This is a genomic window from Pseudomonas sp. GW821-FHT09H03 (assembly GCF_059415945.1).
Map to the genome: position 1 here is coordinate 57,672 of NZ_JBWKOF010000015.1, position 57,671 is coordinate 115,342.

At 61.2% G+C, this 57,671-nt stretch carries 45 protein-coding genes and 1 pseudogene (2 of these 46 cut by a window edge); 16 read left to right on the forward strand and 30 right to left on the reverse strand.

Translation table 11 applies throughout. From position 1 onward, the window contains the following. The 3 genes and pseudogenes from AC07OG_RS20795 to AC07OG_RS20805 all read right to left on the reverse strand — a co-directional run. A protein-coding gene (locus AC07OG_RS20795) for a glutathione S-transferase family protein (RefSeq protein WP_495067957.1) crosses the window boundary here: on the reverse strand, positions 1–434 show its 5' portion. Its footprint begins 193 nt before the window's first position; 434 of the gene's 627 nt are visible here — the first part of the coding sequence; its start codon is at positions 432–434; its stop codon lies off the left edge, out of view. 440 nt (positions 435–874) lie between these two features. Further along, entirely contained in the window at positions 875–1,024 is a 150-nt protein-coding gene (locus tag AC07OG_RS20800) for a hypothetical protein (protein ID WP_495067996.1), read from the reverse strand. A 25-nt stretch (positions 1,025–1,049) separates the two neighbouring features. Beyond that, positions 1,050–1,301: pseudogene (locus AC07OG_RS20805) on the reverse strand (MFS transporter); the annotation flags it as partial. Between the two features lie 109 nt (positions 1,302–1,410). Here AC07OG_RS20805 and AC07OG_RS20810 point away from each other — a divergent pair. Together AC07OG_RS20810 and AC07OG_RS20815 are read left to right on the forward strand one after the other, a co-directional pair. Then, the gene (locus AC07OG_RS20810) at positions 1,411–2,469 is read left to right on the forward strand and encodes a Rieske 2Fe-2S domain-containing protein (RefSeq protein ID WP_060539947.1); all 1,059 of its coding nucleotides are present in this window, start codon (positions 1,411–1,413) and stop codon (positions 2,467–2,469) included. Positions 2,470–2,543: 74 nt separating this feature from the next. Further along, positions 2,544–3,494, forward strand: coding sequence for a PDR/VanB family oxidoreductase (locus tag AC07OG_RS20815; protein WP_060539946.1), 951 nt, complete (start codon positions 2,544–2,546; stop codon positions 3,492–3,494). 9 nt (positions 3,495–3,503) lie between these two features. On the opposite strand, the gene AC07OG_RS20820 is transcribed toward AC07OG_RS20815, so the two are convergent. The 4 genes from AC07OG_RS20820 to mhpT form a co-directional block, all read right to left on the reverse strand. Continuing rightward, a complete protein-coding gene (locus tag AC07OG_RS20820; RefSeq protein ID WP_060540164.1) occupies positions 3,504–4,217 on the reverse strand; it encodes a GntR family transcriptional regulator in 714 nt (237 codons plus the stop codon). A gap of 85 nt (positions 4,218–4,302) precedes the next feature. After that, entirely contained in the window at positions 4,303–5,508 is a 1,206-nt protein-coding gene (locus tag AC07OG_RS20825; protein WP_495067994.1) for an OprD family porin, read from the reverse strand. A 107-nt stretch (positions 5,509–5,615) separates the two neighbouring features. Further along, a complete protein-coding gene (locus tag AC07OG_RS20830) occupies positions 5,616–6,950 on the reverse strand; it encodes an MFS transporter (protein ID WP_495067958.1) in 1,335 nt (444 codons plus the stop codon). A 549-nt stretch (positions 6,951–7,499) separates the two neighbouring features. Beyond that, positions 7,500–8,717: a 3-(3-hydroxy-phenyl)propionate transporter MhpT gene (gene mhpT, locus AC07OG_RS20835; RefSeq protein ID WP_060539943.1), complete on the reverse strand. Its 1,218-nt coding sequence runs from the start codon at positions 8,715–8,717 to the stop codon at positions 7,500–7,502. A gap of 332 nt (positions 8,718–9,049) precedes the next feature. Here mhpT and AC07OG_RS20840 point away from each other — a divergent pair, with 332 nt between their 5' ends. Then, positions 9,050–10,372, forward strand: a complete 1,323-nt coding sequence (locus AC07OG_RS20840; RefSeq protein ID WP_495067959.1) for an OprD family porin — start codon at positions 9,050–9,052, stop codon at positions 10,370–10,372. A 49-nt stretch (positions 10,373–10,421) separates the two neighbouring features. On the opposite strand, the gene AC07OG_RS20845 is transcribed toward AC07OG_RS20840, so the two are convergent. Next, the gene (locus AC07OG_RS20845) at positions 10,422–10,910 is read right to left on the reverse strand and encodes a MarR family winged helix-turn-helix transcriptional regulator (RefSeq protein ID WP_495067960.1); all 489 of its coding nucleotides are present in this window, start codon (positions 10,908–10,910) and stop codon (positions 10,422–10,424) included. Between the two features lie 212 nt (positions 10,911–11,122). Between AC07OG_RS20845 and AC07OG_RS20850 the strand changes: the two genes are divergently transcribed. From AC07OG_RS20850 to AC07OG_RS20870, 5 genes are all read left to right on the forward strand, one after another. Continuing rightward, the gene (locus tag AC07OG_RS20850; RefSeq protein ID WP_495067961.1) at positions 11,123–11,953 is read left to right on the forward strand and encodes a p-hydroxycinnamoyl CoA hydratase/lyase; all 831 of its coding nucleotides are present in this window, start codon (positions 11,123–11,125) and stop codon (positions 11,951–11,953) included. Positions 11,954–12,062: 109 nt separating this feature from the next. Next, on the forward strand, positions 12,063–13,511 hold the full coding sequence (locus tag AC07OG_RS20855) for an aldehyde dehydrogenase (RefSeq protein ID WP_060539940.1): 1,449 nt from the start codon (positions 12,063–12,065) through the stop codon (positions 13,509–13,511). A 149-nt stretch (positions 13,512–13,660) separates the two neighbouring features. Continuing rightward, on the forward strand, positions 13,661–15,550 hold the full coding sequence (locus AC07OG_RS20860) for a feruloyl-CoA synthase (RefSeq protein ID WP_495067962.1): 1,890 nt from the start codon (positions 13,661–13,663) through the stop codon (positions 15,548–15,550). Further along, entirely contained in the window at positions 15,547–16,788 is a 1,242-nt protein-coding gene (locus tag AC07OG_RS20865; RefSeq protein WP_495067963.1) for a thiolase family protein, read from the forward strand. Before AC07OG_RS20860 ends, AC07OG_RS20865 begins: the two co-directional genes overlap by 4 nt. 61 nt (positions 16,789–16,849) lie before the next feature. Next, positions 16,850–18,604 carry an acyl-CoA dehydrogenase gene (locus AC07OG_RS20870; RefSeq protein ID WP_495067964.1) on the forward strand — a complete coding sequence of 585 codons (1,755 nt, stop codon included), beginning with the start codon at positions 16,850–16,852 and terminating at the stop codon, positions 18,602–18,604. A 341-nt stretch (positions 18,605–18,945) separates the two neighbouring features. On the opposite strand, the gene AC07OG_RS20875 is transcribed toward AC07OG_RS20870, so the two are convergent. The 14 genes from AC07OG_RS20875 to AC07OG_RS20940 all read right to left on the reverse strand — a co-directional run bounded on the left by AC07OG_RS20875 (position 18,946) and on the right by AC07OG_RS20940 (position 37,656). Then, positions 18,946–19,347 carry an ExbD/TolR family protein gene (locus AC07OG_RS20875; RefSeq protein WP_218425933.1) on the reverse strand — a complete coding sequence of 134 codons (402 nt, stop codon included), beginning with the start codon at positions 19,345–19,347 and terminating at the stop codon, positions 18,946–18,948. 1 nt (position 19,348) lies between these two features. Beyond that, entirely contained in the window at positions 19,349–20,071 is a 723-nt protein-coding gene (locus AC07OG_RS20880; protein ID WP_218425934.1) for a MotA/TolQ/ExbB proton channel family protein, read from the reverse strand. Positions 20,072–20,159: 88 nt separating this feature from the next. Next, positions 20,160–20,969, reverse strand: coding sequence for an energy transducer TonB (locus AC07OG_RS20885; protein ID WP_495067965.1), 810 nt, complete (start codon positions 20,967–20,969; stop codon positions 20,160–20,162). A gap of 57 nt (positions 20,970–21,026) precedes the next feature. After that, entirely contained in the window at positions 21,027–21,821 is a 795-nt protein-coding gene (locus AC07OG_RS20890) for an ABC transporter ATP-binding protein (protein WP_495067966.1), read from the reverse strand. Between the two features lie 11 nt (positions 21,822–21,832). Next, on the reverse strand, positions 21,833–22,594 hold the full coding sequence (locus AC07OG_RS20895; RefSeq protein ID WP_218425937.1) for an ABC transporter permease: 762 nt from the start codon (positions 22,592–22,594) through the stop codon (positions 21,833–21,835). A gap of 9 nt (positions 22,595–22,603) precedes the next feature. After that, the gene (locus AC07OG_RS20900) at positions 22,604–23,365 is read right to left on the reverse strand and encodes an ABC transporter permease (RefSeq protein WP_218425938.1); all 762 of its coding nucleotides are present in this window, start codon (positions 23,363–23,365) and stop codon (positions 22,604–22,606) included. Positions 23,366–23,592: 227 nt separating this feature from the next. Next, positions 23,593–26,055: a TonB-dependent receptor plug domain-containing protein gene (locus AC07OG_RS20905; protein ID WP_495067967.1), complete on the reverse strand. Its 2,463-nt coding sequence runs from the start codon at positions 26,053–26,055 to the stop codon at positions 23,593–23,595. Positions 26,056–26,311: 256 nt separating this feature from the next. Then, the gene (locus AC07OG_RS20910; RefSeq protein WP_218425940.1) at positions 26,312–28,582 is read right to left on the reverse strand and encodes a TonB-dependent receptor; all 2,271 of its coding nucleotides are present in this window, start codon (positions 28,580–28,582) and stop codon (positions 26,312–26,314) included. A gap of 408 nt (positions 28,583–28,990) precedes the next feature. Beyond that, positions 28,991–30,049, reverse strand: a complete 1,059-nt coding sequence (locus AC07OG_RS20915) for an ABC transporter substrate-binding protein (RefSeq protein ID WP_218425941.1) — start codon at positions 30,047–30,049, stop codon at positions 28,991–28,993. 36 nt (positions 30,050–30,085) lie between these two features. Then, positions 30,086–31,138 carry an ABC transporter substrate-binding protein gene (locus AC07OG_RS20920; RefSeq protein ID WP_495067968.1) on the reverse strand — a complete coding sequence of 351 codons (1,053 nt, stop codon included), beginning with the start codon at positions 31,136–31,138 and terminating at the stop codon, positions 30,086–30,088. Between the two features lie 20 nt (positions 31,139–31,158). After that, positions 31,159–32,319, reverse strand: coding sequence for an LLM class flavin-dependent oxidoreductase (locus tag AC07OG_RS20925; RefSeq protein ID WP_218425943.1), 1,161 nt, complete (start codon positions 32,317–32,319; stop codon positions 31,159–31,161). A 328-nt stretch (positions 32,320–32,647) separates the two neighbouring features. Further along, on the reverse strand, positions 32,648–34,516 hold the full coding sequence (locus AC07OG_RS20930) for an ABC transporter ATP-binding protein (protein ID WP_495067969.1): 1,869 nt from the start codon (positions 34,514–34,516) through the stop codon (positions 32,648–32,650). Beyond that, positions 34,509–36,290, reverse strand: a complete 1,782-nt coding sequence (locus AC07OG_RS20935) for an ABC transporter ATP-binding protein (RefSeq protein ID WP_495067970.1) — start codon at positions 36,288–36,290, stop codon at positions 34,509–34,511. The genes AC07OG_RS20930 and AC07OG_RS20935 overlap by 8 nt, the downstream gene beginning before the upstream one ends. A gap of 97 nt (positions 36,291–36,387) precedes the next feature. After that, the gene (locus AC07OG_RS20940) at positions 36,388–37,656 is read right to left on the reverse strand and encodes an acyl-CoA dehydrogenase family protein (protein WP_495067971.1); all 1,269 of its coding nucleotides are present in this window, start codon (positions 37,654–37,656) and stop codon (positions 36,388–36,390) included. Positions 37,657–38,061: 405 nt separating this feature from the next. Between AC07OG_RS20940 and AC07OG_RS20945 the strand changes: the two genes are divergently transcribed. The 7 genes from AC07OG_RS20945 (at position 38,062) to AC07OG_RS20975 (ending at position 46,563) form a co-directional block, all read left to right on the forward strand. Continuing rightward, entirely contained in the window at positions 38,062–39,117 is a 1,056-nt protein-coding gene (locus AC07OG_RS20945; protein WP_495067972.1) for an ABC transporter substrate-binding protein, read from the forward strand. Between the two features lie 15 nt (positions 39,118–39,132). After that, on the forward strand, positions 39,133–39,864 hold the full coding sequence (locus AC07OG_RS20950) for a class II aldolase/adducin family protein (RefSeq protein WP_218425948.1): 732 nt from the start codon (positions 39,133–39,135) through the stop codon (positions 39,862–39,864). 202 nt (positions 39,865–40,066) lie between these two features. Continuing rightward, positions 40,067–41,266 (forward strand): LLM class flavin-dependent oxidoreductase, encoded by a 1,200-nt coding sequence (locus AC07OG_RS20955; RefSeq protein ID WP_495067973.1) that lies wholly within the window; start codon positions 40,067–40,069, stop codon positions 41,264–41,266. 10 nt (positions 41,267–41,276) lie between these two features. After that, the gene (locus AC07OG_RS20960) at positions 41,277–42,848 is read left to right on the forward strand and encodes an ABC transporter substrate-binding protein (protein ID WP_495067974.1); all 1,572 of its coding nucleotides are present in this window, start codon (positions 41,277–41,279) and stop codon (positions 42,846–42,848) included. After that, positions 42,841–43,902, forward strand: coding sequence for an ABC transporter permease (locus AC07OG_RS20965; RefSeq protein WP_218425951.1), 1,062 nt, complete (start codon positions 42,841–42,843; stop codon positions 43,900–43,902). The genes AC07OG_RS20960 and AC07OG_RS20965 overlap by 8 nt, the downstream gene beginning before the upstream one ends. Positions 43,903–43,912: 10 nt before the next feature. After that, positions 43,913–44,752, forward strand: a complete 840-nt coding sequence (locus tag AC07OG_RS20970) for an ABC transporter permease (RefSeq protein ID WP_495067975.1) — start codon at positions 43,913–43,915, stop codon at positions 44,750–44,752. Next, complete coding sequence (locus tag AC07OG_RS20975) at positions 44,749–46,563, forward strand: dipeptide ABC transporter ATP-binding protein (protein ID WP_495067976.1); 1,815 nt, start codon at positions 44,749–44,751, stop codon at positions 46,561–46,563. The genes AC07OG_RS20970 and AC07OG_RS20975 overlap by 4 nt, the downstream gene beginning before the upstream one ends. A gap of 137 nt (positions 46,564–46,700) precedes the next feature. Here the strand turns inward: AC07OG_RS20975 and AC07OG_RS20980 are convergent, their stop codons facing one another. From AC07OG_RS20980 to AC07OG_RS21005, 6 genes are all read right to left on the reverse strand, one after another. Next, complete coding sequence (locus AC07OG_RS20980; protein ID WP_495067977.1) at positions 46,701–47,786, reverse strand: LLM class flavin-dependent oxidoreductase; 1,086 nt, start codon at positions 47,784–47,786, stop codon at positions 46,701–46,703. A 29-nt stretch (positions 47,787–47,815) separates the two neighbouring features. Further along, positions 47,816–50,398, reverse strand: a complete 2,583-nt coding sequence (locus tag AC07OG_RS20985; RefSeq protein ID WP_495067978.1) for a TonB-dependent receptor plug domain-containing protein — start codon at positions 50,396–50,398, stop codon at positions 47,816–47,818. A gap of 153 nt (positions 50,399–50,551) precedes the next feature. Continuing rightward, positions 50,552–52,138: an ABC transporter substrate-binding protein gene (locus AC07OG_RS20990; RefSeq protein ID WP_495067979.1), complete on the reverse strand. Its 1,587-nt coding sequence runs from the start codon at positions 52,136–52,138 to the stop codon at positions 50,552–50,554. A 4-nt stretch (positions 52,139–52,142) separates the two neighbouring features. Further along, the gene (locus tag AC07OG_RS20995; RefSeq protein ID WP_495067980.1) at positions 52,143–53,351 is read right to left on the reverse strand and encodes an LLM class flavin-dependent oxidoreductase; all 1,209 of its coding nucleotides are present in this window, start codon (positions 53,349–53,351) and stop codon (positions 52,143–52,145) included. Positions 53,352–53,366: 15 nt separating this feature from the next. Next, positions 53,367–54,590, reverse strand: a complete 1,224-nt coding sequence (locus tag AC07OG_RS21000) for a lipase family protein (protein WP_495067981.1) — start codon at positions 54,588–54,590, stop codon at positions 53,367–53,369. A 14-nt stretch (positions 54,591–54,604) separates the two neighbouring features. Beyond that, entirely contained in the window at positions 54,605–55,678 is a 1,074-nt protein-coding gene (locus tag AC07OG_RS21005; RefSeq protein ID WP_495067982.1) for an ABC transporter substrate-binding protein, read from the reverse strand. Between the two features lie 407 nt (positions 55,679–56,085). Here AC07OG_RS21005 and AC07OG_RS21010 point away from each other — a divergent pair, with 407 nt between their 5' ends. Next, complete coding sequence (locus AC07OG_RS21010) at positions 56,086–57,165, forward strand: sigma-54 interaction domain-containing protein (protein ID WP_495067983.1); 1,080 nt, start codon at positions 56,086–56,088, stop codon at positions 57,163–57,165. A 207-nt stretch (positions 57,166–57,372) separates the two neighbouring features. Here AC07OG_RS21010 and AC07OG_RS21015 read toward each other — a convergent pair whose 3' ends face one another. Then, positions 57,373–57,576 carry a hypothetical protein gene (locus AC07OG_RS21015; RefSeq protein WP_256352857.1) on the reverse strand — a complete coding sequence of 68 codons (204 nt, stop codon included), beginning with the start codon at positions 57,574–57,576 and terminating at the stop codon, positions 57,373–57,375. Then, positions 57,500–57,671, reverse strand: the 3' portion of a protein-coding gene (locus tag AC07OG_RS21020) for a hypothetical protein (RefSeq protein WP_495067997.1). 74 nt of this gene lie beyond the right edge of the window; 172 of the gene's 246 nt are visible here — the last part of the coding sequence; the start codon falls outside the window, past its right edge; its stop codon occupies positions 57,500–57,502. Before AC07OG_RS21020 ends, AC07OG_RS21015 begins: the two co-directional genes overlap by 77 nt.

A 57,671-nucleotide genomic window follows, 5' to 3' on the forward strand; every position in this document is an offset into this window, starting at 1 on the left:
TTCAACGCGTTCTCCAGGTACCCTAGATAGTTGGCCAGTTCAGATTCGATTCGCGGCTGCAGCGGCTTGCCGGCCTCCCCAAGACGCCCGATGTAAAGGCTGAGCATCAGCGGCAGCATGGCCGACCCTTCTGTGAAATGTAGCCATTGCACATATTCGTCGTAGGTTGCGGTGGCCGGGTCAGGTTGCAAGCGGCCATCGCCGTGGCGGCGGATCAGGTAATCGACGATAGCACCGGATTCGATCAGCACATGAGGGCCATCCTGAATAACCGGTGATTTGCCCAGCGGGTTTATGGCTTTCAGTTCAGGGGGAGCCAGGTTGGTGTTAGCGTCTCTTTGGTAGTGCTTGATCTCGTAGGGCAGGGCCAGCTCTTCGAGTAACCAGAGGATGCGCTGTGATCGGGAGTTATTGAGGTGGTGAACGATGATCATAAAGTTCTCTTAAGTTGGAAGGGTGTGTAGGGACAGACTGTTCTGTTGCACTGTGGTTCTAAATGGTTGTCAGTTTGGGCTTGATCGTTTGGCCGTGCGAGCACCTCAGGCCAACCCGGTTACTGCGGCATCAGTGGTGTGTGGCGGTGTGCTGGATTGTCGCTCGGCAGGACTGCGTCGATGGCTGGGCCAACTCTTGGGCAATTTTTCGGGGGGCTGAGCAGTGCGGGAATTCCTGGTTTGGCCCTTGAATTCAATTGCCGGTTCCCCGTTTATCCCCATGTAAACGTCATGATTACGGGCATAGTGTCTGTGGTGCACGCAAGATCAGCATCCTTTAAAAAACGTAATTTCCCGACGATATCACAATGGCATCGATGAAAAAGCTGTGTGATCGGTGGTTGCGTTAAACCCCGTCTACTGGGCGCACTCAATTGTTTTCACTCCGGCGTCATGAGCACCGCGAGCGTCATCTTGATGAATTCTTCATTCTTGTCGATGGCTTCCAAGGCGCCGCGCACATTGCCACCGACCTCGGTCGCACTGTGCTGCTCTGCCCAAAGCGTCAGCGCCTTGATGGCAGCCTCCAAGGCAAGCTGGTTTTCGTTGATCTTGAAGGAACGGCAGGCGCCAGCCCCAGCTGCCCATGGCTTCGGCCGATAACGACGCCTCGAGGGCGTAGGCCACCACGGCGGCCGCGGCGAAGGCGGGAAAGGTCGACACCGGAATGAAGCTGCCGTACCAGGCGCGTTTATCCCTGGGAGCATGGTCCATCAGATAGGCACAGGCACCGGCGTATTTGCCGCCGGCGGAAAAGCCTTGGGCGCAACGAATCAGCGACAGGAGAATCGGCGCCGCCACCCCGATCCGGCTTTAATGGATCCATTGGCGTCCATTTATCCGCAAAAAGCTTGACGAATATCAGGTTTATCCGATCAAATGGATCCATAAAAACAAGCCTGTCCCGGAGAACCCTATGTATCCGAAAAACACCTGGTATGTCGCCTGCACCCCCGACGAGATCGCTTCCAAGCCCCTGGGGCGGCAGATTTGCGGTGAGAAAATCGTCTTCTACCGTGGGAAAGAAGGCCGTGTGGCCGCCGTCGAGAACTTCTGCCCACACCGCGGCGCCCCTCTTTCCCTGGGCTATGTCGAGAATGGCAACCTGGTCTGTGGTTACCACGGCCTGGTCATGGGCTGCGATGGCAAGACCGTCGAAATGCCGGGGCAGCGCGTACGGGGTTTTCCGTGCAACAAGACCTACGCCGTTGAAGAGCGTTACGGTTTCATCTGGGTCTGGCCGGGTGAGCAGGACAAGGCTGACCCTGCACTGATCCATCATCTGGAGTGGGCTGTCAGCGATGAGTGGGCGTATGGCGGGGGGCTGTTCCACATCAATTGCGACTATCGGTTGATGATCGATAACCTGATGGACCTCACCCACGAAACCTACGTGCACGCCTCGAGCATCGGCCAGAAAGAGATCGATGAAGCGGCGCCGGTCACCACCGTCGAAGGTGACGAGGTGGTCACCGCGCGGCACATGGAAAACATCATGGCGCCGCCGTTCTGGCGCATGGCCTTGCGTGGCAATAATCTGGCCGACGATGTGCCGGTGGACCGCTGGCAGATCTGCCGCTTCAGTCCGCCCAGCCATGTGTTGATCGAGGTGGGCGTGGCCCACGCGGGCAAGGGCGGTTACCACGCCGAGCCGCAACACAAGGCCGCGAGCATCGTGGTCGACTTCATTACCCCGGAAACCGAGACGTCGATCTGGTACTTCTGGGGCATGGCGCGCAATTTCAATCCCCGTGACGAAGAACTGACCGCCAGCATCCGCGAGGGCCAGGGCAAGATCTTCAGCGAAGACCTCGACATGCTCGAACAGCAGCAGAAAAACCTGCTGGCCAATCCCGAGCGTAACCTGCTCAAGCTCAATATCGATGCCGGCGGTGTGCAGTCCCGGCGCGTGCTGGAGCGCATCATCGCCCGTGAGCAGGCGCCCGCCGTCGAGCTGATTGCTACGGCTAACTAGCTCGAGCGCCAGGCCAGTCCACTCCCATTGATCCTGTTCACGGCCACCGCGGTGGCCGGCCTTGAAGGTGCGCCATGATTGAAGTCGTCGTGACATCCCGCAACAACGAAGCGCTGGATATCTGCAGCTACGAGCTGGCCTGTGCACAAGGCGGGCAACTGCCCGGCTTCAGTGCCGGAGCCCATATCGACGTGCACCTGCCGGGCGGACTTGTCCGCCAGTATTCGTTGTGCAATCACCCGCAAGAGCGCCATCGCTACCTGATCGGCGTGCTCAAGGACACTGCCTCGCGCGGCGGTTCCCAGAGCCTGCACGAGCAGATCAACAGCGGTGACCGCCTGTTCATCAGCGAGCCGCGCAACCTGTTCCCGCTGGTGGCCGAGGGGCAGCGCAGCCTGTTGTTCGCCGGTGGCATCGGCATCACTCCGATCCTGTGCATGGCCGAGCAACTGGCCCACAGCGGTGCCGATTTCGAGCTGCATTACTGTGCGCGCTCCAGCGAACGGGCGGCGTTTGTCGAGCGGCTCAAAGGCGCTTCCTTTGCCGATCGCGTGCACTTGCATTTCGATGAACAGGCCGATTCGCGCCTGGATGCCGCCAAGGTCCTGGCCAATCCGCGGCCTGACCTGCACCTGTATGTCTGCGGTCCTTCAGGGTTCATGCAGCATGTGCTCGACAGCGCCAAGGCTCAGGGCTGGAGCGAAGGGCAGTTGCACCGTGAATACTTCGCCGCGGCGCCTGTGGATACCAGTGCCGACGGGTCTTTCCAGATCAAACTGGGCCGTAGCGGGCAGGTGTTTGACATTCCCGCCGACAAGACCGTGGTCCAGGTGCTGGAAAGTCACGGCGTAGAGATTGCGCTTTCCTGTGAGCAGGGTATCTGCGGCACCTGCCTGACCCGTGTGCTGGAAGGGGTGCCGGAGCACCGTGACCTGTTTCTCACCGAAGAAGAGCAAGCGGCCAATGACCAGTTCACGCCTTGCTGCTCGAGATCCAAGTCCAGGCTGTTGGTGCTGGACCTCTGACCCCACCGATCACTCGCCGCGGGCGATCACCTTCATTCGGTCGCCGTTGCTGATCGCCCCGAAGACCTCGGCGTAGCGCAGCGTTGCATTGGCGTGTTCACGCATGATGGCTTCCGCGCGTGCGCCCTGGCGGCTGACCAGCGCGTCGAACACCGAGTGGTGTTGCATGTGCGCGAAGTTGAAGCGCCGGTATTCGCGCACCAGGTCCTGGCGATCGATCGCCAGCGCCGACACGGAAGCGAAGGGGCGATGGTCGTTACGCGCCAAGGCTTCGCCAATTGCCGGGTTGGCGCTGCTGTCGACGATCACTTGGTGAAAGCGCATGTTGAGGTCATGGAACGCCTCGAGGTCTTCCTCCGTCACGTAACCCTTGTCGAACAGCGCATCGCCTTGCACCAGGCATTCGCGCAACGCCGTCTGTGCTTCTTCGCTCAAGCCGCGTTCGGCACTCTGCCGCGCCGCCAGACCCTCCAGCACCCCGCGCACCTCCACGGCCCCGGCGATATCGTCGGCACTCACCGAGCGCACCTGATAACCCCGCCCGCCATGGCGCACCAGCAAGCCTTCCTGTTCCAGGGTGAGAAAGGCCATGCGCACCGGCATGCGCGAGACGCCGAAGCGTTCCGCCGTCGGGATCTCCATCAGCCGTTCGCCAGCCGCGAGCTCGCCAGAAGCGATCATTTTGCGCAGTGCGACCAGCACCATTTGACCCGGTTTGCTCATGCAGGCGACTTCCAGAAGTTGGTTCGCCATAGTAGCGCAAGGAGGAGAGAGATGCAGGGGCGACAAAGCGCCCCTGGCGGGAGGATCAGAGGGAGAGGGGGTAGCTGACGATGATGCGGGTCTGATCGAAGTCGCTGTTGAAGCTGCGACGGTTGGTGGCGTTGTTGACCCGCAGGCTGAGGTTTTTCAGCGGGCCGCTTTGCAGGGTGTAGCTGACCTCGGTGTCACGCTCCCATTCCTTGCCATTGCTGCCGGCCTTGGTGGTGGCGTTTTCACCGTGACCGTAGCGGGTCATCAACAACAAGCCGGGGAGGCCGACGGCGGCAAAGTTGTAGTCATAACGCGCCTGCCAGGAGCGCTCGTCGGCGTTACTGAAGTTGCCGTTGAACATATCGTTGCCCAGGGTCCGCCCGCTGCTGCCATACACCGACATCCAGCCGGTATCGCCGCTGACCTTTTGCAGCCCCAGGTACAGGGTATGGCCACCCAGGTTGGCCGAGAACAGTCCGTAGGCGGTATGGCTTTGGACATTGCCGATCAGGGCGCTGCCGTCATCCTTGTCGATGAAGTAGCCCAGGTTTGCGCCCAGGGTCCAGTCACCGACTTTCTGTTTATGCAGCAGGTTCAGATAGCTTTGCTGATAGATGTCTTCGAGCTGCGAGTACCAGGCGCCGATCTGGGTCTGTTGTTCGTTGAAGCGGTATTCGGCACCCGCATAGTTGAAGCCGTCCGACTTGACGGTGGGCGCAGCCCAGGCCGAGAGGTCTTGCATGTCCGAGGAGTTGCGCAGGCTCACCGAGGTGTATTGACCGCCCTGCAGGCTCAGGCCGGTAAGCTCCCGGGACACCAGCATGGCGCCCTGGAAGGTTTGTGGCAGCAGGCGTCCGTCGTCGTAGCGCAGCAGCGGAATATCCGGCATGAGTTCGCCGAGCATCAACTCGGTGTCGGAAATACGCATTTTTGCCGCCAGCCCAGCGCGCCCGTAGTCGTCGGCGGAGCGACCATCGTCATGCACCGGCAGCAGCTCCGAACCGCTGCGTTGCGGGCCGCTGTCGAGCTTGATGCCCAGCATTGCGATACCGTCCAGGCCAAAGCCGACAACGCCCGGGGTATAACCGGAACTGAACTTGAGGATCGCGCCCTGGGCCCATTCTTCGATCTTGCTCTTGCTGGCGCCGGGATCGTTGAAGTCACGATTGAAGTAGTAATTTCGCAGCGTCAGGCTGGTCTTGGAGTCCTCGAAAAAACCGCTGCTTTCAGCGTGTGCCGAAGGCATCAGGGCAAGCGCCATTGCACCGCCGAGCAGGGCCCGGGGAGGGAGAGGAAGGTAATTCATTATTGTTGTTTTCCTGGAGGATGGACTCAGTAGCGAGGGGAGGGCCTCGCTACCGCTTTGATTCAAGCCTGGCTGGGTTGGCCGGCAGGCTGCGCCGGGGCGTTGGGCCGCAGCTGCAGCAACACGGCCGCGGCAATCACGAAGACCACGGCAAACACCCCATACAGGTGCAGTGGCTGCCACCCGCTGTCCAGCAACAGGCCGGCGACGGTGGGCGACAGGATCGCGCCGATGCGCCCGATACCGATGCCCCAACCGACCCCCGTGGTGCGCACGGAAGCGTCGTAGACAATCGGCGACAGCGCGTACAGGCCTGCCACGCAACCGTTGGCGAACAAGCCGATCAGCAGGCCCAGGCCGAGTGCCATGGATACCGATGACGCGGAGCCGACGAACAGCACCAGCAGGCCCGCGGTAATCAGCATGAACAGCGACAGCACCCGGGTCAGCCGCCAGCGCGAGGCCAGGCCGCCAATCAGCGCGGCGCCGAAGATGCCGCCTACGCTCAGCAGCACGCCGCCGCTGATGCCTTGCTGTGCCGAAAGCCCAGCCGAGACCAGCAGCTTCGGCGTCCAGCTCATCACGAAGTAGAAGCCGAACATCACCAGGAAGAACAGCAGCCAGATCAGCAGGGTGGTGCGTCGCGAATCCGGCGAGAGCAACTGCGCCAGGCGGCCACGGCCTGAAGTCGGCGCGGAAAGAGCCATGGGCAGTTCGCGCAATGGAGGCTGGCCAAGACGTGCGGCCAGGCGATTGATGCGTGCCAAGGCATTTGCGGGACGACGGGCGATCAGGAAGTCCAGCGATTCAGGCAGGTACAGCAACACCAGGGGAATCACCGCAAGGGTCACGGCGCCACCAAAGATGAACACCGAACGCCAGCCAAAGTGCGTCAGCAGCCACACCGACAATAGCCCGCCCAAGGTCGCGCCCAAGGCATAACCGGTGGACTGCAAACTCACCGCCAGTCCGCGCCAGCGCTTGTTGGCATATTCGCTGGCAATCACGTTGCTGCTGGCCAGGATTCCGCCGATCCCCAGGCCGGTGAAGCCACGCAGCAGCGCCAGTTGCAGTGGCGTCTGGCTCAGGGCCGACAACAGCATGCCGGCCCCCGAGAGCAGCAGGCAAAACAGAATCAATGGTCGACGTCCATAACGATCCGCCCACGGCGCAATGAACAAAGAGCCTGCCGCCATGCCAAACAATCCGGCACTCAACAGCAACCCGATCTGCGCGCCGCTCAAGCCCCATTCGGCAGACACCGAGGAGGCCGTGAAAGCCATCACCAGCACGTCGAAGCCATCGATCATGTTCAGGACAATACAGATACCCACGGCCAGCCATTGGAAACGTGCCATGGAACGCTCATCTACCACGCTCTTCAGATCCACACTCATGGCTTGCCCTCGAGATGAGGCTGGGCAATGGTAAAGCGAGAAAGGCACACGAAGCTGGGTGCAAGCCGAAGCTCGAACCCGATTGAGAAGTTACTCATCACGACACCCTTGTTATTTTTATGAGCGGGCAGGCGTTTTACCTGACACCGAGTGGCGCCAGTCAATCGTTTTATGGATCCATTGAAAAGTGGTTGTTAGAGGATTTTTATCTGATTTTTAATAAAAGAAGATAAAATCCTTTAAAAACAATTAGTTATGAATTATTAAAGTGTTCGATTATCGATCATTTCGTAAATTTTTCTGCAAAGGATCCAATATAAGGGTGTGAGGAGCTCGTGGGGTAGACCCCGGGACATGCTTTGCGTTTCAAGCCGCAGCACCGCAGACCAGCGGTATTCGCTCCAGGCTTTGGCGTTCGATCGATTCGAGACTTTGTCACTACACACGCCCAATCCCGGTGCACGCTGGCACTGGGAGAGGACGGCGGTTGTGACACCGGCTCTTGCTCAATGTGATTTCGCGAGAGGGTTGAGAACTTCGCAGTGATGCTCAGTTGGCGGTATTCAGTGATGCTTCAGTGGTCGAACTGGAGCGTGCGATCACGGTGATAATCGACAAGGCTGCGATCACCAGCCCGGGTGAAGTCGCCAGCAGCACGCCGGTAGTGCCGGCACCGGCAGCAAGGATCTGCCCGGCGGCCAGAGGGCCTGCCACTGAGCCCAGGCGCCCGATGGCCACGGCCGCGCCGACGCCGGTGGCGCGCACTGCGGTCGGGTAGGTCGGTGGCGCCAGGGCGTAGAGCACCAGTTGCGCAGCCATGACGAACAACCCGGCGGCAAACCCGGCGATCGACATGGGTACGATTCCGATAGACAGGCCCACCCCGGCCAGCGCCGCCAGCAACCCGGCATACACGAACAGCACGACCTTGAGGCCGTTACAACGGTCCAGAAGCAGGCCGCCGAGCAGCGACCCGAGGGCGCCACCGATATTGAACAGCATCTGGATCATGCCCGCCTGGGGTTTGCTGAAGCCCTGTTCCAGCAGTAATGATGGGAGCCAGTTGAGCAGCATGTACATCACGGTCAAGGTGAAGAAATAGCTTAGCCACAGGGCCAGGGTGTTGCGTGTGCGGCCTTCGCCGAACAGCGCCTGTGCGCTGGATGGCCGCAGGCTGCCAGTGGCTGAATGTTGCTCGCGGAATGCAGTGGATTCGGGCAGCAGTAGGGCCATCAGCGGCACGACCAGCAAGGGCACCAGGCCCCCGATGATGAAGGTGGTTTGCCAGTGTTCACTTGAAAACATCGCCACCACCGCCGCGAGCGCTCCGCCCAGGGGCACGCCGCAGTACATGACACTAATGGCGGTGCCGCGGTTGCGTTCGCTTACGGCTTCGGCGCACAAGGCGATCAGGTTGGGCAGGGCGGCGCCCAGACCCAGACCGGTCATGAAGCGCACCAGCAATAGGCTGGAGTAGCTCTCGACATAGGCGGTGCACAGGGAAAACAGACCGAACAGCAGTACGGCACTGACGAGGATTTTCTTGCGGCCGATGCGATCGGCGACCCAGCCGCCAAAAAACGCCCCGGGCAGCAGGCCGATGATTCCGGCGCTGAACACCCAGCCCATCATCTTCGGGTCCAGGGCAAAACTCTGGCGCAGTCCGGCGGCAGCTGTGCCGGCGGCCTGCAGATCAAAACCCTCGATCAGCGCAACGATAAAGCACAAAGCGATTGTCAGCGTCGAACGACGCGATGGGCTGTCCATGGGTGGAACCTCATTGTTGTTTTTGTTGTGGAGTCGAGCCGTCCCATCGCACGGGGTACGCTGAAGATGGCTGCTGGCGAATAAGATAACAAAGATAACTAAAAAATGAATCGCCCTATGAAAATCATAAAAATCGGCAGATAAGGCTTATAAATCAACTACTAAGATCTAGAAAATGCGGATTGCTGGAAAATAGATAATAATATTAATGTTCGATTATCGGTCATTTACCATTGACAGCGGTTGTTGGCTGTTTCCATTCTCTGTCCGCGAAGCCGGCTGCACTGGGCTCTGCCGGCGGCACAAACAACAATAAAAAATGGAAATCGAACATGCCAAATCTCCCTGCGCACGACGTTGCCACGGCGTCTGCCACCTGTGTGCCCGGTATCAACCGAGGGTTGGTCCTGGCGCTGCTCGGCTTGAGCGTTCTACCCACTCAGCTGCGCGCCGGGGGCTTCATCGAAGACAGCCATGGCACCTTGACCCTGCGTAATTACTACCTGGATCGCCAATACAAGGACGATGGCGCCAAGTCCGCCGCCCAGGAGTGGGCCCAGGGTTTCATCATGAACATGGAGTCGGGGTTCAGCCCGGGGCCGCTGGGTTTTGGCCTGGACGTTCGCGGGCTGATGGGGGTCAAGCTCGACTCCGCGCCGGACCGCAGCGGCACCGAGTTGCTGCCGGTGTCGGCCAGCGACAATCGGGCGGCGGACGAGTACTCGCGCCTGGCCCCGACCGCCAAGCTGCGTTTTGCCCAGACCACGGTGAAGTCCGGGGACGTGTCGATTTTCCTGCCGTTTGCCTTTGCCAGCCCCTCGCGACTGCTGCCACAAACCTTTCGCGGTACCATCCTGAGCTCCAGGGACTTCGATGGGCTGACGCTGAACACCGGTTATATCGATCGCATCGACAAGCGCAATTCCACAAACTATGAGGCGATGACCATCGCGTCGCCCAACCGGCGCTTCAACGCCACTGCCACGACCTCGCACATGGCCTATGCGGGGGGTGATTACCAGGTCAGCAAGACGCTGAGCCTGCGTGCCTATCACGTCGAGGTGACTGACTTGTACCAACAGGACACCTTTGCCTTGCTGCATGAGCTGCCGCTGGGAGGAGGTGTGTTGACCAGCGACCTGCGCAGTTTTTTCAGTCGCGAGGATGGCAGCGCCAAGGGTGGTGAAGTGGACAATCGCAACGTCTCGGGGATGTTCAGCTACCGATACGGCGGACACAAGCTGGGCATCGGTTATATGCATTCCACTGGCGAATCGGCGACGCCCTACATCTCCGGGACAGAGTTGATGGGCATGAGTGAGATGACCATGGCGTCGGACTTTCTCAATGCCAAGGAGCGCACGTGGCAGGCCATCTATGACTATGACTTCGCAGCGTCCGGAGTACCCGGGCTGAGGGGCCGCTTGCGTTATTTGCGCGGTGACAATATCGAGATGGCAGCCTTCAACGCCGAGGACCGCAAGGAGCGCGAGTTTCAGATGGAGTTGGGCTATGTGGTGCAGAGCGGTCCGCTGAAAAATGTCGCACTGGTGGCGCGCAAGGCGATCTACCGCAACGATTTCCCGACCGGTGCGGCCTTTCGTGATGAAAACCAGACCCGCTTCCTGGTGACCTACACCTTACCGATCTGGTAACCCCACGGTCCTGCAGACGCCTCACCGGCACGTCCCTCTGGGGCGTGTCTCACGCCTGATAAATCTTCTTCAGCAGGCGCAGCAGCTCTTCCCGCTCCTGATCCTCCAGCGCCGCGGTGGCGTCCAGGTCGCTTTGCGCGGCGATCTGGTTCAGCTCCTTGAGCAGGGTCTCGCCGGTCTTGCTGAGGAAGATCCCGTACGAGCGCTTGTCAGGCTTGCACCGCACGCGCACCGCCAGCGCACGGCTTTCCAGTTTATTGAGCAGCGGCACCACCTGAGGCGGCTCGATGGTCAGAGCCCGGGCCAGATCGGCCTGCATCAGGCCGGGGTTCTGGTTGATGATCGCCAGGGCGGAGAATTGGGCAGGTCGTAGATCGTGGGCCGAAAGGCGGCCAATCAGGTTCTGGAACAGCTTGAGTTGTGCGCGGCGCATGGCGTAGCCGATCAGGTCGTTCAATGCCGAATCGAGTGGTGCCTGCATCTCGGCGCTGGTCGACGCTGCCTCGATCGTCTCGGCGAGGGGGGAGGGCTTGGCCATTGCAGGTGAGTCCTGAGGATTTTGGGTTAACAAGGCTATCTATTTTGCCGGCGTTGACCGGTGATTGCTATGGCCAATGTTGGTTGGCGTTCGGAGGGTGGGCGCTCACAGCGTGACGGAAACAGGTTAATATTATTAATAGTTAATTGACATAACTAATTGGCCGGTTTAATTTCCAGTCATCTTCAAACCAAGAACAAGAGAGCATCGTCATGAGCAATTACGAAGGTCGCTGGACAACGGTCAAAGTGGAAATCGAGGAAGGCATCGCGTGGGTCATCCTCAACCGCCCGGAAAAACGCAACGCCATGAGCCCGACCCTGAACCGCGAGATGATCGATGTTCTGGAAACCCTCGAGCAGGATCCGGACGCCGGTGTCCTGGTGCTGACCGGTGCGGGCGAAGCCTGGACGGCGGGGATGGATCTCAAGGAGTACTTCCGCGAAGTGGACGCCGGCCCGGAAATCCTGCAGGAAAAAATCCGTCGTGAAGCCTCGCAATGGCAGTGGAAATTGTTGCGCATGTACGCCAAACCGACCATAGCCATGGTCAACGGCTGGTGCTTCGGCGGCGGCTTCAGCCCCCTGGTGGCCTGCGACCTGGCGATCTGCGCCAACGAAGCGACCTTCGGCCTGTCGGAAATCAACTGGGGCATCCCGCCGGGCAACCTGGTCAGCAAGGCCATGGCCGACACCGTGGGCCATCGCCAATCGCTCTACTACATCATGACCGGCAAGACCTTTGGTGGGCAGAAAGCCGCCGAGATGGGCCTGGTCAATGAAAGCGTACCCCTGACGCAACTGCGTGAAGTTACCGTGGAGCTGGCGCGTAACCTGCTGGAGAAAAACCCGGTGGTGCTGCGTGCGGCCAAGCATGGTTTCAAACGTTGCCGCGAACTGACGTGGGAGCAGAACGAGGATTACCTGTACGCCAAGCTCGATCAGTCACGCCTGCTGGACACCGAAGGTGGTCGTGAGCAGGGCATGAAACAATTCCTCGACGACAAGAGCATCAAGCCTGGCCTGCAAGCGTACAAGCGCTGAAGTGCTGCGGTAGGTAGCCCGGCGCATGCCGCTACTGGCGGTTGCGCCCTGGTGCTGCGGTTACACCGTTCTTATGTATTCCCGACAAAGACTATAAAGAGGAATCACCATGCTGGACGTGCCCCTGCTGATTGGCGGCCAGTCGTGCCCCGCCCGCGACGGTCGAACCTTCGAACGCCGTAACCCGGTGACCGGCGAGTTGGTGTCGCGGGTTGCCGCCGCCACCCTGGAAGATGCCGACGCCGCGGTGGCCGCTGCGCAGAAGGCGTTTCCCGCCTGGGCCGCGCTGGCCCCGAATGAACGTCGAACCCGTTTGCTCAAGGCAGCCGAGCAATTGCAGGCGCGCAGCGCCGAGTTCATCGAGGCGGCGGGCGAGACCGGTGCCATGGCCAACTGGTATGGGTTCAACGTGCGGCTGGCGGCCAATATGCTGCGTGAAGCGGCGTCGATGACCACGCAGATCAATGGCGAAGTCATTCCCTCGGATGTGCCTGGCAGTTTCGCCATGGCCCTGCGCCAACCCTGCGGCGTGGTGCTGGGCATCGCGCCCTGGAACGCCCCGGTGATTCTCGCCACCCGCGCTATCGCCATGCCATTGGCCTGCGGCAACACCGTGGTGCTCAAGGCCTCCGAGCTCAGCCCTGCGGTGCACCGCTTGATCGGTCAGGTATTGCAGGATGCTGGCCTGGGCGATGGCGTCGTCAATGTCATCAGCAACGCGCCAGCGGATGCCGCGGCGATTGTCGAACGGTTGATCGCCAACCCGGCGGTGCGCAGGGTCAATTTCACCGGCTCGACCCATGTCGGACGCATCGTCGGCGAACTCTCGGCGCGTCACCTCAAACCGGCCTTGCTGGAACTGGGAGGCAAGGCACCCTTGCTGGTGCTCGACGATGCCGACCTGGACGCCGCGGTAGAGGCGGCCGCCTTTGGTGCCTATTTCAATCAGGGGCAGATCTGCATGTCCACCGAGCGTCTGATCGTCGATGCCAAGGTTGCCGATGCCTTTGTCGACAAGCTGGCGGCCAAGGTCGCCACCCTGCGCGCGGGTGACCCCGCGGCTGAGGGCTCGGTGCTCGGTTCGCTGGTGGACGCCAGCGCCGGCACGCGCATCAAGGGCTTGATCGACGATGCCCTGGCCAAGGGCGCGCGCCTGGTGGTCGGTGGGCAACTGGACGGCAGCATATTGCAGCCGACCCTGCTCGACGGCGTTGACGCGAGCATGCGCCTGTACCGCGAGGAGTCCTTCGGGCCGGTGGCCGTGTTGCTGCGCGGTGAGGGTGATGAAGTGTTACTGCAACTGGCCAACGATTCCGAGTTCGGGTTGTCGGCGGCGATTTTCAGTCGCGATACCGGGCGTGCCCTGGCCTTGGCCCAACGGGTCGAGTCGGGCATTTGTCATATCAACGGCCCAACCGTGCACGACGAAGCGCAAATGCCGTTTGGCGGGGTCAAGTCCAGCGGCTACGGAAGTTTCGGCGGTAAGGCGTCCATCGAGCATTTCACCCAGCTGCGTTGGGTTACCTTGCAGAACGGACCGCGGCACTACCCGATCTGAACAGGCGGGCGATTGACTTTCCCGTAAGTCAATCGCCCGCGTGCAAGGCCGAAATAACAATAACAAGGCTGCAGCCAATGGCTGCCACGCTTTCGGTGAGTCACCTTCGGGTGGCTTGGGTTTAGCGTGCCTCGACGGAGTACAAGCACTTGAGTTCCGAATTCAGTTTACAAACCCAAGCCAATGTCCAAGCCGGCACACCGCGCTATCGCCCCGTATCCATCGGTTGTGCGGCGGTCGAGGTGACAGAGCAGCATGGCGAACTGCATATGCGTTCCCTGGAACCCTTGGCCGAGTTGCCCAGGCGCTTGCTCGACCGCTTGGTGCATTGGGCCCGGTTGCGTCCTGAGCAGACCTTTATCGCCGCCCGCCAGGAAAACGGTGAATGGCGTCGGGTGAGTTACGCGCAAATGCTTGACAGTGTCCGGGCGATCGCCCAAAGCCTGCTGGGTTATGGTCTGTCGGCCGACAAGCCCCTGGTGCTGCTCTCGGGCAATGACATCGAGCATTTGCAAGTGGCCTTCGGCGCCCTGTATGCGGGCATTCCCTACTGCCCGGTATCGCCGGCCTATTCGTTGCTGTCCCAGGACTTCTCCAAGCTGCGCCACGTGTGCGAGTTGCTCAAGCCAGGCCTGGTCTTCGTCAGTGATGCCGCGGCGTACCGGCGCGCCATCGATGCCGTGATACCGGCGGATACGCCACTGATCAGCGTCCGTGGTCAGGTCGAAGGTCGTCGCCAGGTGAGCTTTGCCAGCCTGCTTGAGCAACCGGGCGGTGCCGAGGCTGAAGCCGCTTTTGCCGCCACCGGCCCGGACAGCATCGCCAAGTTTCTTTTCACTTCCGGCTCGACCCGGCTGCCCAAGGCCGTGATCACCACCCAACGCATGCTCTGCGCCAACCAGCAGATGCTGTTGCAGACTTTTCCGGTGTTTGGTGAAGCACCTCCGGTGCTGGTGGACTGGCTGCCGTGGAACCATACGTTCGGCGGCAGCCACAACCTCGGCATCGTGCTCTACAACGGCGGCAGTTTTTACCTGGACGACGGCAAACCTACCGCGCAGGGAATTGCCCAGACCCTGCGCAACCTCAAGGAAATCTCTCCCACCGCCTACCTGACCGTGCCCAAGGGCTGGGAAGAACTGGTCTCGGCCCTGGAACAGGACGCAGAGCTACGGGAGTGTTTTTTCAAGCGCGTCAGCCTGTTCTTCTTCGCCGCTGCCGGGTTGTCGCAAAGCGTCTGGGATCGCCTTGACCGGGTCGCCGAACAACACTGTGGCAAACGAATCCGGATGATGGCGGGGCTGGGCATGACCGAGGCCGCGCCATCCTGCACCTTTACCACCGGGCCCTTGTCCATGGCCGGTTACATCGGCCTGCCTGCGCCGGGTTGCGAGGTCCGGTTGGTACCAAAAGACGGCAAGCTGGAAGGGCGCTTCCGTGGGCCGCACATCATGCCCGGTTACTGGCGCTCACCGCAGCAGACCGCCGAAGTGTTCGACGAACAAGGCTATTACTGTTCCGGTGATGCACTCAAGCTTGCCGACCCGGATGACGCGCAACTGGGGCTGATGTTCGATGGGCGCATCGCCGAAGACTTCAAGCTGTCTTCCGGGGTGTTCGTCAGTGTCGGGCCGCTGCGTAATCGTGCGGTACTGGAGGGCTCGCCGTATGTCCAGGACCTGGTAGTGACCGCGCCGGATCGTGAATGCCTCGGAGCGCTGGTGTTCCCACGGTTGTACGAATGTCGCCGCATGGCGGGGCTGGCGACCAGTGCCAGCGACGCTCAGGTGTTGGCAAGCACGCCGGTACGCGAGTGGTTCGCCGATTGGTTGCAACGGCTCAATCGCGAAGCCAGCGGCAATGCCAGTCGCCTGGAGTGGATCGCGTTGCTCGACGAGGCCGCGTCCATCGATCGCGGGGAAATCACCGACAAGGGCTCGATCAATCAGCGTGCGGTGTTGCAGTGGCGCGCGGAGCAGGTCGAGGCCCTGTATCGCGGGCTCGATCCGACCATCCTGCGGGCTGGGGCGAAATCTTGAACACAGACGGGCAGTACTCGGCCTTTGCCGATGCGGCGATTTTCGATGCGGTGCGAACGCCGTGGGTGGACCTCGGTGGCGCACTGGCCGAGGTTTCGCCGATCGACCTGGGCATCAAGGTCGGGCGCGAAGTACTGGCTCGCGCGGGCGTCGATCCGCTGGCGGTAGACAGCGTACTGGCGGGTTCGGTGGCCCAGGCCAGTTTTGATGCCTACCTGCTGCCACGGCATATCGGTCTCTATAGCGGCGTGGCGCAATCGGTTCCGGCACTGGGTGTGCAGCGTATCTGTGCCACCGGATTCGAACTGCTGCGCCAAGCTGCCAGGCAACTTGATGACGGTATGCAACTGGCGCTGTGCGTGGCCACAGAATCGATGTCACGCAATCCGATTGCGGCCTATACCCATCGTGGCGGTTTCCGTCTTGGCGCCGAGGTGCAGTTCAAGGACTTTCTTTGGGAAGCGTTGTACGACCCAGCTCCCGGGATGGACATGATCGCCACCGCCGACAAGCTGGCACGGCGCTATGGGCTGAGTCGCGAAGCCGTGGACGCCTATGCCTATGCCAGTCATGAGCAGGCGTTTGCAGCGCAGCAGGCAGGGTGGCTGGCGCCTGAGATTGTTGCTGTGGCTCCACAGATCTTTGAACTTGAAGGTTATCAATCTCGCAGTATTCGCTTGCCTCGGGGCGTCGACTCGGTGAGTGAAGACAGCCACCCACGACCCGCAAATCTCGCCGCCCTGGCCCGGCTGCGCGCCGTGCACGAGGGTGGCGTACAAACCGCCGGAAACAGCTGTGCGGTAGTCGATGGTGCGGCAGCGGCGCTGGTCGGACCTGCTTCGGCTAGCCGCAATACACCGTTAGCCTTTCTGCGGGCTAGCGCTGTAGTGGGGGTGGCGCCGGAGTTCATGGGTATCGGTCCTGCACCAGCGATTCGTCTGTTGGCGCAGCGCAGCGGCTTGAGCCTGGATCAGATCGACAGGTTTGAAATCAACGAAGCTCAAGCCGCCCAGGTCCTCGCCGTGGCTCAGGAGTTGGAATTGGACCGCTCCCGTCTCAACGTTCAGGGCGGCTCGCTGGCCCTCGGTCACCCTTTGGCTGCCAGTGGTCTGCGCTTGGTCTTGACCTTGTCCCGCCAACTGCGCGAGCACAACCTGCGCTATGGGATTGCTGCGGCTTGTGTCGGCGGTGGGCAGGGCATGGCCCTGCTGATCGAGAACCCGAACTGGCGCGCCTGAGGCATAAGTAGCCCTCCCGTAGCAACGGATGTCACCTGTTCTCTAACCTATGAGGTTTCACATGTGGAACTATCAGGCGCCCTTGCGCGATATGCGATTTGTTCTTGAATACTGGCTGCAGGCGCCCGAAGCGTGGCGTCGAAGTTCGGTATTCGAGGCGCTGGATTTGCCGCTGGCCGTGCAGGTGCTGGAGGAAGCTGGGCGTTTCAGCAGTGGCGTCCTGGCGCCGTTAAACAGCATTGGCGATCGTCAGGGTTGCCGTTTGGCTGAGGGACGGGTCACTACTCCGGATGGCTTTTGCGACGCGTATCGGGCCTATGTCGAAGGCGGTTGGCCGGCCCTGGCCTGTGCCGAAGCGCTGGGTGGACAAGGCTTGCCGCAGGTGCTCGACGCGGCGTTGCAAGAGATGCTTTACGCCAGCAACCACGCTTGGGCCATGTACACCGGCATCGCCCACGGCGCCTATCTGTGTTTGAAGACCCACGCAGCCGCGTGGCTGCAAGAGCGCTATCTTCCCGAGATAATTAGTGGCGAAACCTTGGCCACCATGTGCCTGACTGAGCCCCAAGCGGGCAGTGATGTCGGCCTGCTACGCTGTCGCGCCGAACCTCAGGACGACGGCAGTTATCGGCTCAGCGGTAACAAACTGTTTATCTCGGGCGGCGAACACGACCTCACCAACAACATCCTGCATCTGGTGCTGGCTCGCGTGCCGGGAGCACCAACTGGCAGCCACGGGATTTCACTGTTCCTGGTGCCGAAGTTATTGAATCAAGGTCAGGCCAACGGCGTGGCCTGCGACGGTATCGAGCACAAGATGGGGATTAGGGGCAGTGCCACCTGTTCCCTGGTGTTCGAGGCGGCTCAGGGTTGGTTGATTGGCGAGGTCAATCGTGGCTTGAAGGCGATGTTCGTGATGATGAATTCAGCACGCCTTCACGTAGGTCTGCAAGGTCTGGGGCACAGCGAAGCGGCCTGGCAGAACTGCCGTAGCTACGCCAGTGAGCGCCAGCAGATGCGTGCACCGTTAAGACCGGCCGGGGTCGTGGCGCAGGCAGCCGATCCGATCCACTACCATCCGGCAATGCGCCGCGTCCTGCTCGAGTTACGCGCCACCAGCGAAGGCATGCGCGCTATCGGCTATTGGGTCGCACACCTGTTGGACCAGGCCGAACATGACCCGCAGCTAATGGCTCGGCAACAAGCCGGGCAACTGGCGCAACTGCTAACGCCGATCATTAAGGCGTTTTTTACCGAACAGGGTTTTCGCCAGGCCAGCAACGCCTTGCAGGTGTTTGGCGGCTACGGTTACGTCACCGAATTTGCCATCGAGCAAACCCTGCGCGACAGCCGTATCGCCATGATCTACGAAGGTAGCAACGAGATTCAGGCCAACGACCTGCTGCTACGCAAGGTATTGGGCGATCAGGGGCAGGCTTTTGACCTGTTGTTGGCGCAATTGCGCGAGGAGTCCAGGCTGGGCGCCGAACTGCCACAGTGCGCCGGCTTTGCTGCACAACTGGTGAACCTGTGTGGTGAGCTTCACGTGCTGGTTGGCGAGGTGCGTGAGATATCAATTGAAGATGTTGAGTACCCATATCGAGCTGCAGGGAATTTCCTTCAGCTTTGCGGCCTGACCTTGCTTGCGCTGGCCTGGGCACGGTCGGCACGGGTCTCGCAGCAATTGCCTGAGGACGATCCACTGCGCGCCGTCAAACGGGAAACAGCGGGGTTCTTTTTCAGCTACCTGCTGCCCCAGGCCGAGCAGCACATGGCCGCGGTGCGTGGGGCGCGAGCAGGGTTGGCGTTTATTTAAGGCTCGGTAAAAGACCCAAACGGACGCCGTAGTGCCGCCAGGCGATGGCGGTCAGCGACGGTTGCGGGCTTGAATGATCGCGGCTTTCGATACGCCAACGCGCCGGGCGATTTCAGTGATGGTGCATCGCATGAGATCAAACTGGCTTTCTCACTGGAGGGACCGAGGAGGCGCTGCATAAGCTCCAGGTTAAAGACGGCATCGAAGTAGCCATGGCCACCTATCACTCCAACCGCATGTTCCATTGCCTGGAACATGCGGGTCGATCTGCTGAGAGACTCAATTCTTGTTCTTCATCGGATCGCCTCCGGAAGAACGTTACGCCTCTGGCCACCGATCAACTACTTCGCCGTAATCACCGACAGTTTTGTAATCCCGGCCCGCTCGATCGACGCCATGGCACGGGCTACTTCGCCATAATTCACACCGTTGTCGGCCTGCAATTGCACACGGACTTCGGCGTCCTTGGTCTTGGCGGCCTTGAGGTTGGTTTCCAGCAAATCCGGCTGGATTTCATCCTTGTTGATGAACACCTTGCCCTTGTCGTCGATGCTCACCACCAGCGGGTCTTTCTGTTCCACTGGCGCGACCGACTCGGTTTTCGGCAGATTGATCGGAATCGCGTTGGTCAACAGCGGCGCGGTGACAATAAATACCACCAGCAGCACCAACATGACGTCCACCAAGGGCGTGACATTGATCTCGCTGAGCACTTCATCGCTGTCTTGTGTAGAGAAGGCCATATCAGGAGGCCTCCTTGACGTTCTGCCCGGCGACGGTGGCGCTGGACTTGCTCAGTACAGGATGCCGCAGCACGCGGAATGAATGCTTCTGCGCCAGGCTGTAGAAGTCGTGGGCGAAGTCATCCAGATCCGCCGCCGTCAGCTTCAGCCGACGCAAAAAGTAGTTGTAGACCAGCACTGCGGGTACGGCGACGGCAATCCCGACACCGGTGGCGACTAGCGCGGCACCAATGGGCCCGGCCACGGTTTCCAGGCTCGCCGAGCCCGCCGCACTGATCCCTTTCAACGCTGACATGATGCCCCAGACGGTGCCGAACAGCCCGATAAAGGGCGAGGTACTGCCGATACTGGCGAGAATGGCCAGGCCACTTTCCAGCGAACGCCGTTCACGTACGATCTGCTGGCGCAGGGCACGTTCGAGACGGTCCTGATGATTGATCGACTGGCTGAGGTCGGTTGCCTGGCTGTCACTGACCTGAATCGCCGCATAACCGGCCAGCGCGACGCGAGCAGCGGCCCCCGGCAGGCTGTTGGCGGACTCGGTTGCTGATTCAAGGCTCGAAGCGGCCCAGAATTGCTTGTGGAATTTCCGATCCTGGGCCTTGAGCCGGAAGAATTGCAGTCCTTTAAGCAAGGCCAAGCCCCAAGTCGCGACGGAAAAAAGGATCAACAGCCAGATGACGGCATGTTCGATGGATTCGAAGGGGGATGCGAGTAGATTCATGGTCTTCGTTCTCTGATATAGGTTGCTGAGTCGCGGCGCTCCTTTTGTGGGGTGGCCCGCTGTTGCCAGGGTGCAGGGGTCTTGATTGCTACTTGATCTTAAAATCTATGGGCACGCTGACCCAGCCATCCTGGGCGACGTTGCCTTGTTTGGCCGGGACGAAACTCCAGCGCTTGACTGCGGCCAGCGCCGCGTCGTCGAGTTGATCGCGGCCGCTGCTTTTCTGGATCTGGATTTCACCCGGTTTGCCGCTGGCCAAAACATGCACTCGCAACAACACCGTGCCTTGCCAGCCGCGACGCATCGCCACTGACGGATATTCCGGCGCCGGGTTGTGCAGGTACCCTGCGTTGGCGGACGCAGGGGTGATCGGTAGCGGAGCAGGTGGGGCCTCTGGGGCTGGCGCAGCGACCGGTTGTGGCGGAGCGGGTGGGGCAGGTTGCTGCGCCACGGGTTTGGCTACCGGTTTGGGCACCGGTTTGACCACCGGCTTGGGCTTGGGAATCGGTTTAGGCGGTGGCGGTTTCACGGCCAATTCGTCCTCCACCGGTGGTGGCGGTTCGACCACCGGCTGCGCAATCGGCTCGGGCGCAGGAGGCTCCACCACCGGTGGAGCCGGCTGCGAGAATTCGATGGTCATCGGCGGAATCTCCGGCGGCACCACGGGCAGTTGCGGCGTTGGTACCTGGTTGACCCAGACAATCACTGCGCCATGCAGCACCAGCGCAAACACCCCGAGCAAGGCCACTTCGCGGCGGCTCAACACACGCTTGGGCGTGCTGTGCAGACGTGACTGCGACAGGGGCTCGCGGAAGACCCGGCCAAGCTCGAGCAGTTCGCCGGGCCTGGGGCTTTGGAATACCTGTGGCAGCGTTGCGGGGCTCTGGACATTGCCCATTTGTGTACTCCTGTGAATCTTCAGTTTTTACAACGCTTCGACGAATAGCTACGAGGCTCAATGCCCCACCAATTCCGCTAGCAGTTGTTCCTTGAAACCTTGTAATACGGTTGAAGCCCGATCCCGGGGATGGGGCAGATCTACCTTGATTTCGTGCTTGATCCGTCCCGGGTGGGCGTCCATGACGATCACCCGGTCACCCAGGTACAGCGCTTCTTCGATGTCGTGGGTGACCATGATCACGGTGCAGCGCTGCTGGACCCAGATGCGTTGCAACTCGTGCTGCAGTCGTACCCGGGTCAGCGCGTCGAGGGCGCCCAGAGGCTCGTCGAGCAAAAGCACTTTCGGTTTGTTGATCAACGCACGGGCGATGGCCGCTCGTTGTGCCATGCCGCCGGACAATTGGTGCGGGTAGGCGTTTTCAAAGCCTTCAAGTTTGACCAGGGCAATGTGCTCGGCCACCAACCGCTGTTTTTCTGCGTCGGACAACGGATGATTTTTCAGGGCCAGGGCGATGTTCTGGCTCAGGGTCATCCACGGAAACAAACGATGGTCCTGAAACACGATCCCGCGCTCCAGGCTGGTGGCGACGATCCGTTTGCCATCCAGCAAAATGTCACCTTCATAGTCGGCTTCCAGCCCGACAATGAGCCGCAGCAGGGTTGATTTGCCGCAGCCGCTGGCACCGACGATGCTGACGAACTCGCCGGGGCGGACGTCGAGGTCGATGTTATGCAGCACCGGCAGAGGATTGCCCTCGATCCGATAAGCCTTGCTCAGGCCGCGAATGTGCAGCGCACCCGACTGCAATGAAGTGCTGTGTAGCGGGGCATGTTGGGCGATTGCGTTCATGGAATGGCCTTTCAACGAGTGTTGCGCCAGCGCAGCAAATGGCGGCTAAGAAGGGTGAATAGCAGGGTCATCAGGTAGCCACAGAGGCCAATGCACAGCACGCTGAGGACGATGACCTCCATGCGTGAACCGGCTTCGGCGTTCATCATCAGGTTGCCCAGGCCGGCGCCGGAAGACAGAAACAGCTCGCTGCCCACGGCGGTGACCCAGGCAAACGCCAGTGCGTGCAACACGCCGGTGGCAATGCTCGGTAGCGCCGCCGGAAGCAGCACATGACGGAACCGCTGCCAGCGGCTCAGGACCAGTACCTGCCCGACTTCACGGTAGCGCTGCTCGACATGGCTGAAGCCTTGCCAGGTGTTGAGGACCATCGGATAAAACGCCGCGAGGCTGACGATCAGTACCTTGGAGAACTCACCGTTGCCGAACCACATGGCAATCAGCGGAATCCAGCCAAGCATCGGAACCTGGCGGATCGAGTGGAACAGCGGCCCGATCAACCGATTGGCCACGGCTGACAGCGCCATCAGCACCCCCAGCGATACGCCAAAGAAAATGCCCAAGGCCAGGCCGGTGCTGGTACGTGTCAGGCTGGCCAACAGGTTAACCAGCAACTCGCCATTGGCCAGCAGTTCGATCAAGGCCGAGCCAATCGCCGACAAAGGCACAAAAGCGTAAGCCCCGGCGGCGCCCTGGCGTGACAGGTACTCCCAGGTGCCGATCAACAACAGCGGCAGCAACAGGCCGCGCAATTTGGCAAATAGTCGAGACATCGGCGGCTCCTAGCGGGTCTGCCAGCGGAACATCCGCTGTTCGAGTTGGCGAAAACTGAAGTCGAGCACAAAGCCGATCACGCCCGTGACGACCACCCCAACCATCACCACATCGATGCGCAGCATTTGCCGGCTCATTTCAATCATCTGTCCCAGGCCACTGTCGGCGGCCAGCAACTCGGTGGCCACCAGCACCACCCAGGCGCGGGTCAGGCTGATGCGAAACCCGGTGATGATCGGTGGTGCGGCAGCCGGCAGGGCGATCTCGCGGACGAACGTCGGCCAGCGCAGTCGATACACGTCAGCCACTTCGAAGTAGCTGCGCGGGATGGCTTTGACGCCTTCGCTGGCGGCCAGTGCCACCGGGAAGAAGGCGGTTTTGGCAACGATGATGATCTTGAAGGTTTCATCGATACCGAACAGCAGCACGAACATCGGGATCAACGCGATGCTCGGAATCTGGCGCAGGGTGTGGAACAGCGGCGAGCAGTAGTTCTCGACGTTTTTCGACAGGGCCATGAGCACGCCGAACGCCAGGCCCGACAACGAGCCGATAGCGAATCCCAGCCCAAGGCGCGACAGGCTGTTGAGCAGGTGGTCGAGCAACTCACCGCTGGCTGACAGCTCTTCGAAGGTACGCCACACCTGCGCGGGCGGGACCAACAGGTTGCGCGGAAAAATCCCGGCCTCGGCCACCACCGCCCAGAGCAACAGCAGGGCAACAGGGGAGATGAGCCAGGTCAGGGAGGACAACAGTCGTTGAATACGCATGGCAGGTCTTATTTCGGCGAAGTACCGAAGGGGTATCGCAAGAGCTGTGCCAGTACCGGTAAATACTGCCTGGACCTGATGACGCCATCGCCGGCAGGCCGGCTCCCGCAGGTTATGCACCACCCTGTGGGAGCTGGCCTGCCGGCGATGGCGTCGTAATGAACACCGGGAATTGATGCCTGGTCAGCATCCGCTGCTGCCAGGGCAACACCCCACCAGCAGTCCACTCAGAACTCGTAACTGACGCTGGTGTAATAGAACGCGCCCTGGGCACCCTCAGGGCTGGTGATCGAGTACTTCGGTACGCCATACAACTGCGTACCTTCAGCCTTGTCCGGGTGGGTATCGAACAGGTTGATCGCCCCCACGGACACCTTCAGCGCTTTGTCAAAGGTGTAGGACAAGTCCAGGTCAGTCACCCATTGCGGGCTATAAGTCTGGTCCAGCGTCGGGTTGGTGGCGTTGAGGCTTTTCCATTCGCCATAGCGGCGCTGGGCGACGGTGACGCCCCAACCGTCATACAGCCAGTTGGCACTCAAGATCAGCTTGGATTTGGGCGTACCGTCTTCGATCAGACCCTGGGTGGTACGGCCGACAATCTGCGAGCCACTGATATTGCCGACGTCGCGCAGAGCGGTGATTTTGGTGTTGTTCTGGCTCACGCCGGCATTCAGGTTCAGTTGCCCCCATTGCTGCAGGTCCAACTGATAATTACTCGCCAGTTCGATACCGTCGGTACGGGTGTCGGCGACGTTGGTGTAGAAGGCCGCGCTTTGAATATTCGCGTACGGCGTCCCGGCGAAAATCGGCGAGACCACCGACGCCGGCAACTGGTCAGAGAGGGTGATGCGGTTGTCGATGTCGATGCGGTAGGCGTCCAGCGTCACCGATGCATTGGCCAGTGGGCGCCAGACCAGGCCCAGGGAGTAGCTGGTCGACTCTTCCGGCTTCAGCGACTTGCCGCCCAGCAACGTTGCTTCGGGGCTGTCGGCGCGCAGGGTTCGTTGCTGCACTTCGACAAAGTTGCCGCTGCCCGGCGGTTGTTCCACCACCTGCACGCTGAACGAAGACAAGCCGCTCTGCACCAGCGACGGCGCGCGATAGCCGGTGCTGGCGGTGGCCCTGGCGGCGATCTGCGCAGTGAAGTCATAACGCAGGGACAGCTTGCCGTTGGTGGTGTCGCCGAAGTCCGAATAGTGCTCGGTGCGCACCGCGACCCCGGCCTGGAATTTCTCGGTGATCTGACCTTCGACATCGAGGTAGGCACCCAATACGTCGCGGTCCAGCGAGGCCGCATCGACTTGGGTAATGCCCGAGTAGTAACCCGGAATGCGTCGCCGCGTAATCGGGTCGACGGTGTTGAAGAGCGAGCCGTTCTGCCATCCCGCGGCTTCGCCTTCGCTCAGTTCATAGTTCTCCTGGCGCCAGGCCACGCCGGCGGAGAGGGTCAGCGGCTTGAACAGCAGGTCGGTGGGCAAGTCCCGCACCCAGTCCAGGGTCACGTTGGTCTGGTCGGCCTCACGTTGGCCGGTGTAAATGCTTTGCGGGCTGCTGGTACCCCAGCTGGGGTTGATCGCATTGCGGTCGGTGGAATCCAGGGTGTTGTTGCCATAGTTCACGGCGAAGTCGAACTTGCCCAGTTGCTCATCTTCGTAACGCAGGCCGCCGGTCAACGCATAGTCTTCCAGCGAGTAGCGGGTGATCGGCAGGCGTCCGTCCGGGTAGCGTTGCAGCGCAGTGCTGCTGTAGTTGTTGCGCAAGGTGGTGGGCGGGTCGAAGAAGCCTTCGGCGTCGGTGTTTTTGTGGGAGTAGGTGGCAAAGCCGTAGGCCGTCAGACCTTCGCCAATGCCGACCTCGCTGTTGAGGGCAAAGTTGTACTGGTCCGACACATTGCCCGAGCCCCAGCGCCAAGTACGGTAACGGTTGTTTTGTTCGCGGGGCGTGTTGATGCTGGTGGAGCCCGGGTAGAAGATCCGGTTGTCCGGGTTAGTGTCACTGGCCGGGTCCTGGCTGCCGGCGTCGAAACCCAAGGTCAGGAAGCCGTCGTTGGGCAGGGTGAAGCCTTTCCAGCCGCTGAGTTTGCGCTGGATGCCATCGCCCTTGTCGTAGCCGCCGAAGCGGTATCCGAGGTTGCCCCCTTCGTCCTTTTCCTTGAGCACGATATTGATCACCCCGGCAATGGCATCGGAGCCGTACTGGGCTGCCGCACCGTCGCGCAGGATTTCCACGCGTTGGATCGAACTCAGAGGGATCAGGCTCAAATCGACGGCTGCGGCGCCGCGTCCATTGACCAGGCTTTGGCGGGTAACGTTGGCGCTGGTATGGCGGCGTTTGCCGTTGACCAGCACCAACACCTGATCAGACGCCAGCCCACGCAAGGACGCGCCTTGGGCGATGGAACCGGCGAAGGCGCCCTGGGGTGATTGCGGATAAGTGAACGAGGGCGACAGCGCGGTGAGGGCGCCGGACAGGTCGCTGGCGCCGGTCTGTTCCAGTTGCTCGCCAGACAGAACGTCAATCGGTGCGGCGCTTTCCAGTGCCGTGACATCGCTTCGGCGGGTGCCGAGTACGACCACGGTGTCCAGGTGATCGCTGGTTGCGCCGGGGTTGGTTTCGGCAGCAATGACAGGTAGGGCAAAGCTGCCAATGACCAACGCGATAGCGCCGGCCAACGGGGTGTGATGGAACATGGGTAAATTCCTTCCAGGCGTTGCAGGAGCTGGCTTGCCAACGATGACGGTCGTCAGGGCGATGCAAGGCTTGCGGGCCCATCGCCGGCAAGCCGGCTCCCACAGGGTTTTGTGTAGTTCCGGAGGACCGGACATCGCAGACGTTCTGTAGGAGCTGGCTTGCCAACGATGGCGGTCGTAAGGGCGATGCAAACCTCGGGGGCCTCATCGCCATTTCAAGCCGGCGCCTACAAGGGGTTGCGTGGTGCCACAGGAATCAGAAGCGGCTGGTCACGCTCAGGCCGACGGTGCGCGGGTCGCCGTAGGTGATGACGTATTGGCCCAGGGTGCCGTTCGGACGGCCGTGGACCTGGTAGCGGCGGTCGGTGACGTTGTTCACGAAGCCGGTGACGCTGAGCTTTTCATCCGGGCTGAACCAGGTCAGGCGGGTGTTGGCCAGGGTGTAATGCGGCTGGCTGAGGGTTTTGTCAGCACTGCTCTGGCGATCGGCGAGGAAGTATTCCTTGTCACGGAAACTCACGTCGCCACCCGCGACCAACTTGCCGCCGATTTCCAGCGGGAAGGTGTAGTCGGCACCAAGCGCTACTACGTTGCGCGGCGAACGTACAAAGCTGTTGCCGCTGTAATCGCCGGTGATGGCGCCTGTGTTGGGGTTGGTGTTCTTGAAGTCGGTGTATTCGGTGTCCAGGAACGAGACCGCCGCACGCAAGTGCAGGTAATCGGTCGGCTGGGCTTCGAGTTCCAGCTCGGCGCCCTTGACTGTCCCCTTGGCGCCGTTGGTCAGCGCAGTGGTGAGCACGCCGTTATTGACCGTCAGCAGGTTCACCTGAATGTCCGAATAGTCGTAATAGAAGATATTGGCGTTGGCCGTCAGGCGATGGTCGAACCATTCAGACTTGAGGCCGATTTCGTAGGCGTCGAGTTGTTCAGGGTCCACCGTGGTCAGCTGCGAAAGGCTGGTGGACAGGCCAGTGTTGAAACCGCCGGAACGGAAACCGTGGGCATAGCGCAAGAACGCGCGCACGTTGTCGTTGAACCGGTATTCCGGCGTCAGGTCGTAGGTCCAGGCTTCCCAGGTCTTGTCTTCCTGACGATTGCCATTGGTGCCAACACCCGCCAGTGGCACCAACGGGCCGTTGGCGGTGATGCGGGTCAGTTGGGTCAGGTCGAGATCAATGTCTTTCTTCTCTTGGGTCCAGCGCAGGCCGCTGGTCACGGAGAAGTTGTCGGTGAAGTCGTAGGTCAGGTTGCCGAACAACGCGTAGCTGTCCGTGGTGTGGTCGTAGCTCAAGTCACGAAAGTCGGTGGCACCGCCCGTCTGGTTCGAACCGGTGCCGTTAGGCGTAGGGCCTGGCGTGATGAAGCGCTGTGCAGAGCTGTCGAGATCCTCGTGGAAGTAGTGCGCACCGAGCAACCAGCGCAAGGTTTCCTGCTGCGGCGAGGCCAGGCGCAGTTCCTGGGAATATTGCGAGTATTTGTTGTCGGCAATTGCCGCGCCGTTGACCTCATAAGGGGTGTAGTCGGCGTCGCTTGTAGACTGCCCGCGAATGTAGTCGTAGGCGCTGATGGAGGTCAGCGTGTAGTCCCCGAGATGCCAGTTCAGCGTCAGCGAAGTGCCGTCATGATCGAGCTTGGAGTCTTCATTGACATTGAGGGCGATATCGCGCCCGCGGGGTCTTTCATAGCCGACGTTGTAGTAGCGCCCGATGGTTAGTGAGCCGTTGCTGCCATCGCCTTTGTACTCGCGGCTGTGGACTTTCAGCAATGCCTCGAGATCATCATTTATCTGCGCAAGAAACTGCAGGCGTACGGCTTTCTTGTTGACGTCGCCGTAGGTGTTGTCATCCACCAGGTTCTCCTGGAAGCCGTCGCGTTCTTCGGAATACAGCGAGATCCGGGCGGCGAGTTTGTCGTCCACCAGCGCTCCCCCCAGAGCGCCGCTGACGATGCGTTCGTTTTTGGTGCCAAACCCGATCGTACCGAAACCGTCGGTGTCGAAGGTCGGTTTTTTGGAGATGACATTGACCGCGCCCGCGGTGGTGTTCTTTCCGTACAGCGTGCCTTGCGGGCCGCGCAGTATTTCGATGCGTTCCAGGTCGAACAACGGCCCGCCGCCGGCGATCGGCGCGTTCAGGTACACGTCGTCGGCGTAGATGCCCACCGGGTACACGGTCGCGGCGCCGGTGTCACCGGTGCCCAGGCCGCGGATGTACCAGCGTGGTCGGCCGTCGCCATCCGGGTTCTTGGCTGATGCGTTGGGCACGAAGGTGGTGATATCGCCCATGTTGCGCACGCCATCGGCCACCAGGCTGGTGCCCTGAACTGCCGATACCGCCACTGGAACTTCTTGCAGGGTTTCTTCGCGGTGTTGCGCGGTGACGGTGACGGTCTTGAGTGAAGGCTCGGTGGCCGTTTTGCTGGTGTCGGTTTCTGTGGTTTCTGCTGCCAGCAATCCTTCGCTGACGCCGCCCCCGGCCAGCAATAAGGTTAGCCAGATACTTTTGGTGATTGGATTAAGTTTATGCATTTAAGTCTCCCCCGATAATGTTTCACTAATGGGGGTAGAGCAGAGATCGTGCCAAGTGAATTTATGGAAGGTTTAGTTTTGTTAAGTGCCTGTATTTAAAGGATATTAAATTTTATAAAGTTGTGATTTTTCAGGGGTTTCAAGGTTTTTTTAGTTGAATCCACTGCGCGTTGAAAGCGTTTGCCGAAGATTCAACATAAGTTGCTTGGCGGGTGTTGCTGGAGCAGCAAACATTGAGTGAGGGAGTGTTGCCAGGTCAACAACTCGTTGACCTTGAAGACGCTATCGTCGGAACGCCGCCCGCAGCAAGCCGGCTCCCACAAGTCCGCAGTGTGAACCCGATTCTGTAGGAGCCGGCTTGCTGCGGGCGGCGTTCCGACGATGGCGGTGTAGCGGGCGACGAAGATTTCAAACCGCCAGGCGGGAAGTGGAACCAATGACATTTTCCAACACGCTGAAATCGATCCAGTCCCGGACATCGAATCGCCGCGGGATGAAGTCCCAGCGGTGCAGGAAGTCAGTGAAATCCTGCAACGCCTCGATGGAACGCGTATCGAGCGTCGTGCGTAAACGCCGGTGGGCGTCTTCACCGTAGGCGGCAGCGACCCAGTATTCGCTGGTGTTCAATTCACGGGCCAGAAAACGCCGGGTCTCGTCCGGATTGGCCCAGGCCCATTGCTCGGTGCGCAGCACGGTATCGACAATCCTCACGCTGGCATCGAAATGTTCATTCAACAAGCGAGTGTCAACCGTCAGCGTCCGTGGCGTGCCGTTGTTCGAGCGAATCAGCGGGTCAGGGTGCGAGCCGGTATCAATGACCACGTGCAAGCCGAATTCGTTGGCCAGGTGCACGGCATGCGCGCCCTTGAGGAAGATCGCGTCGATGTCGCCACGCAACAAACCGATCAGTTCGTTGTTGCGGCGGCTGAAGCGCGTCACACCGAGGCTGACTTCCGAACCGTAGACATGCTGCTTCTGATCGTCGCTGTAGGTACCGCCATAGGGGTAGTCCACCAACTCGACATCCGACACCTCAAGGCCTTCAAGCTTGAGGGCGTTTTCCAGCCCGCGCAGGGCTTGGGCGCGGGTGAAGTCGATCTGCACGTTGGCCCATTTCGGCACGCCGAAGCGGCGGTTTTTCAGATCGCGAACCGTCTTCACACCGCTTTCTGCGGTGGTCAGGATCAACTGCACCTCGTCGCTCCAGGACAGCCCCAGCACCCGGGTCTGTACACCGCTGGCGTAGGCCCAGATGGCCGGGATATTACCGCCGTGGCGCACCGAGTTTTTCAGGTGATGGTCGTAGTGTGCTTCGCGAACTTCCCGTTCGCTGGACTCGCGCAGGGATTGAATGTTGGTGCCGAATGGCAGAAAGGCTTGCGCCAGTCGACCGGATTGCACGGCGATGCCCAGTCCTGTGGGAACCGGACTGTGGGTGTACCAAAGCGTATCGAGTGGTTTGCTCATAAAAGCCTTCAGTTCGAGTCCATTAAACCTTGCGGGTTATCCGGCCAGCGCGGTGTGTGATTGCAGCAACGCGTCCAGTGGCCGGCGATCGATCCAGTCACGCACGTCGAAGCTATTGGGGATGAAACGCCAGCGATGCAGAAAGTGGGTGAAGTCCTGCAGGGAGGCGATGGCTTGCTCATCCAGTTCGGTACGCAAGCGCAGGTGTGCGTCATTGCCATAAGCGGCGCTGACCCAGTACTCGCTGCTGTTGGTTTCGCGGGCCAGGTAGCGGCGCGTTTCGTCCGGGTGGGTGTGGGCCCAAAGTTCGGCGCGGCGTACGGAATCGAGAATGCCGGTGGCAACATCGAAGTGGTTGTCCAGCAGGTTCAGATCCACTGCCAGCGTGCGAGGCGTGCCGTTGTTGCTGCGGATCAGCGGTTCGGGGTGCGAGCCGGTGTCGATCACGGTATGCAGGCCGAACTCATGGGCCTGGCGGGCGGCGCTGGCGCCTTTGAGGAAAATCGCGTCGACCTCGCCGCGCAGCAGGCCGACCAGTTCCAGGTTGCGTCCCTCGACCCGCTGGGTGCTGACCGGCGTACCGTTCACGGTGCTGACCTGCGGGTCGCTGAACGTGCCCTCATAGCGGTAGTTCACCAGTTGCACATCGCCGACCTGCAAGCCTTCCAGCAGCAGGGCGTTTTCCAGCCCGCGCAGAGCCTGTGCGCGGGTGAAGTCGATCTGCGCACCGGCCCAGTCAGGCAAGCCGAAACGGCGCCCCTTGAGGTCCTTGACGGTTTTGATGCCGCTGTCTGGAAGCGTCAGGATCAGTTGCACTTCATCAGCCCAGGACAGGCCAATGACCCGCGTCTCCCGGCCTTGAGCCCGGGCCCAGATCGCCGGGATGTTGCCGCCGTGGCGTACCGAGTTGCGCAGGGTGTGATCGAAATGCGATTCGCGCACAGCCTTGTCGGCGGATTCGCGCAATGACTGCACCTGCGTGCCCAAGGCACCAACAGTCTCTTGCAGCCAGCCTTTTTGCACGGCGATGCCCAGCCCGGTGGGGACGGGACAGCGGGTGTACCAGAGGGTGTCGAGGGGGTGAGTCATGGGTAAGTCTCCTGCAGCGTTCAGGCGCTGGCTTTCAGATGAGATGCCGTTTGTGCGACAGGGCGTTGGTGCACCAGCGGCAGGACTTCCTGACCGATGCGCAGGGCTTCTTCCAGATGTGGGTTGCCGGCGAGGATGAAGGTCGAGAAACCGGCGTCGCGGTACTCCACCAGGCGTTCGGCGATGTTCTCGTGGCTGCCCACCAGACCCACGGTCGGGCCCGGTTTGGCCTTGGCGAAACCGGCCCACAGGTTCGGACCGATGATCAGGTCGTCGAAGCGGTCGATGTTTTGGTGGTAGGCGGTCTGGCGAGCACCACCGACCGAATCGGAGCCGCTGGCGAAACCCTTGGCGACCACGCTGCTCTTGCCTTCGAGCTTGTCGAACTGGCGGCGCAAATCTTTCCACGCCAGCTCTTCGGTTTCCCGGGCGAACAGGTCGACACGCAGGCCGAAGCGCACGCTGCGACCCTGTTTGTCTGCCAGTTCACGCACGCGATCGATGTGCGGCTTGAGCTTGTCGATGGGCTCGGCCCAGTTCAGGTAGACGTCGGCATGTTTGGCGGCAACATCCAGGGCCGCATCGGAGAACCCGGAAAAGTACACGCCGGGCTTGCGCTCGTTTTGCAGACCGTGCGGCAGGGCACCGTTCTCCAGCTGATAGATATCGCCGTCATAGGAGAAGCGCTCGTTCTCCCAAAGCCCCTGGATGATGTCGAGGAACTCGCCGGTGCGCTTGTAGCGCAGGTCATGTTCGAGGAAGTCGCCGTTGGCCCGCTGACTGGCCGGGTTGCCCCCGGTGATGATGTTCCACTCCAGGCGACCGCGGCTGAGATTCTGCAGGATGGCCGCTTGTTGCGCGGCATAGGCCGGTAGGGTCCAGGTGGCCTGGAAGGCGATGAGGAATTTGATCCGGCGGGTTTCCCGGGCCAGTGCCGCTGCGGCGATCCATGGCTCCGGACCGGTGGGCAACAGGGCGCCTTCGAAACCGGCCAGTTCGGCGGCTTTCGCGACCTGGGCGATGTAGTCGATGTAGGTGAAGTCGTCCGGTTCACCATTGGGCAGACGCCCGGGTGCGATGTTGCCTGGACGATAGTGGGGATTGCCGCGGTTGTGTTTGTCGGTGGTCAGTTGCGGACCATCGGTGCCCAGCGGCAGGCGCCAGAAAAACTCAGTGCTCATAGGGTGCTCCTGATTCAATTACGCGTTGCGTCGTGTAGGTGCGATGACGTTTTGAGTGGATGATTGCAACGGACATGCCATGCGCGGTGAGCCGGGTTTTGCTCAGCAGGGCCGGGCGTTTGGCAGGGGGGCGGGGAAGGATTGAGGATCAGGGTGCTGCTGTGGCAGCAGTGCGTCAGCAATGGTTGCTCGGGGTGCAACAGGTTAATTTTCAGGCGAACTGGCAATCGCCAACGCTAGCAAGCCAGCTCCTACAGGTCCGTGTTGTGAACCCGATTGTGTGGGAGCCGGCTTGCTGCGGGCGGCGTTCCGGCGATGACGGTTGCGATCACACTGATGCTGTGGCGACGATCTCATCAATGGACGAGCCGGCCTCGGCGCTGCGCAAATAGGTCTGGTACAACGCCGCGTAAGCGCCACCCTGTTCGATCAATTGGCTGTGTGGCCCTTGTTCGACCAGGCGACCCTGGCGAATGACCACGATGCGGTCGGCATCGCGAATGGTGGCCAGGCGATGGGCGATGATGATGGCGGTGCGGCCTTCGCAGAGTCGGCGAAATGCTCGCTGTATTCGGCGCTCGGTATGGATATCGACGGCTGAGGTCGCTTCGTCCAGCACCAACACCGCCGGGTCAGCGAGGTAGGCGCGCACCAGGCAGACCAACTGCCGCTGCCCATGGCTCAAGTGCCCACCCAATGGCCCGACTTCGGTCTGATACTGGTGCGGCAGGCGCTCCAGCACCTCATCCGCGCCCAGCTCCCGGGCTGCTGCAATCAGACTCGCATCGTCGGCATGGGGCGATGCCAGTCGCAGGTTGTCGAGGATGCTGCCGCTGAACAACACATTGTCCTGCAAAACCACGCCGACATTGCGCCGCAGTTCATGTTGGGTCAGGTGGCGAACATCGACCCCGTCAAGCCGGACCGCGCCCGACTGCACCTCATAGAAACGCGTCAACAACTGCACCAGCGTGCTCTTGCCATGGCCCGAGGGGCCGACAATCGCCAGCACCTCACCGGCAGGAATGTGCAGGTCCAGGTCGTTGATCACCGGCGACGCACTGTTGCCATCGTAGCTGAACCGCGCCTGTTCAAAACGCACTTCACCCCGGGCTTTGCCCACTCGTTGCGGTGTGGCGCTGTCGTTGATTTCCGGTCGGGTGTCGAGCAGCAGAAAGATTCGCTGTGCCGAAGCCGAACCGGTGGCGTAGCGCTCGAACAAGTCCGACAGTTCCTGCAATGGCCCGAGGAACAGAAACACGTAAAACAGGCTCTCGGCGATCTGGCCCACGGTCACATCCGCCTGCGCCAGACCGTACGCGCCCACCAGCAACAGCACTGCCATGCCGGCCGAACTGAGCAGGGCGGTAAAGGGGGCGAACCAGCCGGACCGCAGGCTGCCGCGAATCAGCGAATGATTGAAGTCATCCAGCAGACCGCGATAGCGCCGCAGGTTCGGGGCTTGCTGGGCACACTGCTGCAACATGCGCGCGCCGCTCACGCTCTCCACCAGATGCGCGGTGAAGCGGCTGCGGTTTTCCGCGACCTTGGCCCAGTTGCGCTGGGAGATGCGTTTGAAACTCCAGGTCGCGAGCACCAGCAAAGGCACCGTGGCGGCGAGACTGAGAAAAAACCGTGGGTCGATTCGCCAGAGCATTACCGACGCCAGTCCACAGCGCAGCAAGGCGCCCAGCAATTCAGGCGGGCCCTGGATCAGCAGCGGTTCAAGGGCATCGACGTCCCGGTCGACACGGGAAATGATCCGTCCGGCCTTGGTCCGGTCGAAATAGCTCACGCTCAGGCTCTGGACATGCGCAAACACCCGCACCCGCAGGTCATTCAAGACCCGAATCGCCGCACTGCCCGCCACAAACTGCGAGACCCCGGCGAGCAGGAAACGCCCGAGCCAACTGGCTGCCAGCCCCAAGCCGAGCCAGAGTACCAGGCGTTCATCGAGCAACCAGTGATCGCCCTGTTGAATCAGCCCACGGTCCAGCAATTCACGGACGAACCAGGGGCGCAAGAACACGGTGAAGACCAGCAAAAGCTCAATGCCGATGACTGCGGCAATGTGGCGGCGAATCGGTTTGAGCAGCGGCAGCAGCCGACTGAACATGCTGCGGTCAAGGGCCTTTTTGGCCAGCATTTCTTCTATTTCGATATCGCTCAAGGCTTTGCCGGCGATTGGGTTAGCCATGGTCGATCCCTAGCAGGTCGCGGTAGTCCGGATGGGTTTTCAAGAGTTCAGCATGGGTGCCGCTGGCGACGATCCGGCCGTCCTGGAGCATCAGCACGCGGTCCGCCAGAAGAATGGTCGACAGCTTGCTGGAGATCAGCAGCAAGGTCGTTGCCCGACCCTGGTCTCGGCGCAACTGACGAATGTTGTTCAGAACCTGGCGTTCGCTGATCGCATCCAGCGCACTGGTGGCATCGTCCAGGCACAGGATGTCCGGCTCACCGAGCAGCGCGCGGGCCAGACTCAAGCGTTGGCGCTGACCGCCAGACAGCGTCACGCCACGGTCACCGAGCGGCGTGGCCAAGCCTTGGGGCAGACGTTCAAGTACGTCTTCGGCAGCAGCCAAACGCAAACCCTGACGCAGTTGTTCATCGCTGGCGTGCGGCGCCGTCAGCCGCAGATTGGCCGCAAGCGTGTCGGAAAACAAAAAGCTTTCCTGGGGCACTACATGTACGCGCCGTCTCAGTTCGTCCAGATTCAACTGACGGATGTCCTGCCAACCGGCACTGTCCGAACCGATCAACAAGCGACCGGAACTTATGTCGCTCAGGCGCGGCAGCAGGCTGGCCAACAGGCTTTTACCGGTGCCGGTTGCGCCCACCAGCGCGACGAGTTCACCTGGCTGCAGCGTCAGCGAGCAGTCCTGCAGAATCTCTCGTCCACCGCCGGGGGCGCTGACACTGACGTGCTCCAGTTTCAGTCCCAATGGCGAGTCGGGCAGGCTGTCGGCACCGCTTCGAATCGCGGCTGGTTCGTCCAGCAGTTGCCAGATGCGCTCGGCGCTGGAGCGCGCGTCGGCGAAGGTCTGCATGACGCGGCCAATGCCTTCGATGCGAAATACCAGGGTGGTGGCGATCAGTAGCGAAGTTACCAGTTCGCCGATGCCCAACTGGCCGGCGGCCACCAGATGAGCGCCGTAAATCAGAATCCACACATGCCCTAACGCAACGACGGCCTGGGGCAGGGGGATGCGCGAACTGGAGTAGGCGAGGGCGAGGCGGGCATGGTCGGCGAACACCGCAACTTGCGTGGCGAAGCGCTGAATGCGGCTGTGCTCCAGGCCGAACGACTTGATCACCCGCACGCCGCTGATGCCTTCGCTGAGGTCTTGATTGACCCGGTCATAGGCTTCGCCAACCGCTCGATCGAGGCTGACCAGGCGTTCGGTCTGGCGCACGAAAATCCACAGGCCGAACCCGGTGAGCAACAACGGTACCAGGCCCAGCAGCGGGTTGTACCAACTGAGCAGGCCGACGGTTGCCAGCACCACCAGTGGCGTTTCCACCACTTGGCGCCAGAAACTGATTAGCGCATCGCGCACCTTGTCGGCGTCGCGAGTGGTACGCGTGATCATTTCACCCATGCCGTGTTGCCAGTGATAGCCCAGGTGCAGGGTTTGGACCTGGTGCAGGATGCGTTCGCGCAGACGCGTCAGCAGTTCCTGGCTGAGCACCAGCGACAGCACGCTGGCAGCGTATTGCAACACGCCACGGCCCACGGCCACGGCGAGCATCAGCCACAACCAATACCAGCCGAGGCTGGCGTCCAGGCTGCCATCGGCGTGGCGGGTTACCGCGCGGCCGGCACTGACATCGTTGACCGCATGCCCGATCAGCCATTGCTGCCAGACCAGCCCGAGGTTCACGGCAACGAACAGCGCCGCCACCAGCGCGAAGCGCCAGGGCATCTCCCGGTAAATCGTCAGGCTGCGCAGAAGAGGGTGTTTTTCGATCATGTAAATACTCTGTGGGGGTATGCCAGGCCGTACCGAGTGATACCGCGCAAAACACGGACCTGTAGGAGACGGCTTGCTGGCGATGGGGGTCGTCCAATCAACGCCGGGGGCTGGTGGCGCCCTGTTTTTCCTTGGCGTTGAGGATCGCGGTGTATTCGCCCGGGTCGACACCGTTGAGGTAGTAGTTGCCGACATGATGCAGGCGCCAGCGGATCGGATCGTGGGTGGTGTGGACCCGGGCGTTGCGCCAGAAGCGGTCCAGGTTCCATTTGTTCAGAGATGAACTGGCCCCGAGCAGGGAGAAGATATCGCTGGAGATCTTCAGCGAGGCCGCATCGGAATGAGCGCGCGCGGTGGCCACCGAGAGAATCAGTTCGTCTTGCAGCTCTTTGTTGTCCGGGTCCAGTTCATGTTGATCGAACACCCGCGCCGCATCCCGCAGCAAAGATTGCGCACCACGCAAGGCCACGGCGTATTCGCCGACCTGTTTGATGATGTGCGGCTCCTGATGGGCATGATCGACGCCACTTTCCACCCAAGGGCGGGCGTTGTGGTTGAGGTATTGCACCGCCGCCGACAGCGCGCCTTCGGCAATACCGGTGTCGATGGCCGCGTGGAGAATCTGCGGGAATGTCAGGCCCGTGCGCTTCATCGGTCCTTTGCGCTGGGAGACGAAGCCTTCGTCGAGTTCAATGTTGTCGAAAATCACCGTACCGCTGACCGAGTTTTTCTGACCGAAAGCTTCCCAGTCATCGACCAGCGTCAGGCCCGGGGTATTGCGATTAAGCAGCACCCCGGCACCGCCGTCGTCGCTGGCGGCCGTCAGGGAAATCCACTCGGCCAGGTAGGAACCGGTGGAGTAGAACTTGCTGCCGTTGAGGACAAGCTTGCCGTCGGCGCGACGTTCGACCCGGGTCTTGAGCGCGAACTTGTTCTTGCCACCCACCTCGGCCAAGGCATTGCCGAAACGTTTGCCGGCCAATACATCGCGGATCAAGCGGTCGCGGATCTCGTCGGAATACCCGGTGAAAATCCCCCGCAGCATGACGTTGTGGATTTGCAGCAACTGACCGACGCCGCCGTCGGCCACTGAAATGAGGCGCACGGTTTCGACGATGGTTTCCACCGAAGCACCGAGCCCGCCAAACGCTTTAGGCACGCCAATGGCGGTCAGGCCACTTTCGGACAACAGCTGCGCCTGGCGCCGTGGCAGTTGACCGTTCTGACTGGCATCGGCGGCGATTTCGGCAATCTCCAGGGCGATTTCCCTGGCCACCGCGATGGCCTGGGCTTCGCTTTGCAACGGGCGAATGGGGGCCTGTTCCTGGGTCAGTTGGCCGGCGGGATCGTGTTCAACCTTGCTCATTGTTGTACCTCTGATAATGGATCTGCTGTTGCCCGTAAAACCACACGAACCGCCCTTGTAGGAGCCGGCTTACTGCGGGCGGCGCTCCGACGATGGCGTTCTACGGGTTTGTGAAAGGGCCTTGAGCAAGTTCTGCGCCAAGGGCTCGAAAGCCTGCCCGGCGCTGGGTTTGTCGCTGTGAAGGGGTGGCGGGTGTTGCTGGGGAAGCAACGGGTTTGCGGCAATTGCTCGAACAGCAGCAGTCACCGCGCAACGCTGCTGGCAGGCCAGCAGTTAGAGGCGGCTCATTTACGCTGGTTGACCTGAAAGCCGCTAAAACAGCGGCTTTCAGCTTTTGGCACGGGCACTGCAATAGCTCTGGCAACAGTCGCCGCGACTGACTTGCCCAACCAGATGGAGCCGCCCATGACGCTTGCTGCCAAACAGACCCGACCCGATACCCAAGCCAAACTTGACCAGATCTGGTTCACCCGTTGCCCGGTGCCGACGGCCTCCGGAATCGCCTACAAGCTAGGCTGGCTCAGCGACGAATTCGCCGCCGATGGCCTGCCGGTTTCGACCTTGCAGGAGGCCCGACAACTGGGCCATCACCACTACGATCACGAACTGCCGGGACTGTTTCGCGAAGGCGGAAACGTCCCGGCATTGGCGGCGCGTGCAGCCGGTGCGCCGAGTCGCTTGATCGGCCTGACCTGGATTGAAGAATGGCAGACCATTCTGGTCCGCCCGGACTCCGGCATCAGCCGGCCGCAGGACCTCAAAGGCAAGCGACTGGCGCTTCCGGCCTGGGGTGAAACCCGTCCGGGCAGCATCGCCCGGGCCATGAGCCTGCACGGTTACAAAGGTGCGCTGAGCCTGGCCGGGCTCGGTTTCGATGATGTCGAACTGGTGGAAGTCGCGCTTCAAGATCAGCAACGCGCAGCCAGCCCGCAGGAAGGCTTGCAACGCCTGTGGTCGGGTCTCGATTACCTGGTGCGCGGCGAGGTGGACGCGGTCTACGTCAAAGGCGCTTCCGCCGCCGACGCCGCACGCCGTCTCGGGCTGGTGGTGGGGATCGACCTGGACCTGATTGCCGAGCCGCGCTATCGCATCAACAACGGCACGCCGCGTCCGATCACGGTCCATCAGAGCCTGCTCGACAATCATTTCGACCTGGTGGTGCGATTTCTCGCGCAAACCCTCAACGCTGCTGACTGGGCCGCCAATAACCGCGATGCCCTGAACACCATTCTCGAAGAAGAAACCCGCGCCGGCAGCGCCGGGGTTGCCGAGGCCTATCGCGGCGAATTCCACACCACGCTGGCACCGGACCTGTCCGCGCAGCGACTGGAGTTTCTCGATACGCAAAAAGATTTTCTGTATCTGCACGGCTTCCTGGAACGCGATTTTTCCATCGCTGACTGGGTCGATCCGCGCCCGTTGCAAGCCGCCCATGAACTGTTGGCCAAGCGCCGCGCCTGAATCTGGAGATCTGCCATGACCGTACTTATAAACGAGCAATTGATCAGCGAAGAACTGAAGAACTTCATCGACAAGGTGCTGGTCGAGGCTGAGGAAGCCTTCACCGTGTTCCGTGAAACCAACACCATCACCGCCAATGGCACCGTCGGTTTTATCGAGCGCGTACCGGGTCAGGAGCTGCTGGTGTCGGTCAACTACGGCGGCCCGTGGAATTACCGCAAGCCGCTGCAAGCGACGGTCACCGATTTTGAAGGCAAGGTGATCTACGGCAAAGGCAAGGGTGGGTTCGGTCGCTACACCAAACTGTTCCAGCAGCATGCCGACATCACCACGGTGTCCCATGTGCATTCGCCGTATCTCGGCGCGTGGGCGCAGACCCATCGCACCCTGCCATTCCACTACGTGCCGGTGCAGCGTTATCAACTGGCCCGGGAACTGCCGGTGTACATCGACCGACGTCAGCAGGAAGTGGATTTCATCCTCGACAAGATCGCCGAGAACCCCTTCAACCTGGCGATTCTGGAAGCCAATGGCGGCTCGACCGTGTGGGGCAAGCAAGGCTTGCGTGCAACCGCCGAGTTCATCCTGTTGCTGGAAGAGGGCGCGCAACTGCAATTGCTCGCCGACGCCTTGGGCGGGTCGCGTGCTTATGGTCCGGGCGTTCTGACCCAGCAATGGAAAATGAGCGGACTGTACGACCAAGCGACCGAACTGGGCCTGGTGCCCGCCATTGATCGTCGCACCTGACCCGCCAAACCCCCGGTCAACACGGACCTTGTGGGAGCTGGCCTGCCAGCGATGGCGGTCTGCAGATTAATGCAAGGTTCGAGGGCCCCATCGCCGGCAGGCCGGCTCCCACAGGTATCCGGTTCACAACGTCTGGACTGTAGGAGCCGGCTTGCTGGCGATGACGGCCGAACGGTCGACACATAAACCAAGGAACACGCCCATGGCTGTAAAAATACTTTGGTACCTCACCACCCCCGACGGACCTTATCCGTGGGAGCCTGAAGGGCGCTGGAAAACCGATTTCGAACATTTGAAGCAACTGGCTGTGGCCAGTGATCGCCTGGGGTATTACGGGTCGCTGCTGGGTTCCAGTCCCAATGAGAGCCTGGCCGTTTGCGCCGCCTTGATCGATGCCACGCAACGTCTGCGTTTCCTGGTGGCGCAACACCCCGGCGAACTGTCGCCAGCGGTGTTGGCCAAATGGGCGCTGACCTTCGATCAATTCTCTAACGGGCGTTTGTTGTTCAACGTGGTCAACGGCAACGACGCCGGCCTGGCCACCCTCGGCGTGCATTACGCCCACGATGAGCGCTACGACTTCAGCCTCGAATACTGGCGCGCCTTCCAGAGCTTCTACGCCGGCGACACCTCGGGCTATGACGGCCAATACGTCAAACTCGCGCCACGCTCGCCAGCCGCCGCCAATCACCCGTTGGGCGGCTGGCACCCACCAAAACAGAAACCTGGAATCCCGTTATGGGGCGCAGGCACTTCGGGCCCCGGCGTTGCCCACTCGGTGCAGTTGCTTGACGTCTACCTGAGCTTCGCCAACACCCCGCCAAAACTCGGCGAGAAGTTTCGCAAAGTGGCGGCGCAAGCAGCGAAGATCGGTCGCGAACTGACCTTCGGCACGCGCCTGCAAATCATCGTCCGTGAGACCGAAGAGGAAGCCTGGGCTCACGCCGAAAAACTCCTGCAACGCACCTCGCTGCAAACCGCCCGCACGGCCATCGAACGGCAACTGCCCCCGGGTGAAACCCTGGACAGTTTCCACAGCGATGACCCTCAGATCCAGCGCAACGTCGAGACCATCCGCGCAGGCCGCCTGCCCAAGGCCCGGGACCTGGAGATCTACCCCAACGTCTGGCTCGGCCCGAGCCTGTTCGGTTTCAACATACTCGGCCCGGCCGCCGGCACTTATCTGGTGGGCAGCGCCGAGCAGGTCGCCGAGCGCATTCGTGAATACGAAGCCCAAGGCACGTCGGCGTTCATTCTTTCCGGTTTCCCGTTGATCGATGAAGCGCACCGGGTGGCGGATCTGCTGTTCCCGTTGCTCGACCTGGATCACGGTTTCGACGTGCCGCGCCTGCGGGCCGAGACGCCTGCGCTGCAACGCGCCAACGCGGTCGAGCGGGCCTGAGGAGTCAGTCATGAGCGAAGGATTTTCCCGTCGCAGCTTTCTTGGTAACGGCCTCGCGGTCGGTGGTGGCCTGATCCTCGGCAGCAGCCTGCTCAGCGGTTGCGACAGTGGCGCGGCCGTCAGTGGCGCAGCGGCGCTGTCCAGCACGCCGGTGCGTGGCGGTCGTTTGCGGGTTGGCATTATCGATGGCGACCAGTCAGGCAACCTCGATGCGCACAAACCGGTGGGCGGCGGGATCATTCGCGGCTGGGCGCTGTACAGCAAGTTCTGGGAGTGGAACACCGATGTCAGCACGCGCCTGGCCCTGGCCGAGTTCGCCGAGCCCAATGCCGATGCCAGCGCCTGGACCATTCGCCTCAAGCCGGGGCTGGAATTTCACCATGGCAAGAGCATTGGCGCCGACGACATGCTGTTCTCGATCCTGCGCCTGACCGACCCGAAACTGGCGTCGCCCTTTGCCGGGCTAGTGGGTGCGATCGACCGCAACGCCTTGCGCAAACTGGACGAGCGCACCATCGAAATTCGCTTCAAGGAGGGGCAAAGCTTCTATCCGCTGGATGAAACCCTGATCAGTTTTGGCGGCATCGTTCCCACCGATTACGACCCGATCACGAATCCGGTCGGCGCCGGGCCCTACAAACTCAAGAGTTTCATTCCCGGCCAGCGTTCGCTCTACCAGCGTTTCGAAAACTACTACAAGCCCGGGCAACCCTATGCCGATGAACTGGAAATCATCGAGTTCAAGGACCAGGTGTCCCGTTCGGCGGCGTTGCGTGCCGGGCAAATCGATGTTGCCAGCGGCGTGCAGGCCGAACACAGCGCGCTGCTCAAGGCCGATTCGCGGCTTAAGTTGTATGCATCGCCCAGCACGTCGTTTACCGGTTTCAATCTGAATCTGGCCAAGGCGCCGTTTCAGGATGTGCGAGTGCGCCAGGCGTTCCGTCTGCTGGCTGACCGTCGTGAGCTGGTCGACCGCGGGCTCAATGGTTTCGGGCGCATCGCCAATGACCTGTATTCGCCCCACGACCCGACGTACAACCACAGCATTGCCCAGCGTCCGTACGATCTGGAACAGGCGCGCTCACTCTTGCGTCAGGCCGGGCAGGACGATTTGCGGGTGGAGCTGACCACCACGCCGGGGCCGGGCGTCAACGCAGCGCTGGTGTTTGCCCAGCAAGCGAAAAAGGCCGGGGTCGATGTCAAGGTCACCCAGGTCGATGGCTCGGTGTTCAACGGTCCGCAACGGGAAAACTGGTTGTTATCGCCGGGCTCGACGCCGGCTCGGGGTTTCCTTGCATCGGCGCTGCACAACGACGCGCCGCAGGCCATCTACAACCGCAGCAATTTCCACGACGAACGTTTCACTTCGCTGTACCAACAGGCGCTGGCTCAACCCGATCTGGAGCGGCGCAAGCTGCTGGTGCATGAAGCGCAAAGCATCCAGCACGAGCGCGGCGGTTTGCTGATCTGGGGCTTCAATGACGTGCTGGATGCAGCCTCTGTTCGGGTCGGTGGATTGGCACCGGAACAGACGACATTTGCTTCATGGCGTTTCGATGAAGTGTGGGTGAACCATGCCTGAGCCGTCCTGCAAAACCCCGCGCACGCCAGCCTGGTTGTCTTGGTTCATCGGACGATTGGGCTACGGCCTGCTGACCGCGTGGGTCATCAGCCTGGTGGTGTTCATCGCCACCCAGGCTCTGCCTTCGGACCCGGCACGAGTGATCCTCGGCCCTGATGCGCCGCTGGAAAGCATCCTCACTTTGCAACGCCAGTTGGGCCTGGACCGGCCGATCATCGAGCAATACCTGCGCTGGTTGGGCCATGCCTTGAGTGGTGAACTGGGCGTGTCACTGGACTCCAACGTGGCGGTGGGCAGCATCCTGTTCGGTCGCTTTGGCTACACCCTGGCGTTGCTCGCCGGGGTGATCGCGCTGGTGGTGCCGGTGGCGTTGCTGCTCGGCGTTTCACTGGCCTTGCGACGTGACAGTCGCCTGGATCGCTGGAGCTTGTCGCTGTTGATTTTCCTCAAGGCCACGCCAGGTTTTCTCCTGGCCATCGGCCTGGTGTTGCTGTTTTCCATGCCGCACATGGACGTGTTGCCGGCAGTGTCGATTCTCGATCCGGACAAATCGCTGCTGCGCCAATTGCAATTTCTGGTGCTGCCGGTGCTGGCCCTGAGCCTCTCGGCATTGCCGTACCTGACGCGCATGGTGCGGGCGTCGATGATCGAAGCGCTTGAGTCCGACTACGTGGTCGCCGCCAGGCTGCGGGGTATTCCCGAGTGGCGAATCGTCTGGCGTCACACCTTGCCCAATGCACTGATTCCGGCGATCCAGGGCGTGGCCCTGACCCTGCGCACGTTGATCGGCGGAGCGCTGTTGGCCGAGGTGATCTTCAGCTATCCGGGCATCGGCACCTCGCTCAATTCGGCGATCCAGATGCGCGATTTGCCGATGGTCCAGGCCATCGTGCTGGTGATCACCCTGGGCGTGGTGCTAATCAACCTGTTCGCGGATCTGCTGACAGTACTGCTGACCCCGAAACTGCGCACCGCGCGCCGGGTCACCATGATCCAGCGTAACCGTCGGGGCATCCAGCCCTGGTGGCGACGCTCCCCATCCAAGGCGCCTTGAGAGGTGATGCATGACTCAATCCCGACGTTGGCACTTGTGGCTGGCGGAACCGCAAACCCGCAAGGGTGCGTTGATCACTCTGGCGGTGGTGGCGCTGGCATTGCTTGGCCCGTTACTGGCGCCCCACAGCCCGACGGACATGGTCGGTTCGGTGTATGGCGCGCCGGTGGGCGCGGCGTTGCTGGGCTACGATTTTCTCGGGCATGACGTGTTGTCGCGCTTGCTCAGCGGCGGCGTATCGGTGTTGTGGATGTCGGTGGCGGCGGCCTCGATCGCACTGTTGGCCGGCAGCACTCTGGGGTTGTTGGCGGGACTTTCCCGGCGGCGCCTGGATCAATTGATCACCTGGCTGGCGGACGTGTCGCTGGCGTTTCCCGACCTGATTCTGGTGCTGCTGATTGTCTCCATGCTGGGACGCGCGCCCTGGCTGATTGTGTTGACCGTATCCATCGCTTTCACCCCAGGCGTGATTCGTCTGGCCCGTAGCAGCGCGGTGGCGGTGGCGGGGCAGGAGTTCGTCGAGGCCGCACAGATGATGGGCTATTCAAGGCGGCGGATTCTGTTCAAGGAAATCCTGCCGAACATCCTCACGCCGCTGTTGGTGCACTTCGGCAACATGCTGACCTGGGGTGTGGGGATGCTCTCGGGCTTGAGTTTTCTCGGTTATGGCGTGGCGCCGCCAACCGCTGACTGGGGGCTGATGATTAACGAGAACCAGGCGGGCCTGCTGGTCCAACCCTGGGCGGTACTGGCCCCGGCCATCCTGATCGGCATCTTCGCCTATGGCACCAACATTCTGGCCGAAGGCATCGGCCGCAGCAGTTCCAGGATCGGAGAGAAACAGCCATGAACGCCATTGCCGGGATTGAATCCCGCTCTACTGTGCAGACGACGCACGTTTTGCAGGTTCGCGATCTGCGGGTCGAGTTACCGGGGCAGATCGATGTGCTGTCCGGGGTGACCTTCAGCCTTGAACGCGGAGAAATTCTTGGGTTGGTCGGCGAGTCCGGTTCCGGCAAGACCACCCTGGCCACCGCCTTGCTGGCCCATGCTCGAAGGGGCGCGCGGATCGTCGGCGGTCAGGTCGAGGTGTCCGGTCAATCATTGCTGACCCTGGCGGGCGAAGACCTGCGTCGAGCCCGGGGCAGCCTGATTGGTTATGTGGCCCAGGACCCGGCGACCGCGCTGAATCCGGCGCTGCGTATCGGCAGTTTGCTGCGCGAAACCCTTGGCGTTCACCAGGTCGAACTCGATCGCACGGCGCAACAGCAGCGCATCGTCGAGACCTTGCGGGATGTCGGGTTGCCCGATGACGCGGCTTTTTTGCAGCGCTTCCCCCATCAGTTGTCTGGCGGGCAGCAGCAACGGGTGATGCTGGCGCTGGCCTTTGTCTTGCGCCCGGCATTGATTGTCCTCGATGAGCCGACGACCGCACTGGATGTGACCACCCAGGCGCACATCCTCGCCACGTTACGCCGATTGTGCAAAAGCCTGGGTGTGGCGGCGGTGTATGTGTCCCATGACCTGGCGGTAATCAAGGATCTGGTGGACCGGGTGATGGTGATGTACGCCGGGCGTATCGTCGAAGTCGCACAGCGTGAAGTGCTGTTCCATCGGCCGGCGCATCCTTACACCCGCGGCTTGCTGGCGGCGATTCCCGATGTGGCGCAACGCCGGGATCTGCTGGCGATTCCGGGGCAAGCACCGGCACCGGGGCAGAGGCCACAAGGCTGTGCCTTCGCGCCTCGGTGTGCCCGGCGTGTCGCGGCGTGTTCGGTGGTTGAGCCGCAGTTGCAGGACGTGTCGTCACAGCAGCGGGTGGCGTGTCTGGCTCCCCATCTTCAGGTTTTGGAACTGGTCGGCCAAAGCGTTTTGGCGCCAGTCACCGCGGCGTTGGAGCTCACGCCGTTGCTGGAGATCAAGGACCTGAACGTGGCTTATGACCGTCAGGTGCTGTTCGATGTGTCGTTGCGTGTGGCGGCCGGCGAATGCCTTGCACTGGTGGGTGAGTCCGGCTCCGGCAAGACCAGCCTGGCCCGCGCCATTGCCGGGCTGGGAGAAAATGCCGAGGGTGAAGTGCATTACGCGGGCGGGTTGTTGAGCCTGTCGGCGCGTCAACGTGACGGTGCGCAACGGCATCAGATCCAGTACATCTTCCAGAATCCGTACCGGGCGCTGAACCCGCGGCAAACGGTGTATCAAACCTTGAGTGCGCCGCTGGAGCATTTCTTCGGTCTCAAGGGTGCAGCCGCTCGGGAACGTGTGGATGCAGTGCTCAAACGGGTTTCGCTGCCGGCCTCGGTGGCGGATCAGTATCCCCACAGCTTGTCCGGGGGCGAGCGTCAACGCGTGGCGATTGCGCGGGCGTTGGTTTGTGAACCAAAGCTTCTGATCTGCGACGAAATCACCTCGGCCCTGGACGTGTCGGTACAGGCATCGATTCTGGCGTTGTTGCGGCGATTGCAAGGGGAAGGGCTGACGCTGCTGTTCGTTACCCACGACCTGGGTGTGGTCCGCGCCATTGCCGACCGGGTGTTGGTGTTGAAGTTGGGGCGTGTGGTGGAGCAGGGGCGGGTGGATGCCGTACTGGACCAGCCGCAGGCGGCGTATACACGCACGTTGCTGGAGAATTCGCCGACGTTGGCGGGTGGGGATTATTAGGCGCAGGGTTGTCAGGTATTCGGTGGTGGATGTCATGCCGCCATCGCCAGCAAGCCGGCTCCTGCAAGGGGGCGTGTGTATACGGTCCTGTAGGCGCCGGCTTGCTGGCGATGGCGTTGGTGTACATTGCGAAGTGCTTACGCGACCCGCGCCTTGCGACGACGTGCTTCTTCGCGCACGGCGGGGATGATCCAGCGGCCATAATCCACGGTGTCGTAGAGCGGATCGTAGCCACGGTTGAGGAATGTGGTCACGCCCAGATCGACGTAATCGAGCAAGGCCTGGGCCACGGTTTCCGGGGTGCCGACCAGGGCGGTGGTGTCGCCGTAGGCGCCGACGGCGGTGGCGGTGGGCATCCACAGTGCGCGGTCATGGCGATCGCCCAGGGCTGCGGCGGCGAGCAAGCGTTCGGAGCCGGTGCCCTTGATGCGTTTTTGCCAAGGGCTGCCGGCTGCAAACTGCGGGTTGGCCTTGATCTGCTCCAGGATCTGCTGCGCCCGTTGCCACGCCAGTTCCTCGGTCGCCCCCAGAATCAAACGCACCGACAGACTGACCCGCGGTGCCGCGACCCCCGCCGCGCTGGCAGCTGCGCGCAGTTTGCCGATCTGTTCGGCCACGCCGCTCAATGGCTCACCCCACAACGCATACAGGTCCGCGTGTTTCACCGCGATTTGATAGGCAATATCCGACGACCCGCCAAAGGAAATCGGGATGTGCGGCTGCTGCAACGGCTTGACCGGCGAGAACGCACCCTTGATGTTGAAGTATTTCCCTTCGAAGTCGAAAGGCTCCTCGGCGGTCCACGTCCGGCGGACGATTTCCAGGTATTCATCGGTCCGTTTGTAGCGCTCGGTCTTGTCCAGCAGGAAGTCGCCTTCCTGAGGCTCGGCGGTGATCCCAGTGATGGCATGCAGGCGAATCCGCCCGCCGCCGGTGGTGTGATCGAGCGTCGCGAAAGCCCGGGCCGCGACCGTCGGGGCGGTGAGACCCGGGCGGTGGGCGATCATGAACCCCAGGCGTTCGGTGTGAGCGGCGGCGTAGGCGGCGATCTGCAAGCTGTCGGCGCTACCCGGACCGCTGGCGATCAGCACCCGGTCGAAGCCGGCATGCTCATGGGCGCGGGCGTGGTGGCGGATAAAGTCCAGATCGAAATCCGGGCTGCGCACGCCTCGGGTCTCGGACCACTGGCGGGGGAAAATCATGCCGACAAATTCAATGGACATGGGAACACTCCTGATGGCGATAAACGGTTTTAGAACTGGTAATCCACTTGGGCCAGCACGGTGCGGCCGGGCATGGGTTGCAGGAAGGTGTTGGTGGAGCCGGCCAGACCGCTGACGAAGTTCAATTCATCGGTCAGGTTGAGCACGCGTAAAGTGGTGCTCCACTGCGGCTGGCGGTAGTACACAGCGAGGTCGAGGTTGTATTCGTCGGGGACTTTCACGGTCTTGCTCAGGTTCAGGTACCAACTGCTGGTCCACCAGCCGGACAGCTCGGCACCAAAGCCTGAATCGAAGCGATAGTCGAAGTATCCGCTGGCGGTGTATTCGGGAATCTGTACCGCGTCGAACCTCCCGGACGGCCGCTGATTGAGGCTGTTGTTGTCGCCGAACACCGTGCCGTTGTCGGGAATGAACCCCGCCGAGGCGAAACCGGCCTGGGAGGCAAATTCGTTGTAGGCAGTGAGTTTCGAAAGGTTCAACGCAGTGCGTAGGTGGTCGTCAGGCTGGTAGCGAATGGTCGACTCGACTCCCTTGATCACCAGCCTGGCAATGTTGTTGTTGCTGTCGGGTGATTGATCCCGCTCTTGCTTGAACGCTGCGAGCGTCAAGAAAAGCTCGTTGGGCAGCGCTTCGACTTTCAACCCGACTTCGTGCAGTACGCTGAGGCTTTCGAACGCCAGGGGATTCAGCAGGTTGGCACCGGCGCCACTGCCCCAGCCCAAACCGTTGGAAAAGAACCCGGTATTGACTGCCAGCGAGCGATCGAAGGTGTAGTACAGCGTGCTGTTTTCGGTGGGTTTAACGTACGGACTGACCTGAAAGGCAAACAGTCGGTAGTTGTCACTGTCCTTGCGCGGGTTGCCGCCGGCGAGCACGAACGGGTTTTCGATTTCGGCGTCGATCCAGCTACGGCTGGCGCCGATGTTCAGGCCGACCGACTCACCGAACCGCAGGTTGTGCTGGGTGAACAATGTGCTGGTGGTCCAGGTACTTTCAGCGGTGTAAGGCGCGACGGATTCGGCGTAGAGCCCGTGGCCGGCCGGGTACATGGCCGGTAGGTTCAGCCAGCCGTAGTAGTTGGAGAATTGCGGCACACCGGGCTGGCCGATCCAGGCACCGTTGCCGCCCGCCGGATTGGAACCGGTCAGCCCCAGCAGATCTCCCGGATTCTTGCCCGACGGATCCTGCGTCAAGTCATAGGCGTTGATGGTCGAGCCGAAATTGTTGTTGGCGGCGATCGACTGGTTGAACTCGCGGCGGTAGATCACCCCGGTATTGCTGTCATCACGCAGGGTCAGGCCGCCAAGCTGCGTTTCATTGCGCGAGCGGAATTCGAAGCGGTTATCGAAAATATTGTCCTTGGATTGCACCTGGAAAGAACCGACGGCGTCGGTCATGTCCCGTGAACGTTGGTAAAACGTGTTGTTGGCCAAGGTGATCGTCGGGGTCAGATCGGCTTCTACCCGCAGTTGCGTGGTGAAGCGCCGGGAGGAGTTTTCATCCTCGTCGCGCTGGCCGGTTTGCGAGGACAGCGAGGTCAGGCCGTTGCCGGCGAGTGACGGGTCATACACCCAGCCACGCAGGCTACCCGGGTTGGTTTGGGTGTTGGGGGAGGCGGACTGGAAGCTGCCATCGACCACGCTGTATTGGCCCTGAGCGTTACGTTGCCGTTTGACCCAACCCAGGGTCGGCGCATCGGCCGCGCCAGAGGCGAGTACCGGTGACCAGAGGGTGTTGCCGTTCTGGATGATCGGCGTGGCCCGCCCGGCGTAGTATTTGCCGCTATCCACCAACTTCTGGTTAGCGCGGTTCCAGCCGTGGGTGATGTTGTAGTCGTAGTAGTCGTCGTAACTGGCATTCCAGTCCACGCGCACGTTGTCATTGCGCCAGGCGAGGGCGCCGTAGAACGCGTCGAAGTTGTTGTCGACGTTGTCGTAGAAATCCTCCTGGCGCTGCTTGGTGATGCTGATCCGGTAGGCCAGGTTGTCACTCAGCGGGCCGGTGTTATCGACGCTGAATTTGCTGGAGTCGCGGGATTCACCGTCCGGTACCCAAGTGCCCAGCTCACCGCTGAGTCTGGTTTTGAATTCACTGAAATTCGGTTTCTTGCTCAGGTAGTTGACATAGCCGCCGCTGCCGGACACCGAGCCATAGGTCACCGAGGAAGGGCCGGCAACGATGTCGGCGCCTTCAAAAGCGTTGAAGTTGGCCGGGTGCCGCACACCGTACGCGCGCTGGCCGTCCTGGAAAACTTCTGAACCCTGGGCGCGGAACTGCGGCGCGATCCCGGCGTTCTGACCGCCGCCACGGGTGATGCCCGGCGCGTACTTCACCAGGTCGTCGGCGCTGCGAATCGGATCGTTGGCCAGTTGCTCGGCGTTGACCTGGGTGATTGAGCGCGGGGTGTCGAGCACCTTGGTTTCGATGCCACCGTATATCGACGACTCCGGTCGGGTGGGCAGGGCGTCATCATCGGAATCGCTGGCGCTGGCCTGAACGGTGACGGTTTGCAGTTGAGTGTCGGCGGCGAAGGTCGACGTCGACAGGGTAGAAACGATGACCAACGCCAGAGCGTGGCCAGAAGCGGGACGAACGAAGCCGAGAGAGGGCATGAAAATGTGCCTCGATAGATAAATTCATTGAAATACGTAAACAAGCAGCACCTGACACAACACCGACCTGTAGGAGCCGGCTTGCTGGCGATAGCGGTGTAACGTTCACCACCGCCACCGCCAGCAAGCCGGCCCCTACAGGTCGGTGTTGCGTCAGGCCGTGTCTTTCAACCAGAGCTTTTCAAAGCGCCACGTGCTGAACAGCGACTCCTCGGCCGCCGCGCCGCCTACGCGGTTGGCCACGCTGTCGAGCAAATCGGCGTAACCCCAGATCAACATGCCGCCGCGTTCGTACTGGATCTGCTGAACCTGGTGGACCAGCGCCTTGCGTTTCTCCAGGTCGGGCTGTGCCATCGCCGCCAGAAACAGCTCACTGAACTGAGGATCGTTGAAATGGGTTTTGTTCGACACGGCAAACGGCGCGTCGGTGTGAATCGCGCTGGCCAGGAACGGCGCGCCGATACTGCCGCCGGTACTCAGCGTCCAGTCGTTGCGCAACGGCCCCTGGAAGGTCGCCAGATCAACCTGCTTGACCTTGAGGGTGACACCGATGCGCTTGGCCTGCTCAGCCAGCACCAACGCCGAAGTCAGTCCCGGACCAGGCGTTGTCACCAGTTCCAGTTCAAGATTTTCATGCCCGGCTTCCTTGAGCAGTTGCGCCGCGCGTTGCGGGTTGTGGGGGCGCGGCCCGAGCGTGTGGTTGAAGGTCGGATCGCTCGGCGCATAGAGGTCGTTGGCCACTCGGCCCTGACCGTTGAGCGCGCGGCGCACCAGCTCTTCGCGGTCGGCCAGCAGGCGAAACGCCTCCCGTACCCGTGGATCATTGAACGGCGGCTTGTCGAGGTTCATGTCGAACGACAACCAGTTGCCGCTCACCGATTTGAGCACCCTGAGCCGTGGGTCGCGCTGCAGCACTTGCAGCTGTTCGGTGGGCATCACGTTGGCCATGTCGATCTGCCCGGAACGCAGGGCCGCCAGGCGCGAAACCTGATCCTTGAAGTCGATGATTTCCAGCTCATCGGCGTAGGGTTTGCCGTCCTTGTAGTAGTTCTCGAACCGGGTGAACAGCGAGCGTTGGCCAGGGGTGAAGCTTTTCAGTTTGTACGGGCCGGCACCCACCGGGTTGGTCACCGGGTGGTAGTCCACCGGCACGATCCCGCCAAAGTTGACCCAGGTTTCCGCCAGCGGCATGTAGCTGCGGCCTTCTCGAAAATTGAGGCGCACGGTGCGCGAGTCGAGCTTGACCAGGTTGTCGCGGTCCACCCAGTGCAGCAACGCAGCGTAAGGCGAGGCCAGTTGTGGATCGGTGAGGCGGCGGATGGAGAAAATCAGGTCATCGGCATCGATGGTTTTGCCGTGGTGAAATTCCAGGTCCGCACGCAGGCGCAATGTCCAACTGCTGGCGTCGGCATTCGGCTCGGCGAACTCGGCCAGGGCCAGGCGCGGTTGCATTTGCTCGTCCCATTCCCACAACTTGCTGTACAGGGCAAAGCCGCGAACGATGCCGCTGCCGATGGGTTTGTGCGCGTCGAGGTTGCCGCTCTGGTTGCCGTCGAGAATGCCCAGGCGCAGGCGTCCGCCATACCGCGGTTGATTGTCGGCCGTGGCGCTGGTGCTTGGCTTCTCGCTGCTCGGGCCGCAGCCGGCGAGCAGGCCGCCACCGAGCAGCAAGCCACCGCCTAGCAGTGCACTGTGGCCGAGAAAGTCCCGGCGGCTCAATAGTGAGTGATCGTCGCTCATGGCATCAGGCTCCGGTCGGGCCGTTGGCGGAGCGCAGTTCCAGCGGCGCTTGCGACGGGCGTCTCAGTTGCACGCGCTCACTGCGAAAGTGCGGCAGGATGTGCTCGCCCAGGCGGTAGGCTTCTTCCAGGTGCGGGTAGCCGGCGAGGAAGAACAGATCGATGCCGATCGCGTTGTATTCGCGAATCCGTGCCACGACATTTTCATAACTGCCTACCAGCGCGCAGCCCGGCGGAATGCCGATGTAACCGAAACCGGTCCAGACGTTGGGGTGAATGAAAAAGTCGTCGAAGCTTTGGGTCTCGGCTTTTTGCGCGAACTCGTTTTCGTAGCTTAGCTTGCGTGCAGTGCGCAACCCGGCATGGGCCGCCACAGCCTTGACCGCGCCCCTGGCGATACCTTCGTCGAAGAAACGCTTGGCTTCGGTGCGCGCCAGTTCCTCGGTCTCCCGGGTAATGACATCGATCGACAAACCGAAACGAATGTCCGTACGCCCGTACTTCAAAGCGCGCTCGCGGATATCAGCGATCAGCGCGGCAATTTCATCCGGATGTTCGGCGCGCATCAGGTAGAAATCGGCGTGCTTGGCCGCGAATTCCCGGGCCGGGATCGACGAGCCCGCAGTGCAAATCAGTGGCAACTCGGCCTTTTTCAAGGGCCCGCGCAAACCACCGCCTTCGGCTTTGTAGAATTTGCCATCGTAGTGGAAGTTCTCGTTGTGCCAGTAGCCCTTGACCACGTCCATGAACTCGATGGCCCGCTCATACCGCTCATCGTGCTCGCTGAAGTCACCGACCTGACGCTGAATCGCGTCCGAGCCGCCGTTGATAATGTTCCACACCAGGCGGTTGCCGGTGGCGCGCTGATAGGTCGCGGCTTGCTGCACTGCGACCCACGGTGTGTAGTGGTAGGGCTGGAACGCGGTGACGAATTTCAGCGTGCGGGTTTCCCGGGCCAGCAGTGAGCAGACGGTCCAGGGTTCTTCACCCGAGGGAGCGTTGACCATCAGCGCACCGCCGAAGCCGTTGATTTCTGAGGCCTTGGCGATCTGCCCCAGGTAGTCGATGTAGGTGAAGTGGTCGCCGACGCTGAATGCCGAGACGGCGCCGGTGCTCGGGCCGCCGCGATGCCAGTCACCACGGTTGCGCGGGTCGCCGGGGAGGAACTGGGTTTCGCCATGGAGGGGCAGGCGGGTAAAAAATTCAATGCTCATGTCGAGGGCTCCGTATCACTGCACGCTAGGGCTGCAGATCGGGGTGATCGGCTGGTCGTTGATGACCTTGTGGGCGAAAGGCACCGAATCCTTGAGGGAGGCATTGACGGTTTCGCTATGACCCAGCCCTTTGTAGAGATGGCCCTCAACCACGGAGCCGGTTTTGCAGGCGTCTTGCATCAGCGCGACCTGGGTCGAAGCCGCCGGGGTTTTGTCCTCGGCGCCGGTGCCGATGAAAATCGGCTGGGCCAGCTTCAGCGTCGGGTAAGACACTTGCTTCTGCCACGCCGCGAGCTGGTCGCCCTGGTAGTCTTTCTTCGCATTGGCCGGAGTCAGGCCGACGCCTACCACATCGCTGACCAATGCTGCCAGGCAACTGGTGCGGGCCTGCTCGAACAGAGGCAACGCCTTGTCGGTGTAGAAGTCCTTGGGATTAATATTCGGGTCGTACTGCTGGGCCGCCAGCAACGTGTAGAAGCCATAGGCGAGTGACGCGTCGACCTTATTGACGTCCTGTTCGCCGACGTTTTTTGCACCCACGGTGTAGATCACGCCGGTGCCGATGCTGCCTTTGACGCCGAGGTCCGGCGCATAAGTCGGCGCGTAGGCGGCCGATGCGAAAGCGCCTGCGCCGCCCTGGGATTGCCCGACGATCAACACTTTGTTGGCCAGCCCCGGCACGCCAGCGACCACCGCTTTGGCTGCATCGAGAATGCCGTAGGCCGCCATGCGATTGTTGAGCAGCGGGTGGCCACCGGGTACGCCGAGGCCCTGATAGTCGGTGGCGACAATGGCATAACCTTCGTCCAGCCAGCGGCTGAGGTACTGCACGTCGCGGTAGGAGCGGCCTTGCCAGGACGGCGCGCAAACGTCGGCGACACCGACCGTGCCATGGCCCCAGCTGGCAACCGGCCATCCACCGGCGGGCGCCTTGCCTTTGGGCAGGAACAGCGTGCCCGAGACCACGATTGGGGTCTTGTTATCGATGCCGTCGGTGGAGGTGTAGAGAATCCGCTGCGCGCTGGCGGCGTTGGGCAGGCTCAAGGTCTTTTCCAGCGGTTCGCTACGCAGCAGCTTGCCCGGTGTGGAGGGGATCACTTCTTGCCAGGTGTAGAACGACGAGACACGACCGTCACCTTGCAGTGGGTCGGACTTTGGCGCGTGGGTACCGGCAGCCAGGGCGCTCATGGAGAGCGCCAGGACGCTCAGACCGAACACGAAATTTTGCGGCAGTTTCATCAGGTATTCCCTATTCATGGATTGTTGCTGACCTGGCCGCGCAGGGCCGGCCAATAGTCGGTAAGTTTCAGATCGATCAGCGCCTGGTTGGTGAAACCGGTGGCCAGCGAAGGGGTGATGTCGTAATTGTCGCGAATCAGGTGATTGGCCAGGGCGTAGGCGGTCAGGGCCTGGTAATGCGCCTTGAGTTGTTGGTCGCTTTTCGGTGCCCAACGTTCTTTCCACGACACGGGATCGTTCTGGTCGTCGCGGCGTAGCACGCTTTCAGCCGTGCCGGCGCGGGAGGAGAGTTGGTAGTAGGCGTCCTGGTTCTGTTCCTGGCTGATCCACCACGCGGCCTTGACCCAGGCCGTCGCCAGCAACTGCGTGACGTCGGGGTGCTGGGTGACAAAGCTGTCGGTGCCCCAGAGATCAGAAATCAACCGCCAATCGTTGGCGCCTTGCTTGGTCGACCAGAGAATCCGGCCCACGCCTTTGTCTTCCAGGGCGTAGGCCTCGCTCAGCAGGACTGCTGCGTCGACCTTGCCGGCGGACACGGCAGCGGCACCGACTTGCGGGTTGAGGTTGGCGATCTTGAAATCGTCGAGCTTCAGGCCTTTGCTGGCGAGGAAGTTGCTGAAGGCGAACTCCCAGGGGCGACCACGGTGCAGGGCCAGGCGCTTGCCTTTGAGGTCTTCGATGCTCTTGGCTTCGGAGCCGGCGGGCACCACCAGGTAGATGTTGTTGCCGCTGCCTCCGGGCACGATCAATTTGCCCGGCACGCCACCCGCACCGGCGATCACCGAGGGCAGGTCGCCACGCACGGCGAAGTCGATGCTGTTGTTGCTGAAGCCTTCGTTGATCTGCGGACCGGCGCCGGCGTGGGGCAGGGCGATCCACTCAAGTTTCAAGCCGCGTTGGCTAAGTTGCTGTTCGAGCCAGCCGTCCTCGATCACCCGCCCGGCGATACCGCCAAACACCGGCTTGCCGCCTTGGGTGTAGGCGACGATGGCGATCTTCACCGAAGTCGGAACCTGTTCGGCCAGTGCGGTGGCACTGAGCAGTAAGCCGGTCAATGCGACAAGGCCATTGCGCCAGAAACGTTTCATTGAAATCTCCCTTGATGGCTATTGGCAAAACGCACCCTGTAGGAGCCGGCTTGCTGGCGAGAGGCCTTCAAGTCCTGCGGCGTTGTTGAGGACGCCCTCGCCAGCAAGCCGGCTCCTACAGTTGATTTGCTGTTGGGAGGGAGAGAGCAGATTGCATGCCACAGCGTGAAAATCTGGCTGCAGGCCTTGCGTGGCGGGGGGGCGGGGGTGTGGGGCTTCGGTTGTTAAGAGCAGAGGGTGCTGATCTGCAAGCAGGGCGATGCTTGCCAATTGCTGCTACAGCAACAAGGCAGGAGCAATTCGAAGCCATATTCGATATGGGAATATATAAATGCTAATTAATAATTTTTTAGTCTAAATATCTTCGTGCACTATTGAGCACGCGCTTTTACTGCCAGGAATGCACCATGTCGCTGATCACTCATCCAAACGCCCGTGAATTGACCAAGTCGGTAAGGGCCACCGTTCTGGTGTTCAAGGACCCGCGCTCCCAGGAGTTGCTCAGTCGAATAGAGCGCCTGGCGCCCAGTGAGGCCAACACATTGATCATCGGCGAAACCGGAACCGGCAAGGAGCTGGTGGCCCGCCATATCCACAACTTGAGCCGAAGAGGGCGTGAGCCTTTTGTCGCAGTGAACTGCGGCGCATTCGCCGAAACGCTGGTGGAAAGTGAATTGTTCGGCCACGAAAAGGGCGCGTTTACCGGCGCCACTTCCAGTAAGGCCGGCTGGTTCGAAGCGGCCAATGGCGGGACGCTGTTCCTCGATGAGATCGGTGATTTGCCACTGAACATGCAGGTCAAGTTACTGCGGGTTTTGCAAGAGCGCGAAGTGGTGCGCCTGGGCTCGCGCACGCCAATTCCGATCAACGTTCGCCTGGTGGCCGCGACCAACGTCAACCTGGCGGATGCAGTCGTTGCCGGGCATTTTCGCGAGGATCTTTTCTACCGATTGCACGTTGCCACGATCCGCCTGCCGCCGCTGCGGGAGCGCCCGGGCGACATCCTGCCACTGGCTGAATTTTTCCTCGAAGAACACTGCCAGCGCCTGGGCTACAACCGCGCCTCATTGAGTGTCGAGGCCGAACGCAAATTATTGGAGCACAGTTGGCCGGGCAACATCCGCGAGCTGGAAAACTCCATTCACCATGCATTGCTGGTGTGTCGCAATCAGCGGGTCGCACCGGCGGACTTGCACTTGGTGGACATGCGCTCCTCAGGTATCCGCCACGAACAGGAACAAGCGTTTCAGGCGGGCACTGGTGTCGCAGGACCGGTGAGCCTGGAAGCGGCACTCAACGCACTTTTCGAGCAAAACATTCCAGATCTCTATGAGCACATTGAAGAAACCATCTTTCGCGCCGCGTACCGTTTTTGCCACGGCAACCAATTGCAGACCGGGCGACTGCTGAACATCAGTCGCAACATTGTGCGAGCGCGATTGGAAAAGATCGGAGAATTGAACAGATCCTTATCGGTGGGGGAGTAACAGCTCACGGTGACTTTCTGATACGGAGTGATTGATCGTTCAGCGAATCAGCGAATGATGGCTTATGGCCGACTCTGTTGAGACACTCGATCTGCCCAAACTACCTGATCATTGACTGGTGAAAACGCCTTTTTACACGCTACTACGTGAACAGCCGTGCTTGGCTGGCGTGGCCTTGATCCAATATCAAAGATGCCCGCGTAGCCCTTAATGGAGAACCCTGCGGCTCTCTCCAATCCTGATCCGATCAAGCGCCCGATTTAACGCATCCAAGGCATCGAGTAGGGCTTTCGCTTCGGATTCCCGGCCATCTCCCCATAGTCGTTCCGCCATTTTATTCAGGGCCTGGATAGATCGTTCTATGTCTGCAGCGGTTGCTGCCGGTGTATCTGCCTGCTGCTTCTTTGACATTGTCATTATTGCTCACGTGTTCGACCGACGACGCCGACGATCCGGCATTTTTTTTGCGCTCATCTATGTGGGGAAGTCGTGATAAAAGGAGATCA

Excerpts from the sequence above, each read along its gene's own strand:
- AC07OG_RS20810 (WP_060539947.1), top strand. The coding sequence starts at position 1,411 with ATGTATCCGAAAAACACCTGGTATGTCGCCTGCACCCCCGACGAGATC.
- AC07OG_RS20815 (WP_060539946.1), top strand. The coding sequence starts at position 2,544 with ATGATTGAAGTCGTCGTGACATCCCGCAACAACGAAGCGCTGGATATC.
- AC07OG_RS20820 (WP_060540164.1), bottom strand. The coding sequence starts at position 4,217 with ATGAGCAAACCGGGTCAAATGGTGCTGGTCGCACTGCGCAAAATGATC.
- AC07OG_RS20825 (WP_495067994.1), bottom strand. The coding sequence starts at position 5,508 with ATGGCGCTTGCCCTGATGCCTTCGGCACACGCTGAAAGCAGCGGTTTT.
- AC07OG_RS20830 (WP_495067958.1), bottom strand. The coding sequence starts at position 6,950 with ATGAGTGTGGATCTGAAGAGCGTGGTAGATGAGCGTTCCATGGCACGT.
- mhpT (WP_060539943.1), bottom strand. The coding sequence starts at position 8,717 with ATGGACAGCCCATCGCGTCGTTCGACGCTGACAATCGCTTTGTGCTTT.
- AC07OG_RS20840 (WP_495067959.1), top strand. The coding sequence starts at position 9,050 with ATGCCAAATCTCCCTGCGCACGACGTTGCCACGGCGTCTGCCACCTGT.
- AC07OG_RS20845 (WP_495067960.1), bottom strand. The coding sequence starts at position 10,910 with ATGGCCAAGCCCTCCCCCCTCGCCGAGACGATCGAGGCAGCGTCGACC.
- AC07OG_RS20850 (WP_495067961.1), top strand. The coding sequence starts at position 11,123 with ATGAGCAATTACGAAGGTCGCTGGACAACGGTCAAAGTGGAAATCGAG.
- AC07OG_RS20855 (WP_060539940.1), top strand. The coding sequence starts at position 12,063 with ATGCTGGACGTGCCCCTGCTGATTGGCGGCCAGTCGTGCCCCGCCCGC.
- AC07OG_RS20870 (WP_495067964.1), top strand. The coding sequence starts at position 16,850 with ATGTGGAACTATCAGGCGCCCTTGCGCGATATGCGATTTGTTCTTGAA.
- AC07OG_RS20875 (WP_218425933.1), bottom strand. The coding sequence starts at position 19,347 with ATGGCCTTCTCTACACAAGACAGCGATGAAGTGCTCAGCGAGATCAAT.
- AC07OG_RS20880 (WP_218425934.1), bottom strand. The coding sequence starts at position 20,071 with ATGAATCTACTCGCATCCCCCTTCGAATCCATCGAACATGCCGTCATC.
- AC07OG_RS20885 (WP_495067965.1), bottom strand. The coding sequence starts at position 20,969 with ATGGGCAATGTCCAGAGCCCCGCAACGCTGCCACAGGTATTCCAAAGC.
- AC07OG_RS20890 (WP_495067966.1), bottom strand. The coding sequence starts at position 21,821 with ATGAACGCAATCGCCCAACATGCCCCGCTACACAGCACTTCATTGCAG.
- AC07OG_RS20895 (WP_218425937.1), bottom strand. The coding sequence starts at position 22,594 with ATGTCTCGACTATTTGCCAAATTGCGCGGCCTGTTGCTGCCGCTGTTG.
- AC07OG_RS20900 (WP_218425938.1), bottom strand. The coding sequence starts at position 23,365 with ATGCGTATTCAACGACTGTTGTCCTCCCTGACCTGGCTCATCTCCCCT.
- AC07OG_RS20905 (WP_495067967.1), bottom strand. The coding sequence starts at position 26,055 with ATGTTCCATCACACCCCGTTGGCCGGCGCTATCGCGTTGGTCATTGGC.
- AC07OG_RS20910 (WP_218425940.1), bottom strand. The coding sequence starts at position 28,582 with ATGCATAAACTTAATCCAATCACCAAAAGTATCTGGCTAACCTTATTG.
- AC07OG_RS20915 (WP_218425941.1), bottom strand. The coding sequence starts at position 30,049 with ATGAGCAAACCACTCGATACGCTTTGGTACACCCACAGTCCGGTTCCC.
- AC07OG_RS20920 (WP_495067968.1), bottom strand. The coding sequence starts at position 31,138 with ATGACTCACCCCCTCGACACCCTCTGGTACACCCGCTGTCCCGTCCCC.
- AC07OG_RS20925 (WP_218425943.1), bottom strand. The coding sequence starts at position 32,319 with ATGAGCACTGAGTTTTTCTGGCGCCTGCCGCTGGGCACCGATGGTCCG.
- AC07OG_RS20930 (WP_495067969.1), bottom strand. The coding sequence starts at position 34,516 with ATGGCTAACCCAATCGCCGGCAAAGCCTTGAGCGATATCGAAATAGAA.
- AC07OG_RS20935 (WP_495067970.1), bottom strand. The coding sequence starts at position 36,290 with ATGATCGAAAAACACCCTCTTCTGCGCAGCCTGACGATTTACCGGGAG.
- AC07OG_RS20940 (WP_495067971.1), bottom strand. The coding sequence starts at position 37,656 with ATGAGCAAGGTTGAACACGATCCCGCCGGCCAACTGACCCAGGAACAG.
- AC07OG_RS20945 (WP_495067972.1), top strand. The coding sequence starts at position 38,062 with ATGACGCTTGCTGCCAAACAGACCCGACCCGATACCCAAGCCAAACTT.
- AC07OG_RS20950 (WP_218425948.1), top strand. The coding sequence starts at position 39,133 with ATGACCGTACTTATAAACGAGCAATTGATCAGCGAAGAACTGAAGAAC.
- AC07OG_RS20955 (WP_495067973.1), top strand. The coding sequence starts at position 40,067 with ATGGCTGTAAAAATACTTTGGTACCTCACCACCCCCGACGGACCTTAT.
- AC07OG_RS20960 (WP_495067974.1), top strand. The coding sequence starts at position 41,277 with ATGAGCGAAGGATTTTCCCGTCGCAGCTTTCTTGGTAACGGCCTCGCG.
- AC07OG_RS20965 (WP_218425951.1), top strand. The coding sequence starts at position 42,841 with ATGCCTGAGCCGTCCTGCAAAACCCCGCGCACGCCAGCCTGGTTGTCT.
- AC07OG_RS20970 (WP_495067975.1), top strand. The coding sequence starts at position 43,913 with ATGACTCAATCCCGACGTTGGCACTTGTGGCTGGCGGAACCGCAAACC.
- AC07OG_RS20975 (WP_495067976.1), top strand. The coding sequence starts at position 44,749 with ATGAACGCCATTGCCGGGATTGAATCCCGCTCTACTGTGCAGACGACG.
- AC07OG_RS20980 (WP_495067977.1), bottom strand. The coding sequence starts at position 47,786 with ATGTCCATTGAATTTGTCGGCATGATTTTCCCCCGCCAGTGGTCCGAG.
- AC07OG_RS20985 (WP_495067978.1), bottom strand. The coding sequence starts at position 50,398 with ATGCCCTCTCTCGGCTTCGTTCGTCCCGCTTCTGGCCACGCTCTGGCG.
- AC07OG_RS20990 (WP_495067979.1), bottom strand. The coding sequence starts at position 52,138 with ATGAGCGACGATCACTCACTATTGAGCCGCCGGGACTTTCTCGGCCAC.
- AC07OG_RS20995 (WP_495067980.1), bottom strand. The coding sequence starts at position 53,351 with ATGAGCATTGAATTTTTTACCCGCCTGCCCCTCCATGGCGAAACCCAG.
- AC07OG_RS21000 (WP_495067981.1), bottom strand. The coding sequence starts at position 54,590 with ATGAAACTGCCGCAAAATTTCGTGTTCGGTCTGAGCGTCCTGGCGCTC.
- AC07OG_RS21005 (WP_495067982.1), bottom strand. The coding sequence starts at position 55,678 with ATGAAACGTTTCTGGCGCAATGGCCTTGTCGCATTGACCGGCTTACTG.
- AC07OG_RS21010 (WP_495067983.1), top strand. The coding sequence starts at position 56,086 with ATGTCGCTGATCACTCATCCAAACGCCCGTGAATTGACCAAGTCGGTA.
- AC07OG_RS21015 (WP_256352857.1), bottom strand. The coding sequence starts at position 57,576 with ATGTCAAAGAAGCAGCAGGCAGATACACCGGCAGCAACCGCTGCAGAC.